Source organism: Candidatus Chloroploca mongolica (assembly GCF_004762035.2).
Classification (GTDB): domain Bacteria; phylum Chloroflexota; class Chloroflexia; order Chloroflexales; family Chloroflexaceae; genus Chloroploca; species Chloroploca mongolica.
This window is the reverse complement of the sequence record NZ_SIJK02000025.1, coordinates 1-57,671: the sequence shown is the minus strand read 5'-3', so window position 1 is coordinate 57,671 and position 57,671 is coordinate 1. Positions and strand designations below refer to the sequence as shown.

At 56.7% G+C, this 57,671-nt stretch carries 56 protein-coding genes (1 of these 56 running past the window's edge); 28 read left to right on the top strand and 28 right to left on the bottom strand.

Going from position 1 to position 57,671, the window contains the following annotated elements; genetic code table 11:
• A protein-coding gene (locus tag EYB53_RS14430) for an META domain-containing protein (RefSeq protein ID WP_135479116.1) crosses the window boundary here: on the top strand, positions 1-338 show its final stretch. It extends 841 nt beyond the left edge of the window; the window shows 338 of its 1,179 coding nt (coding positions 842-1,179); its start codon lies off the left edge, out of view; the stop codon is at positions 336-338.
• A 76-nt stretch (positions 339-414) separates the two neighbouring features.
• Here EYB53_RS14430 and EYB53_RS14425 read toward each other — a convergent pair whose 3' ends face one another.
• Positions 415-1,833 (bottom strand): Mur ligase family protein, encoded by a 1,419-nt coding sequence (locus EYB53_RS14425; protein WP_135479114.1) that lies wholly within the window; start codon positions 1,831-1,833, stop codon positions 415-417.
• A gap of 550 nt (positions 1,834-2,383) precedes the next feature.
• On the opposite strand from EYB53_RS14425, the gene EYB53_RS14420 reads away from it, so the two are divergent.
• Positions 2,384-3,232 (top strand): deoxyribonuclease IV, encoded by an 849-nt coding sequence (locus EYB53_RS14420; protein ID WP_135479112.1) that lies wholly within the window; start codon positions 2,384-2,386, stop codon positions 3,230-3,232.
• 87 nt (positions 3,233-3,319) lie between these two features.
• Entirely contained in the window at positions 3,320-4,060 is a 741-nt protein-coding gene (locus EYB53_RS14415; RefSeq protein ID WP_135479107.1) for a ComEA family DNA-binding protein, read from the top strand.
• A gap of 189 nt (positions 4,061-4,249) precedes the next feature.
• Here EYB53_RS14415 and EYB53_RS14410 read toward each other — a convergent pair whose 3' ends face one another.
• The 3 genes from EYB53_RS14410 to EYB53_RS14400 are packed head-to-tail and all read right to left on the bottom strand — an operon-like array spanning position 4,250 to position 8,274.
• The gene (locus tag EYB53_RS14410) at positions 4,250-5,356 is read right to left on the bottom strand and encodes a radical SAM protein (protein ID WP_135479103.1); all 1,107 of its coding nucleotides are present in this window, start codon (positions 5,354-5,356) and stop codon (positions 4,250-4,252) included.
• A gap of 36 nt (positions 5,357-5,392) precedes the next feature.
• The gene (locus EYB53_RS14405; RefSeq protein ID WP_135479101.1) at positions 5,393-7,576 is read right to left on the bottom strand and encodes an ATP-binding protein; all 2,184 of its coding nucleotides are present in this window, start codon (positions 7,574-7,576) and stop codon (positions 5,393-5,395) included.
• A gap of 17 nt (positions 7,577-7,593) precedes the next feature.
• The gene (locus tag EYB53_RS14400) at positions 7,594-8,274 is read right to left on the bottom strand and encodes a response regulator transcription factor (protein ID WP_135479099.1); all 681 of its coding nucleotides are present in this window, start codon (positions 8,272-8,274) and stop codon (positions 7,594-7,596) included.
• Positions 8,275-8,905: 631 nt separating this feature from the next.
• Here EYB53_RS14400 and EYB53_RS14395 point away from each other — a divergent pair.
• Entirely contained in the window at positions 8,906-9,313 is a 408-nt protein-coding gene (locus tag EYB53_RS14395; protein WP_097655299.1) for a hypothetical protein, read from the top strand.
• A 48-nt stretch (positions 9,314-9,361) separates the two neighbouring features.
• Here EYB53_RS14395 and EYB53_RS14390 read toward each other — a convergent pair whose 3' ends face one another.
• Together EYB53_RS14390 and EYB53_RS14385 are read right to left on the bottom strand one after the other, a co-directional pair.
• Complete coding sequence (locus EYB53_RS14390; protein WP_135479097.1) at positions 9,362-10,084, bottom strand: LrgB family protein; 723 nt, start codon at positions 10,082-10,084, stop codon at positions 9,362-9,364.
• Positions 10,077-10,445 carry a CidA/LrgA family protein gene (locus EYB53_RS14385; protein WP_135479095.1) on the bottom strand — a complete coding sequence of 123 codons (369 nt, stop codon included), beginning with the start codon at positions 10,443-10,445 and terminating at the stop codon, positions 10,077-10,079. The genes EYB53_RS14390 and EYB53_RS14385 overlap by 8 nt, the downstream gene beginning before the upstream one ends.
• 139 nt (positions 10,446-10,584) lie before the next feature.
• On the opposite strand from EYB53_RS14385, the gene asd reads away from it, so the two are divergent.
• The 4 genes from asd (at position 10,585) to sppA (ending at position 15,034) form a co-directional block, all read left to right on the top strand.
• The gene (gene asd, locus EYB53_RS14380) at positions 10,585-11,634 is read left to right on the top strand and encodes an aspartate-semialdehyde dehydrogenase (RefSeq protein ID WP_135479093.1); all 1,050 of its coding nucleotides are present in this window, start codon (positions 10,585-10,587) and stop codon (positions 11,632-11,634) included.
• Positions 11,631-12,686: a hypothetical protein gene (locus EYB53_RS14375; RefSeq protein ID WP_135479091.1), complete on the top strand. Its 1,056-nt coding sequence runs from the start codon at positions 11,631-11,633 to the stop codon at positions 12,684-12,686. Before asd ends, EYB53_RS14375 begins: the two co-directional genes overlap by 4 nt.
• Before the next feature lie 128 nt (positions 12,687-12,814).
• Positions 12,815-14,014 (top strand): aminotransferase-like domain-containing protein, encoded by a 1,200-nt coding sequence (locus EYB53_RS14370; protein WP_135479089.1) that lies wholly within the window; start codon positions 12,815-12,817, stop codon positions 14,012-14,014.
• A complete protein-coding gene (gene sppA / locus EYB53_RS14365) occupies positions 14,015-15,034 on the top strand; it encodes a signal peptide peptidase SppA (protein ID WP_135479087.1) in 1,020 nt (339 codons plus the stop codon). It abuts the gene before it with no gap.
• 71 nt (positions 15,035-15,105) lie between these two features.
• On the opposite strand, the gene groL is transcribed toward sppA, so the two are convergent.
• The 4 genes from groL to EYB53_RS14345 all read right to left on the bottom strand — a co-directional run bounded on the left by groL (position 15,106) and on the right by EYB53_RS14345 (position 19,579).
• Complete coding sequence (gene groL / locus EYB53_RS14360) at positions 15,106-16,764, bottom strand: chaperonin GroEL (RefSeq protein WP_135479085.1); 1,659 nt, start codon at positions 16,762-16,764, stop codon at positions 15,106-15,108.
• Between the two features lie 23 nt (positions 16,765-16,787).
• Positions 16,788-17,090 carry a co-chaperone GroES gene (gene groES, locus EYB53_RS14355; protein ID WP_135479083.1) on the bottom strand — a complete coding sequence of 101 codons (303 nt, stop codon included), beginning with the start codon at positions 17,088-17,090 and terminating at the stop codon, positions 16,788-16,790.
• A gap of 214 nt (positions 17,091-17,304) precedes the next feature.
• Positions 17,305-18,495 (bottom strand): glycosyltransferase family 2 protein, encoded by a 1,191-nt coding sequence (locus EYB53_RS14350; protein ID WP_135479081.1) that lies wholly within the window; start codon positions 18,493-18,495, stop codon positions 17,305-17,307.
• A 22-nt stretch (positions 18,496-18,517) separates the two neighbouring features.
• The gene (locus EYB53_RS14345) at positions 18,518-19,579 is read right to left on the bottom strand and encodes a GumC domain-containing protein (RefSeq protein ID WP_135479079.1); all 1,062 of its coding nucleotides are present in this window, start codon (positions 19,577-19,579) and stop codon (positions 18,518-18,520) included.
• A 266-nt stretch (positions 19,580-19,845) separates the two neighbouring features.
• Here EYB53_RS14345 and EYB53_RS14340 point away from each other — a divergent pair, with 266 nt between their 5' ends.
• On the top strand, positions 19,846-21,429 hold the full coding sequence (locus tag EYB53_RS14340; protein ID WP_135479077.1) for an RND family efflux transporter: 1,584 nt from the start codon (positions 19,846-19,848) through the stop codon (positions 21,427-21,429).
• Positions 21,430-21,516: 87 nt separating this feature from the next.
• On the opposite strand, the gene EYB53_RS14335 is transcribed toward EYB53_RS14340, so the two are convergent.
• From EYB53_RS14335 to EYB53_RS14310, 7 genes are read right to left on the bottom strand one after another with little or no spacing between them, the layout of a single operon-like run.
• Positions 21,517-23,202 (bottom strand): alpha-L-arabinofuranosidase, encoded by a 1,686-nt coding sequence (locus EYB53_RS14335; protein WP_135479075.1) that lies wholly within the window; start codon positions 23,200-23,202, stop codon positions 21,517-21,519.
• Between the two features lie 24 nt (positions 23,203-23,226).
• Complete coding sequence (locus EYB53_RS14330; RefSeq protein WP_135479073.1) at positions 23,227-24,030, bottom strand: hypothetical protein; 804 nt, start codon at positions 24,028-24,030, stop codon at positions 23,227-23,229.
• Positions 24,031-24,043: 13 nt separating this feature from the next.
• Positions 24,044-25,588, bottom strand: a complete 1,545-nt coding sequence (locus tag EYB53_RS14325) for an O-antigen ligase family protein (RefSeq protein WP_167857413.1) — start codon at positions 25,586-25,588, stop codon at positions 24,044-24,046.
• A gap of 53 nt (positions 25,589-25,641) precedes the next feature.
• Complete coding sequence (locus tag EYB53_RS26065) at positions 25,642-25,776, bottom strand: hypothetical protein (protein ID WP_256439715.1); 135 nt, start codon at positions 25,774-25,776, stop codon at positions 25,642-25,644.
• Positions 25,777-25,780: 4 nt separating this feature from the next.
• Entirely contained in the window at positions 25,781-26,581 is an 801-nt protein-coding gene (locus EYB53_RS14320) for a CpsD/CapB family tyrosine-protein kinase (protein WP_135479069.1), read from the bottom strand.
• 21 nt (positions 26,582-26,602) lie between these two features.
• Positions 26,603-28,087, bottom strand: coding sequence for a flippase (locus EYB53_RS14315; RefSeq protein WP_135479067.1), 1,485 nt, complete (start codon positions 28,085-28,087; stop codon positions 26,603-26,605).
• 19 nt (positions 28,088-28,106) lie between these two features.
• Positions 28,107-29,174: a hypothetical protein gene (locus EYB53_RS14310; RefSeq protein ID WP_135479065.1), complete on the bottom strand. Its 1,068-nt coding sequence runs from the start codon at positions 29,172-29,174 to the stop codon at positions 28,107-28,109.
• A 466-nt stretch (positions 29,175-29,640) separates the two neighbouring features.
• On the opposite strand from EYB53_RS14310, the gene EYB53_RS14305 reads away from it, so the two are divergent.
• From EYB53_RS14305 to EYB53_RS14260, 10 genes are all read left to right on the top strand, one after another.
• Positions 29,641-30,369, top strand: a complete 729-nt coding sequence (locus EYB53_RS14305) for a sugar transferase (RefSeq protein ID WP_135479063.1) — start codon at positions 29,641-29,643, stop codon at positions 30,367-30,369.
• A gap of 39 nt (positions 30,370-30,408) precedes the next feature.
• Positions 30,409-32,097 carry a sugar transferase gene (locus EYB53_RS14300; RefSeq protein WP_135479061.1) on the top strand — a complete coding sequence of 563 codons (1,689 nt, stop codon included), beginning with the start codon at positions 30,409-30,411 and terminating at the stop codon, positions 32,095-32,097.
• 147 nt (positions 32,098-32,244) lie between these two features.
• Entirely contained in the window at positions 32,245-32,583 is a 339-nt protein-coding gene (locus EYB53_RS14295; protein ID WP_097655279.1) for an STAS domain-containing protein, read from the top strand.
• Positions 32,584-32,586: 3 nt separating this feature from the next.
• Positions 32,587-34,110: a PP2C family protein-serine/threonine phosphatase gene (locus EYB53_RS14290; RefSeq protein WP_135479059.1), complete on the top strand. Its 1,524-nt coding sequence runs from the start codon at positions 32,587-32,589 to the stop codon at positions 34,108-34,110.
• The gene (locus EYB53_RS14285) at positions 34,107-34,550 is read left to right on the top strand and encodes an ATP-binding protein (protein ID WP_135479057.1); all 444 of its coding nucleotides are present in this window, start codon (positions 34,107-34,109) and stop codon (positions 34,548-34,550) included. Before EYB53_RS14290 ends, EYB53_RS14285 begins: the two co-directional genes overlap by 4 nt.
• Before the next feature lie 5 nt (positions 34,551-34,555).
• On the top strand, positions 34,556-34,795 hold the full coding sequence (locus tag EYB53_RS14280; protein ID WP_135479055.1) for an ATP-binding protein: 240 nt from the start codon (positions 34,556-34,558) through the stop codon (positions 34,793-34,795).
• Positions 34,796-34,801: 6 nt separating this feature from the next.
• The gene (locus tag EYB53_RS14275; RefSeq protein ID WP_135479053.1) at positions 34,802-35,218 is read left to right on the top strand and encodes a response regulator; all 417 of its coding nucleotides are present in this window, start codon (positions 34,802-34,804) and stop codon (positions 35,216-35,218) included.
• Positions 35,219-35,233: 15 nt separating this feature from the next.
• Entirely contained in the window at positions 35,234-36,070 is an 837-nt protein-coding gene (locus EYB53_RS14270; protein ID WP_135479051.1) for a hypothetical protein, read from the top strand.
• Positions 36,071-36,154: 84 nt separating this feature from the next.
• Positions 36,155-36,679: a class I SAM-dependent methyltransferase gene (locus tag EYB53_RS14265; protein WP_167857412.1), complete on the top strand. Its 525-nt coding sequence runs from the start codon at positions 36,155-36,157 to the stop codon at positions 36,677-36,679.
• 156 nt (positions 36,680-36,835) lie between these two features.
• Positions 36,836-37,489: a TIGR00266 family protein gene (locus EYB53_RS14260; protein ID WP_135479047.1), complete on the top strand. Its 654-nt coding sequence runs from the start codon at positions 36,836-36,838 to the stop codon at positions 37,487-37,489.
• Positions 37,490-37,549: 60 nt separating this feature from the next.
• On the opposite strand, the gene EYB53_RS14255 is transcribed toward EYB53_RS14260, so the two are convergent.
• From EYB53_RS14255 to EYB53_RS14235, 5 genes are all read right to left on the bottom strand, one after another.
• Positions 37,550-38,611: a MaoC family dehydratase gene (locus tag EYB53_RS14255; protein WP_135479045.1), complete on the bottom strand. Its 1,062-nt coding sequence runs from the start codon at positions 38,609-38,611 to the stop codon at positions 37,550-37,552.
• Between the two features lie 120 nt (positions 38,612-38,731).
• Complete coding sequence (locus EYB53_RS14250) at positions 38,732-39,775, bottom strand: HpcH/HpaI aldolase/citrate lyase family protein (protein ID WP_097655271.1); 1,044 nt, start codon at positions 39,773-39,775, stop codon at positions 38,732-38,734.
• Positions 39,776-39,790: 15 nt separating this feature from the next.
• Entirely contained in the window at positions 39,791-41,008 is a 1,218-nt protein-coding gene (locus tag EYB53_RS14245) for a 2-methylfumaryl-CoA isomerase (protein WP_135479043.1), read from the bottom strand.
• A 60-nt stretch (positions 41,009-41,068) separates the two neighbouring features.
• Positions 41,069-42,289: a CaiB/BaiF CoA transferase family protein gene (locus EYB53_RS14240; protein WP_135479041.1), complete on the bottom strand. Its 1,221-nt coding sequence runs from the start codon at positions 42,287-42,289 to the stop codon at positions 41,069-41,071.
• Positions 42,290-42,303: 14 nt separating this feature from the next.
• Positions 42,304-43,542 (bottom strand): CaiB/BaiF CoA transferase family protein, encoded by a 1,239-nt coding sequence (locus tag EYB53_RS14235; protein ID WP_135479146.1) that lies wholly within the window; start codon positions 43,540-43,542, stop codon positions 42,304-42,306.
• A gap of 355 nt (positions 43,543-43,897) precedes the next feature.
• Between EYB53_RS14235 and EYB53_RS14230 the strand changes: the two genes are divergently transcribed.
• The 3 genes from EYB53_RS14230 to EYB53_RS14220 all read left to right on the top strand — a co-directional run bounded on the left by EYB53_RS14230 (position 43,898) and on the right by EYB53_RS14220 (position 46,895).
• Positions 43,898-44,746, top strand: a complete 849-nt coding sequence (locus tag EYB53_RS14230) for an HTD2 family dehydratase (protein WP_135479038.1) — start codon at positions 43,898-43,900, stop codon at positions 44,744-44,746.
• 129 nt (positions 44,747-44,875) lie between these two features.
• Positions 44,876-45,901: a DNA polymerase III subunit delta' gene (holB, locus tag EYB53_RS14225; protein ID WP_135479036.1), complete on the top strand. Its 1,026-nt coding sequence runs from the start codon at positions 44,876-44,878 to the stop codon at positions 45,899-45,901.
• Between the two features lie 4 nt (positions 45,902-45,905).
• On the top strand, positions 45,906-46,895 hold the full coding sequence (locus EYB53_RS14220; RefSeq protein WP_135479034.1) for a hypothetical protein: 990 nt from the start codon (positions 45,906-45,908) through the stop codon (positions 46,893-46,895).
• Between the two features lie 156 nt (positions 46,896-47,051).
• Here the strand turns inward: EYB53_RS14220 and EYB53_RS14215 are convergent, their stop codons facing one another.
• Together EYB53_RS14215 and EYB53_RS14210 are read right to left on the bottom strand one after the other, a co-directional pair.
• Positions 47,052-47,423 (bottom strand): response regulator, encoded by a 372-nt coding sequence (locus EYB53_RS14215; RefSeq protein ID WP_135479032.1) that lies wholly within the window; start codon positions 47,421-47,423, stop codon positions 47,052-47,054.
• Positions 47,401-49,371: a histidine kinase N-terminal 7TM domain-containing protein gene (locus tag EYB53_RS14210; RefSeq protein WP_135479030.1), complete on the bottom strand. Its 1,971-nt coding sequence runs from the start codon at positions 49,369-49,371 to the stop codon at positions 47,401-47,403. Before EYB53_RS14210 ends, EYB53_RS14215 begins: the two co-directional genes overlap by 23 nt.
• Positions 49,372-49,690: 319 nt before the next feature.
• Between EYB53_RS14210 and EYB53_RS14205 the strand changes: the two genes are divergently transcribed.
• From EYB53_RS14205 to EYB53_RS14185, 5 genes are all read left to right on the top strand, one after another.
• Positions 49,691-50,572 (top strand): SDR family oxidoreductase, encoded by an 882-nt coding sequence (locus tag EYB53_RS14205; protein ID WP_135479027.1) that lies wholly within the window; start codon positions 49,691-49,693, stop codon positions 50,570-50,572.
• 5 nt (positions 50,573-50,577) lie between these two features.
• A complete protein-coding gene (locus EYB53_RS14200; RefSeq protein ID WP_135479025.1) occupies positions 50,578-50,835 on the top strand; it encodes a hypothetical protein in 258 nt (85 codons plus the stop codon).
• 250 nt (positions 50,836-51,085) lie between these two features.
• Entirely contained in the window at positions 51,086-52,015 is a 930-nt protein-coding gene (locus tag EYB53_RS14195; protein WP_135479023.1) for an IS982 family transposase, read from the top strand.
• 153 nt (positions 52,016-52,168) lie between these two features.
• Positions 52,169-52,396, top strand: a complete 228-nt coding sequence (locus EYB53_RS14190; protein WP_135479021.1) for a hypothetical protein — start codon at positions 52,169-52,171, stop codon at positions 52,394-52,396.
• 113 nt (positions 52,397-52,509) lie between these two features.
• Positions 52,510-52,791, top strand: a complete 282-nt coding sequence (locus tag EYB53_RS14185) for a nucleotidyltransferase family protein (RefSeq protein ID WP_135479019.1) — start codon at positions 52,510-52,512, stop codon at positions 52,789-52,791.
• 22 nt (positions 52,792-52,813) lie between these two features.
• Here EYB53_RS14185 and EYB53_RS14180 read toward each other — a convergent pair whose 3' ends face one another.
• On the bottom strand, positions 52,814-53,809 hold the full coding sequence (locus EYB53_RS14180) for an HNH endonuclease (protein WP_135479017.1): 996 nt from the start codon (positions 53,807-53,809) through the stop codon (positions 52,814-52,816).
• Between the two features lie 385 nt (positions 53,810-54,194).
• On the opposite strand from EYB53_RS14180, the gene EYB53_RS14175 reads away from it, so the two are divergent.
• Complete coding sequence (locus EYB53_RS14175; protein ID WP_167857411.1) at positions 54,195-54,536, top strand: cupin domain-containing protein; 342 nt, start codon at positions 54,195-54,197, stop codon at positions 54,534-54,536.
• A gap of 69 nt (positions 54,537-54,605) precedes the next feature.
• Here EYB53_RS14175 and EYB53_RS14170 read toward each other — a convergent pair whose 3' ends face one another.
• The 3 genes from EYB53_RS14170 to fabZ form a co-directional block, all read right to left on the bottom strand.
• Complete coding sequence (locus EYB53_RS14170) at positions 54,606-54,929, bottom strand: cupin domain-containing protein (protein ID WP_135479013.1); 324 nt, start codon at positions 54,927-54,929, stop codon at positions 54,606-54,608.
• Between the two features lie 516 nt (positions 54,930-55,445).
• Complete coding sequence (gene fabF, locus EYB53_RS14165) at positions 55,446-56,852, bottom strand: beta-ketoacyl-ACP synthase II (RefSeq protein ID WP_135479011.1); 1,407 nt, start codon at positions 56,850-56,852, stop codon at positions 55,446-55,448.
• A 238-nt stretch (positions 56,853-57,090) separates the two neighbouring features.
• On the bottom strand, positions 57,091-57,516 hold the full coding sequence (gene fabZ / locus EYB53_RS14160; protein ID WP_135479009.1) for a 3-hydroxyacyl-ACP dehydratase FabZ: 426 nt from the start codon (positions 57,514-57,516) through the stop codon (positions 57,091-57,093).
• Positions 57,517-57,671: the final 155 nt, after the last annotated feature.

Sequence of the window (57,671 nt, the reverse complement as noted above, 5' to 3'; positions counted from 1 at the left end):
CAAGCAATGCCCTGGCCGGAACGAGTTGGGTGCTGACTGAGCTCAGCGGCGCAGCGCCACTGAGCGAGGGTACGCCAATCTCCGCCGAGTTTGACGACGAAGGCCGGGTCGCGGGTTCGGCTGGCTGCAACCGCTACTTTGCCGGTTACACCGTCGCCGAAGGTACGCTCAGTATTACGCAGGCCGGCAGCACCATGATGGCGTGCGAGGATGCAATCATGGCCCAGGAAATGGCCTTCCTGGAACAGTTCAGCCGGGCCACGAGTTATGTGATCGAGGGCGAGACCCTGACGATCACCATTGATGACGGGGCCACCCTCGTCTTTGCCCGTGCATAGGATCGGGCATAGCCCTTCAACCTAGCTTTTTGCGCTGAAAAGAGCCAGCTTTGCTGGCTCTTTTCAGCGCACCAACTCACCCTTCCCAGAAGGGCTTCACCCACCCCCGCCGCGCAAGATCCTGGCGCAAGGCAAGCATCGCAGTATAGGTGGGCAAGATCGCCAGCGTTGCCCCCGCTGGCAGCAGAGCCAGGGCTGTATCAAGCGCTGGATGCACCTCGGGGACAATGCGCATCATCGCGGGATCAACGCCGGCATATTTTAGCCGTACCGCCATATCTTCGGCCCGTGTACCGCTGACGACCACCGAGGCAACCTGGCCCGCCAGGGCTTCAAACTCGGCATCCCATAGCCACGAGACATCAGTTCCATCGGCAAAACGGTCGTTGATCGCGATCAAGAGGTGCAGTCCTCGTGGTTGGTGCGCTGGAACCGCCGACGTCTGGACGATCATCCGCACTGTTTCGGTTGCGCCAACCGGATTCTTGATCAAGGCAATCAGCATCGGCGCACCACCCTCCCCCGCAGTCACCCGCTCGATCCGCCCAAACGCGGCACTAAACCGTTCAAGCGCACGGCGGGCTATCGCTGGTGGTACACCAAGGGCGAGCGCAGCCGCAAACGCAGCCAGGGCATTGGTCGCGTTATAGAGCCCAGGGAGCGGCAAATTGAGTTCGAGCCCCCCGCCAGGATAGCGTAGATAGAGCCTGCTGGCCTCGATGCCGCTCAGGTCAAGCCGGGCCAGTTGCACCTGGGCTGTGGGGCGCTGATAGCCACAGCGTGGACACTGGTAGTGGCCAATATGGGCATAAAAAGCCAGGCTGTAGAGATAACGCTCGCCACACTGCTGACAAAACTGCGAATCGGCAATATGTGCCCCCGCACCAACTGCATGCTGTGCATCTTCGAGCCCGTAGTACAAGACGTGACATCCCAGATCGTGTCCAAGATAGGCAACGGCGGGATCATCGGCATTCAACACGATGCAAGTCTCAGGCGAGAGCGTTCGGAGCGCCTGTTTCCAGGCCTGGGCCAGGGTATCAACTTCGCCATAGCGATCAAGCTGATCGCGAAAGAGATTATTGATCAGCACAAGACGAGGGGCGGTCTCGGCAAGCGCCTGCGGAAGCGCTGCCTCATCGGTCTCAAAGAGGCCAATGGTCGCCTGTGGATGCCCCCGCCAATCGGTGCCGGCCAGCGCCGTTGTCGTCAACCCTGTGATCAGATTCGCCCCCGCACGATTGTGCAAGACCCGCTCGCCATTGGCGCACAAGATTTCAGCCAACATCCGGCTGGTTGTTGTTTTGCCATTGGTACCCGAGAGGAGGATCACCCCACCTGGCAGCGTAGCACTCAGATCGCGTAACACCGAAGGCGCAACCAGACGGGCAACCCTTCCGGGCAGCGTTGTACCCCCACCGATGCGCAACATGCGCGACAGCGTACCTGTCGTTTTACCCAACCCGACAGCAAATGCGTTCGACAATTTCTCCATGGCCTAATAATACACGATCCAGGGCTGATCCGTCATCTATCTCAAGGTGCGAGGCTAGGGCGATTGCATCATACGAAAGCGGATACAACAGGGCACCCGCAAGGGGTGCCCGTACCGGGGCGGGGCACCCGCAAGGGGTGTCCCGCCCCGGGGCGGCGCCCGCATCCGGTGTAGGGGCACCCCTTGCGGGTGCCCGTGCGGGTGCCTTGGCGGGATGCCTACACGGAAGATGCAATCGCCCAAGATGCGAGGCCGGTTCAGCCCGCGACGCCGGGCTTTGCCCCTGCAGCCGTGGGCTTATGGTCTTCCAGTACACAATCCGGTAGACGCGACACGGGCGAGACCTCACAGATCTGTGAGGTCTGGACGAGCGGATTCAGGCGAAGCCTGGGAGCGAGGGCGTCTCACCCTCGAAGGCATGCCGAGGGCGGGACGCCCTCGCTCCCAGGACACATGTGAACAGTTACCGTGAACAGATACAGCTTCACGCCTGTTGCGTAGATCATGCTATAATCAAGCAGGTTTCAAAGCATCGTCTGTAAAGGTTTGTATGCCATTTGGCGCACATATGTCGATCGCAGGCGGGGTCTCCAAAGCCTTTGCTCGTGGTGAGCAAGTTGGCTGTGAGGCTATGCAGATCTTTAGCAAAAACGAGCGCCAGTGGGTTGCGCGACCACTGCCCGAGGCCGAAATTGCCGCATTCAAGGCGGAACAGGCTCGCAGTGGCATTGGCCCGGTCATTGTTCACGATTCGTACCTGATCAACCTGGCCGCCCCTGCGGATGAACTCTGGGAAAAATCAATGCGTGCCTTTGCCGATGAGCTCGAGCGTTGCGCACTGCTTGATATTCCTTACCTCGTAACCCATCCCGGGGCGCATACGGGCAGTGGCGAAGAGGCTGGTCTCGAGCGCGAAGCAGTGGCACTCAATCGCCTCTTTGCCGAGGGGGTTGGGGGCACGACAACCGTGCTGCTCGAAACAACCGCTGGACAGGGCACAGCGCTTGGCCATCGTTTTGAGCACCTGGCGCGGCTCTTTGAACTGGTTCCCCACCATGATCGCATGGCTGTTTGTGTCGACACCTGCCATATCTTTGCCGCCGGCTATGATATCCGTACCCCTACGACCTACGCGGCCACCTTCGCCGAGTTTGATCGGCTCGTGGGGCTTGACCGGATCAAGTGCTTTCATGTGAATGATTCGCAAAAGGATCTCGGGAGTCGCGTTGACCGCCACGCCCATATCGGGCAAGGCTTCCTTGGCCTTGAGGCCTTTCGTCTGCTGGTCAATGATCCACGTTTTCGTTCCATTCCAAAGATTATCGAGACGCCTAAAGGTGATGCGATGCTCGAAGATATCGAAAATCTGACCCTACTGCGGTCACTTGTTGCGTTGTAAAGGAAAAAAGACGATCCTAATCGGGGGCTTGTAGCTCCCACCCCTCCATCAGGAGTGGTACTTGAGGTCATTGTTCCACAGGAGATCATGATGCTACGCAGGCTTTTCTGGTTGAGTACTCTGGCCGGGGCTGGATATCTGGCCTGGCGCTGGCTACGCCAGCAAAACGAACCGGTCAGCCCGGCACCGTATACACCATCTGCTCGTCCTGCTGCTGCACCAGCAACGAGCGGGCCATCATCAGCAAATCCAGCCGCCAGCAGCGGGCCGCGCCGCATCCCCACGCGGGTTCACCGTGGTGCACCACCAAGCACACCGTTACCCGGAGCACAAGCACCTGCCCCAGTGAGCGCTGAAGCGGTCGCTGACACCGTCGCCGACACCGCCGACGCCATTGCCGACGCCGTCGCCGACACCGCCGAAACCGTCGCCGACACCGCCGACGCCGTCGCTGACACCGTCGCCGACACCGCCGACGCCGTCGCCGACACCGTCGCCGACACCGCCGACGCCATTGCCGAAACTGTTGCTGACACCGCCGACGCCGTCGCTGAAACTGTTGCTGATGAACAGGAGTCGGTCGAGGAAGACGTGGAAGAAGCGGAAGAAGTGGATGACGAAGCCGAAGGAACACGCGAGCTTGTCAACCTCAACACTGCGAACGAAAAAACGCTTGCAGCGTTGCCTGGAATCAGCCCATCACTGGCCAAGCGCATCATTGCCTATCGCCAGGAACGTGGCCCCTTCAGCACCGTAGAAGAGCTCAACGGCATTGCTGGTGTTGGTCCACGGAACTTTGACAAATTCCGGCATTTGCTTACCGTATAATAATTTGATACCAGCGGGGGCTTCGACAAGCTCAGCCTCCGTCCATTCGCAACGCCCATCGTCCGCCGTTGGCTGAGCTTGTCGAAGCCAATACCTAGACCAGAAAACCTCGCTCCCAGACGAACAAACCGTACGATCAAGCAAACGCGGGGCCAGCATGATTGGCCCCGCGTTTGCTTTGCCTCTCAATCAATCAGGCTGATTTGAGACATGTAACCCACGTAAGCGCCAGATCAGATTGCCAAGGGCAGGCCCAAAACGATCAACCCAGCGCTGACGATCGCGTCCTTGCGCATACAATTGATGGGCGATCTGGCGCAACTCCTGCGCATCAGCCCCGACGCTCCGCGCTACTGCGGGCGAGACATCAAAACTCACGTCATCGAGTCCAAAGCTCGCAGCCACATCAATCAACCGAGTCAATGACGCATATGGCGGTTCAAGTTTCAGGTTAGCACGCACAAAGATCTGCGCATCACGGGCGCTAGCGACGATCTGACGGAACTGTTGACGAGCGGCGAGTGACTCGAAAAGTGCTGGGGCATCAAGATCAAAGATCAGACACTCGCACCCGGCCCGCGCCATCCGCGCCAGCAACGCATGCCCCAGGTGGACAAAAGAGGCGTGCGCCTCCCAACTAATCCTGAGTTGGGCCTGCAACAGGTAGTGCAACAACGCCTCCAACCAGGCAAGGTCAATCGTCACCGGCACATCGGTGAGCAGATAATGGCGAACACCAAACTCGTGCGCAAGGGACCGCAACTCGGCCACAATCTGGGTGGGTGTCCGCAACACAAAGTCACCAACAGGATTGAGCCCAGCAATCGCAACGCTCGTCTGCAACTCACCACCGGCGGCACGCAAGGCGTAGCGTTCGAGCGAGAGCAAGTGGCGAGCGGGTAACGGCAACTGATTGCAACTGGCCGGCAAAGGCTCCTGTTTGACTTGCCCATACTGCTGATCGAACCATGTCAGGCCTTCGACACTCACCTGCCAGGCATCAAGGCCATTGCGACTCATGGGCATCGCCAGTACCTGCCCATCATGAACCTCTTGCAACGCGTGGAGAGCCACTTTGAGATCAGCTTCGTATTCACCAGCAACAATGACCACCGTGGGTGAAAAGGAACGGAGGGGTTGGAGGGCCTCGGCGAGGGGAATATCAGGTTCAAGGGCAAGATCATAGATACGCACAATATGGCGTCGCTGTTCGAGCAGTGCCGCCAGATACGCGAGACTAAGGGGAGGGCAGACCGGGTTAGGCGCACTAGCCAGTGCAATGAGTGCTATGTTCACGCATCAACCTCGCTTCCGAGCAGGAGCATCTGAACGTCAATGAACCGTCTCGCTAATCGTCTGTTCGCGGAGCACCAAGGGCAAGACAAAGGCAAAGCGGCTTCCTTTGCCCTCTTCGCTTTCAACCCAGAGCCGCCCATTGTGGCCTTCGATAATCTGTTGACAGATCGAGAGGCCAAGGCCGAGATGCACGCCCTGTGTTGCAGAGCGATTCTTCACCTGATAAAACCGATCAAAAATCTTCTCCTGCTCTTCAGGTGAAATGCCAATCCCTGTATCAAGCACATACACTTCGACATCTCGCTCGTGTACATCAACGCCAACGGTAATTATACCATTGCTCGGTGTTGCTTTAATCGCATTTTCAATCAAATTCGTCACAACCTGACCAACCCGTTCTGTATCCATCAACAGTTCAGGAATCGAGGGTGGAATGTGTGCAACAATAGCCAACCCAGCCTGATCAGCCTGAAGTTGAAACCGCGCCACCGTCATCAGCAAGAGGTCAGTCAGATCAGACCAATCGGGATGCAACTGAAGGCGCCCGGCTTCGAGACGATTAAATTCCAGCAGTTCGGTAATCCGTCCTTTGAGTGCATCCGCCTGTTCATCAGCAAGCGCCAGAAACTCTTGTTGGAGGGTATTCAAAGCTCCGGCTTTGCCTTGCAACACAACCTTGAGGAAGCCATTGAGCGTATTGAGGGGATTGCGCAATTCATGTGATACCATCGAAATAAACTCGACCCGCTGTAGCTCCTGGATCTTCAGACTGGTCACATCATGGAGGACAAAAGCAACCGGGCACGGACCTTCATCAGGCACGCGCACAAGCGAGGCAAAGATCTCATAGTGCAATTCATCGTCACCCTCACCAACCGTCAATTCGCGGGTCAAGACGGGAACCTCATGTTCACGAATCTCCTGGTTCAACTGATCGAGCACCTCACGCAGCTTCCCTGCGTGGACATCGTTATGCTGGAGCGCCTTATACGCATGGGAATTACCCAAGAGCAAGGCCCCCTGAGCATCAACGACGAGCAACGCATCGCCAATATCACGCAGAACTGCTTCAAGCAAAAGGCGCTGACGGGTCAACTGGGTATGCAAATCAGCATTATGAATCGCAATACTTGCCTGGATGCTAAACGAGGTGAGGTACCGTGACTCGACCGACGTAAAGAGGTGAGGTTCATCACTGACAATCGTCAAGGCACCAAGCACCTGATCATCAGGGTCAATCAAGGGCACACTGAGCGCCGACTTGATCGCAAAAGGCTGGAGGGCGAGCCACTCGGGCTCACTGCTCGCATCACCCACCAGCAAAGGCGTACGGGCCTCGATGACATGCGAGGCGAGCACTTCAGCCCAGGCCAATTCACTTGCCAGCCTAGAATCATTACTCAACAGACGGTGGTCAAACTGGTCACGGCGGGCAAGGGTCAGTGCGGTCGCCTTGACGGGCCGTGATCCAAGCATCTGGCGCAAACTATCAAGGATCTGGCTCAACACTGCATCAAGGCTGAGCAAACCAGTAATGGCCCGCAAACTCTCTTCGAGCGTCTGCTGGCGGCGAATACGCGAGCGGAGATCCGTCGCAATGCCTTCGAGCTCAGCGACGTGTTCAGCGTTGGCGTAGCGATCCTGTTCCAGGCGAAGACTCAGGCGTCGTGCAGTTACCATGCGCTGTTCAGTCAGTACGAGCAACAACACCACAAAAAAGACGGTACTAGCCACAATTCCCCAGAAGGCGAGCCATTCTTCGGTCGAAAAAGCTTCCGGGCGTTGCGTCAGATAGAGGACAGCGAGATCGACTGGCCCCACCAGGGCTGGAACCAATAACGTCCAGAGAGTAATGCGGCGATAGCAGAGCGCCTTCAGCACCATCACCACATAGAGAGGAAAGATACCGAGGGTCAATGGGCCAGCGGTGGCAAAGAGGAACCAGGCAAGGATGGCATCACTGGCAACCGACACAAGCAACAAGGCGAACAGCGTGCGCTGCTGTCGCTGTTGATCAGCCTTGATAAGCCCTGCCAACAACATCAGGTTGACAACGGCATAGATCACAAGCCCGAAGGTCGTGGTCGTCTCAAGAGACATCAGTGCCAACCACCAGGCCAGGCCCAGCACGGGGAGCGGCAACATTGCGCGCACACCGGTACGAATAGTAGCGCGTAACCAGAACGGATCACGCGCAAGAGGTGTCTCGGTTGCCGCCATGAAATCGGCCCTCTTCCTCAAGGCTCAAATTTATAGCCCAGGTTACGCACAGTAATCACATGGCGGGGATGTTCAGGATCTTCTTCGATTTTGGTGCGTAGACGGCGAATATAGACCGCGACCAGGTTGCTCTCGCCTTCATAATCATAGCCCCAGACCTTATTAAGAATCTGGGTAATGTTGAGAATGCGTCCGGAATTCTTCATCAGATAATAGAGCAACCGGAACTCAAGAGGAGTCAATTCAGTTGTGCGATTATCGGTAAAAATCACTTTATGTTCCACAGGATCAAGCGTGATTTCACCTTGACTCAGGCGTGACGAAGGGTTGAGCATATCACTGTTGCGACGCCTCAGCACTGCCTCCACGCGCGCAAGCAATTCAGATGGCTCGTAGGGTTTGACCAGATAGTCATCAGCACCAATTTGCAACCCCATTACCCGATCTTGCAGCAGGGAACGACCTGAGAGAAAAATAATCGGCACATCCGAATTACGCCGGATCTGACGGCAAATCTCGAAGCCATCTGATCGGGGCATCATGACATCAAGCAGGATCAGATCAGGATTGTGCTGTTCAACGGCTTGCAAGATATTCTGCGCATCATAGACTTTATAGACCCGGTAACCCGCCTCTTCCAGCACAAAAGACGTCAACTTTACACTGGGAATATCATCATCGGCCACCAGAATATGCATGTTACCTGCTCCTTAACCGGAAACCAGCAACCCACCGCTTTACCATCGTGCCAGCAGCGGCAGGGCGACCACCCTGGAATGCATTACGTGTTGCTGGCGAAGGAGGGCCGTCATCTCTGCGTTGTGCAACTCCAGACTGGGCTGATGCGAGCGCAGACCAGTCCATCAACTGAATTACTTCCGTTGCCGCACCAGATAGTCGACAACTCGCGGTAGGATCACCCTGGCACTAGTATAAACGGCTCAGCGCGGAAAATCATGTCATGGTATCCTGCTTTTGTCTATCTTAACCGACGAAGGCCACGTTTCGCAAGTACTGAAGGCCACTTGCCATCAATTTTGACCAAGATGGCAGCTCCTGGCCCCTATTTTCCCCGATGAAATGCTACAATTTTCCTCTAGGTGACAAGAGTGTCACGTTTTTGCCAGGTTCCTGGTAATAGATTTGCGGTATGATACAATAGCGGGAACAAGCTTCGACGACCTACGTACACCGCAGTACGCGTCGGATGGAACCCACGGAGTCGCTCTGGAATGGACATTGGAGCGGGTCAGCTGCGAAGTCGCACGACTTCCTCTACGGCGTTCACAGCCGCCCAGCTGAACCGGTGTCCACAGAAAGGACGCTGCTGTGATCGACATTGATATCGATGGTTTGAGTCTGACCGAGTTGGAACGGTTACGTGATGCGGTAAATCATCGTCTTATCCAACTTCGCTACAGTAACCGCCACACCCTCCCCGAACTGCTGCGTATGCTTGAAGAGTTGAAGACAGCACTCAACGACCAGGGCAAGCAGTGGCGATCACTTGAACGCTGGCAGTGGATGGATGGGCAAATACGCTTCTGGTTGAATCCAACTGATCAGGTTCAGTACCAATCAGGTTGGTATACGATTGACGAGTTGATGCTCTGGTCGCGCAACAATGGCCCGGTCATGGTGCGTGAAGAAGATGACGACGAACCAGGCGAGACCTGGACAGACGTTGACGGTGTACGCATTCGCTGGCTGCCTGATGGCACGATGCAGCGTGAGTAATACAAGCGACGCGACAACTCGCATCGTGACGCGGGTTGTCGCGTAACATTATAAACCCAACCATCTCAAAAGTGGCGGCACCAGCATGGCCGTCATCGCCCCGTTGAGTCCCATCGCCAGCCCCGCAAAGGCTCCTGCCTCGCGGTCGAGTTGTAGTGCGCGTGCAGTGCCGAGCCCGTGTGACGCCAGGCCCATCGCAAAGCCGCGGATACTCTGATCGCGACAACGCAACAGGTCAAGCACTTCACGCCCCACCATAGCCCCCACCATGCCGGTCAGAATGACCAGCACCGCCGTGAGTGACGGCAAGCCTCCAATTGCCTCGGCAACACCCATGGCGATCGGGGTGGTGATGCTCTTGGGAGCCAGCGAACGCAACACCGGTTCGTCTAACCCGACCAGGGTGCCAATCAGCACCGCTGCGATGATTCCGGTAGCCGCACCAACGACCAGCGCACCAAGCCCAGGCAAGAGCACCTGGCGTAGTTTGCGCTCGGCCTGATAGAGTGGCATCGCCAGCGCAACGGTAGCCGGCCCGAGCAAAAAGTGAATAAACTGCGCCCCGTCAAAATAGACGTCATAGGATGTATCGGTGAGCAGCAGGAGACTGACAAGCGCGACAATCGTCAGTAAGACCGGATTGAGCAACGGGGGTGCCCCAACACGCCGTGATAGGGCCTGCGCAACCTGATAGACCCCGATCGTCGTCACCAGCCAGAGCAGCGGCGTCTGAGCCAGGTAGACCCAGATTTCGATGATTGGTTCACCCATCTGTCTGACCTCCCCTGGCGCATCGCTGGACACTGACCAAGCCCTGCATCGTGAGGGCCGTCACAACAAGGGTAATGAGCGTGCTGACGATGACCGTCACCAGCAATTGCCACCATCCTGTGCGCAACAGATTCAGGTGAACCATCACCCCAACTCCGGCAGGCACAAAGAGCAGCGAGAGATTATTGAGCAGGGCTTCGGACACTTTGTGGAGCGTATCAGGCACACGTCCACGGAGCTTCAGGGCACCAAAGAGGAGCAACATCCCCACGACTGGCCCGGGAATCGGCACCCCCATGGCGCGTACCAGCACCTCACCAAGCAATTGAAAAACGAGCAGGCTCAGCAGTGCATTGATCATAAGCGTTCTTCCTGTTGTTCGACGATGTTTCACTCTGCGCAGTAGCGCTTATAATACACCCTATACCGATCCCTACCGCTACCTCGCCGAGGGAAGCACAGAGGTTCACGCGAGGATGTAGACTGAAGGAGTAAGCTCGATGAAGATACGCGTCAGTGTCCTGGGAGCCACAGGAACCGTCGGCCAGCGTTTTATTCAGTTGCTTGAAGGGCATCCCTGGTTTGAGCTTGCCGCGCTTGTGGGAAGCGAGCGCAGTGCCGGGCGTACCTACGCCGAGGCCACCCGCTGGGTTCTTGATGCGCCTATGCCCAGCGAGGTTAAGGGTATGACAATTTTGCCTGACGATGCCGATCTCGATACCCCACTGGTCTTCTCGGCCCTGCCCAGCAAAACAGCAGGCATCATCGAGCAACGCCTCGCACGAGCCGGGCATATCGTCTGTTCCAACGCCTCGGATCATCGTATGGAACCTGATGTACCTTTGCTGATTCCCGAGGTAAATCCTGAACACCTCGCGTTGATTGACGTGCAGCGCGCCCGTCGGGGTTGGTCTGGAGCAATCGTGACGAACCCAAATTGTACCGCCACTGGTCCGACGATGCTGCTGCGCCCACTCCATGACCGTTTTGGCGTCACCAAGCTCTTGTTGATGAGTATGCAAGCGCTCTCGGGCGCAGGGTATCCAGGCATCCCTTCCTACGATGCGATTGACAATGTGATCCCATATATTGGTGGTGAAGAGCCAAAAGTAGAAACCGAGCCGCAGAAGATGCTGGGGGTGGTGCGTGATGGGGTCATCGTGCCGATTGCGTGTACGATTTCAGCGCATTGCAATCGTGTCCCTGTACTAGAAGGCCACCTGGAATGCCTCTCGATCGGCTTTGCGCAACGCCCCGAGCTTGAAGAAGTGGTCGAGACGCTGCGCTCGTTCCGAAGTCTCCCGCAAGAACTCAACCTGCCCAGTGCGCCAGCCCAACCCATCATTGTGCGTGATGAGCCAGACCGCCCGCAGCCACGCCGTGACCGCGAGGCTGGGCGTGGGATGAGCACCACAGTGGGCCGGATTCGCCCATGCTCACTGCTCGATTACAAACTGGTTTGTCTCAGCCACAATACGATCCGCGGGGCTGCTGGTGGTTCCCTGCTCAATGCGGAACTGATGTATGCACAGGGCCTGGTGAAGGCATGAGCATCAGAGCAACGATTGCCGATCTTACCGGGGAAGTGGTGATCTATCGTGATCTAGAGGCATGTGATCGGCGGCTGCCGCGGCTGGCGACGATCCGTGCATCACTCGGCCATAGCGACGGGCCACCACCACGCAAGCGTGATCAGGCCTATGCCGAGGTGATGCAAGCACTCGCAGATTCAGCCCAGCAGCTGCGAGGCGGGCCAACGCTGACCGCCTTTGCGGTGCTTGGCGACACCGATAATGATCGCATGCTTGCTGCCCACCTGCGCATCATCGGTTCACGGCCTGCCTATGGCTTCATCGGTGAAGATCGGCCTGTTGCCGACGAGTCGATGACCTGGCAGGGCGATACAGCGACGGTAACCCGCTGGCATCTGATCCACCCATGGATTGCTGAACTCGAAGCACGCGGCATTGACTGGACACGTACCGCCCTGCTGATTGATATTGACAAGACGCTCCTGGGGCCACGCGGGCGCTCAGATGGGGCGATTGATGATGCACGGGCCGAGGGAGCCCTGGTGATCGCCAGCCACCTGGTGGGCGAAACCCTCGACGTGAGCACGTTTCGCCGCTACTACAGTGAACTCTGCCGCAAAGAATGGCACAGTTATACGCTTGACAATCAGGACTACGTGGTCGCAACAGCCCTATGGGCGACGCTCGGGGCAATTGAGCTTGATCCAATGCTTGATGCGATTCTGCACGGGACGACACCGACCATCAGCGAGATTCTGGCCCTTGCCACGCCGCGCTTGCCGGCGAGTCTGGCGAGCCTGCAGGTAGAATTGCAAACCAGGGTCACCGAGGGCGATCCAACGCCCTTCAAAGCCTTTCGGCGCGCTGAACTCACCGCAACGCTGGATCGGATGCACGATGGGCGCCTGACACTGTGTAGTGATCTTTTTCAGGTCGGTCAGGATCTTGCCCGCCGAGGGGCACTCTGCATGGCCGCGTCAGATAAACCAGCCGAATCGGCGCTGCCCTCAGCCGAGCAATCCGCTGCCGGGATGCTCTCGTTGCATCATACCCCGGCCCTCGTGATGTAACGTAAATCTGGGCTGCGGCCCTCACACATTTTGCTTGTGCTGGCGAAAACGGCCAGCAAAGCTGGCCGTTTTCGCCAGCACAAGCATAGGTTTTTAGGGCGACAGCCCAGAAAAGGAAGCAAATATCTATGCAACTTGCCGACCTCTACACAGCCCAAGCGCGCGAAGCACTGCCCCCGCTCTGGGGGCCTTCCCTTGAGACTGATGGGGAACCGCCGCTCTCACTGGCCTATGGACTGGCTGATCCGGCGTTGTTTCCCCAGGAAGAACTGGTTGACACAACGGCCAGGATCTTGGCTTCACATCTGAATGACGCCTTGAATTATGCTCCTGTTGCACCTGCATTGACCACCTTGATTGCCGAGCGACTGCACCGTGAGGGCGTGCAGAGCCATGAAGACGAGATTCTCGTCGCCTACGGTTCATCGCAGATCCTCGGGCTCTTGCCCCGGGTATTGATCGAGCCTGGTGATACCGTGCTGGTCGAGGCTCCAACCTTTATGGGGGCCGTGCGTCAATTCAAGCGTGCGGGGGCGCAGATGATCGGGCTGCCAGTTGATGCCCATGGGCTGGATGTGGAAGCCCTCGCGACCACCCTGGAAGCGCTGAAGCGCAAAAATCTTCGTCCCAAATTTCTCTATACTATTCCAACCTTCCAGAATCCAGCGGGCGTCACGTTGAGCCTGGAACGGCGCCAGCGGATCGTTGAACTTGCCGCCGCCTATGGGGTGCTGGTCGTGGAAGATGATGCGTATGTTGATCTACGCTTTCGTGGTGAGCCATTGCCACCGATGGCAGCGCTCGATCAGGAAGGATGGGTGCTACGCGTCGGCACATTTTCCAAGATTCTTGCGCCAGGGCTACGCGTGGGTTGGGCACACGGCCCCCGCGAACTGATTGCGCGTCTACAGATGTTCAAACTGGAAGGGGCGAGCAGCCCCTTCGTGACCCATCTGGTGGCCAGGTTTAGCGCCAACGGTCGGCTCGAACAACATATTACGGATCTCTGTGCTCATTATGCAATAAAATGTGCTACGATGAGTCAGGCGCTGCGTCATCAGCTACCCGAAGCCACCTTCATCGAACCAGATGGCGGCTTCTTTATCTGGTTGCAGCTACCACAAGGAGTCCAGGCGAGCGAACTGGCCCCGGTTGCACTCAAGCACGGGGTTGAAATTTTGCCCGGGACACGCTGTTATACCGATGGCTCAGGCGAAGCGTATATTCGTCTGGCCTTCAGCGAGTTACCTGGCAATCAGATTGAAACAGCGATCCGTCGTCTTAGCACGGCGATCAAGGTCGTACAACGACCCACAGAAGGAGGCTAGATGTCTGTCGAACAACCAGCACCGCAAAAGCCGGCCACGCGGGGCTGGATCATTGCGGTCTCGATCATTATTGGCATTATTTTTGCCTGTGCGCTCTTGCCGCTCGGCGGGTTCGCTTTGCTGCTTGCTGCCGGCAGCAGCAATACCAGCATCGGACCAATCGCTTCACCGCCCTGGGAAGAACAACTGGTGGAAGGTTCAGGAACTGATCGCATTGTGATTATTGAGGTGAGTGGTGCCATTGGCGCGGCCGCCGACCCGTTTAGCTTGCAACTCTCGCAGGGACAACTCTTGAGCCAGATCCGCCAGGCGAGTCGGGACAATCGCGTCAAGGCAGTGCTCTTGCGCGTGGATAGCCCTGGCGGAGGCGTTGTTGCGAGTAGCGAGTTGCACGAGAAACTCCGTGCCTTGCGTGAGAATGGCAAGATCCTGGTTGTCTCGATGGGATCAACCGCAGCCAGTGGCGGCTATTATATTAGCGCACCGGCCCACCGCATCTATGCCAACCCCGATACCCTGACGGGGAGTCTGGGGGTCATCCTTTCGACCATCAACGTCGAAGGAGCCTTTGAGAAACTCGGCTTGCGCAGCATTGTCTACAAAAGTGGCGAACTCAAAGATATTGGTTCTTCTAACCGCGAAGCCACGCCAGAAGAGATCGCCGTGCTGCAAGCCATTGTTGACGAGGCCTACAATGGCTTTGTGCAGGTGATTGTCGAGGGGCGCGGCCTGGACGAGGCTCGGGTACGCGAACTGGCTGACGGGCGCATTTATACCGGAAACCAGGCGCTCGAGCTTGGCCTCATTGACGAACTGGGCAACCTCGACGAAGCCATCGTCGGAGCACGAGAACTCGCTGGCCTCGAGAGCGCGCTAGTCGTACGCTATACGCAAAGCAGTTCGTTGCGCAGCCTGCTCTTGAGTCGGCTGAGCGCCCCGCAACAGCCAATTGATCCGCTGGGCTTACGGGTACTCACCGAACGTGAGCCAGTGAAACTAGAGTATCGCTGGGCACCCTAGATCATAACATCCTCGGGACACAAAAACACGCCAGCTTTGCTGGCGTGTTTTTGTGTCGGCGCTTGAACCGCTTAGAAGTCCATGCCGCCCATGCCGCCCATACCACCCATACCACCGGGCATACCGCCGGCAGCGCTCTTCTCTTCGGGAAGGTCAGTAATGAGCGCCTCGGTTGTCAGGATCATACCGGCAATCGAGACCGCATTCTGCACCGCACTGCGGGTCACCTTGACCGGGTCAATAATGCCCTGCTCGATCATGCTGCCATACTCACCGGTCAGCACATTATAGCCGAGGGTCTTATCACCGGTCTCTTCCTGATAGCGACGCACATTGGCGATAATGACCGAACCCTCTTCGCCAGCATTGCGAGCAAGGATGCGCAGAGGCTCCTCAAGGGCACGGCGGAGGATCTGGAGGCCAACCTTTTCGTCGTCGTGAGCAACCTTGACATTATCAAGGGCCGAGACGACATTGATGAGAACGACGCCACCACCAGCAACGATACCCTCTTCGACGGCAGCACGGGTCGCGCTGAGGGCGTCCTCGACGCGGTGCTTCTTCTCCTTGAGCTCGGGCTCAGTTGCGGCGCCAACCTTGATAACGGCCACACCACCGGCGAGCTTGGCCAGACGCTCCTGGAGCTTCTCGCGATCGAAGTCGCTGGTCGTCGTCTCAATCTGAGCGCGGATCTGGTCGATACGAGCGCGGATACCACTCTCATCGCCACGACCCTCAACGATGGTCGTATCGTCCTTGGTTGCCACCACCTTGCGGGCGCGGCCAAGGTCATCAATCGTCGCGCTATCAAGCTTGCGGCCAACCTCTTCGGAGATCACGGTACCACCGGTGAGAATGGCGATATCCTGCAGCATCGCCTTGCGGCGGTCGCCGAAGCCAGGGGCCTTGATTGCCAGCGCATTGATCGTACCGCGGAGCTTGTTGACCACCAGGGTAGCGAGCGCCTCGCCATCAACATCCTCAGCGATAATGACAAAGTTCTTGGTAACCTGAAGCACCTTCTCGAGCACAGGCAGCACTTCCTGGATGCTGCTGATCTTTTTGTCAGTAATCAGGATATAGGGATCATCGAGTTCAGCCTCCTGGCGCTCGACATTGGTCACCATATAGCCCGAGATATAGCCACGGTCGAACTGCATGCCCTCGGTGTACTCTTTCTCGAACGCAACACCCTTGGACTCTTCGACGGTAATAACGCCGTCTTTGCCGACCTTCTCCATCACCTCGGCGATCAACTCGCCAATCTCGGTATCGGCAGCCGAGTTGGTCGCAACGTGGGCGATATCAACACGGTCGCGGACGGGGGTAGCGCTGGCCTTGATGGCAGCAACGAGCGCCTCGGCGCCACGGTCGAGGCCGCGCTTGAGCAGCATCGCGTTGGCACCAGCGGCGACAACCTTGAGACCCTCGGTGACAATGGCCTGGGCCAACACCGTCGCCGTCGTCGTCCCATCACCGGCGACATCGTTGGTCTTGGTGGCGGCCTCTTTGAGCAACTGGGCACCCATATTCTCGAAAGGATCGCTCAGTTCAATCTCTTTGGCAACCGTAACACCATCGTGGGTAACAGTAGGCGAGCCGAACTTCTTATCAATTGCCACATTGCGTCCGCGGGGCCCAAGCGTCGTCTTGACCGCATCGGCAACCATATCTACACCGCGCTTGAGCGAGCGGCGAGCCTCTTCGTTGAAATAAATCTGCTTAGCCATAATCTCGTAGTGCTCCTCAACAATTAGCCCTGGATAATGCCCAGGATATCCTTCTCTGAAAGAATGAGATACTCGACCTCGTCAACTTTGAACTCGGTGCCACTATACTTGGCGAAAAGTACTTTGTCGCCAGCTTGGACATTCATCGGGACGAGCTTGCCACTGTCATCGCGGCGGCCCTCACCCACAGCCAGAATCGTGCCTTCCATCGGGCGCTCTTTGCTGGCCGTATCGGGCAAGAAGATCCCACTCTTGGTCTTTTCCTCGCGCTCCACCGGCTTGACCACTACGCGGTCGCCGAGGGGCCGGATACGGAAATCGGTCATCGTTATCCCTCCATCTTACTGACTTGACTAACGTGAGAAGTGTTAGCACTCATCACGTGCGAGTGCTAACCGTTGTGTATGATACTCAAGCGGGGGGATTTTGTCAAGGGGTATTTTAGCACTCTTTTGTTTTGAGTGCCAGGATTGTCGCTTCCTGCACGTGGAGACCGCCAGTTTAGCTGGCGGTCTCCACGTGCAGGAAGGGAACTTCACCTCAGTTACGGGCGGTACGCACCCAGGCTTTTGGACCGGCCCCGAAGAGCACGCGCAGGTAGAGCAAGATCTTCCAGACGACCAACCCTGGCGCATAGAGGAGGGCCTGATAGAGCTTTGGCGAAGCCCCCGTCATGGCGAGGCCCGTCAGGACATAGACGGCCTGCCCGCCGATCAGCGCAGTGCCAATGATCACCGCCGGACGGCTGCGCAGCACAACACCGGCCCCAAGGGCAGCGGCGCTGGCCCCTGCCAACACCGAAAAGGGCGGGATCAGTTGCTCCATCGCGGCATCAAAGAGCATAAAATCGCGGCGCTGAAGCGCCTCACGCAAGAGACGAGGGACAAAACGGCGCACCATCTCGACCCGCCCTCGTTCCCAGCGTGCGTGCTGTGAATCGGCGGCCTTGAGCGTATTCGGCATCTCGGCCCAGACCACGGCATCGGGGGCAAACATGGTTCGCTCACCATCAAGGATGAGTTCCATATGGTATTCAATATCCTCAGTCAGGCCACCCGTAAACGGCTGACGACGGACGATATCGGTCGCGAAGACCATGCCATTGCCTTTGAGCCCAGTCGAACCACCGAGCACCATGCGCCCCTGGGGGCGCAGAAAATGCAAAACAATCAACGCCACCGCACGGAGGGAGGTACTCCACGAACTTTCGGCATTCCGGACGGCATAATAGGACTGAATGACGCGTTCGCCACGAGCAAAACGAGCATCCATGACCCGCAAGAAATTGGAGGAAACAATCGTATCGGCATCAAGGATGACGACGGCATCATAGATTTCATCGCGAGTGGCGATCTGCTCAACCAGCCAATTGAGCGCATAACCCTTGCCGCGCAGCGTCTGATCGTGGCGTTCGTAGACAATGGCCCCGGCGGATCGTGCCACCTCGGCGGTACGGTCGGTGCAATTATCGGCAACGACAAAAAACTGGCGCAACGCGTGCGGATAATCAAGTTGATCAAGGCTCGCGAGCACCTCGGGCAGCAACTGCTCTTCGTTATGCGCAGGGATCAAAAAGGCGAAACGGTGGCGCGGGGTGCCACCGTGTTGCGGGGTCGAGCGCGGCGCAAAAAACGCCGCAGCGGTCAACAAGAGCAAATAGGCCACCAGCACAGCCAGGATCAGATCAGACGCGAGCAAACCGGCGCGGAGGAGCGTGAGGACGATATCCATGCCAGAACCTATTGTTTTTTGATTAGCTCTTCACAGGCGAAATCACACCTTTGGCACCTGTTGCGCCGGGATCAGAGCGTGAAGATGAACTGACCCGCATGTTGCCAGATGAGGGATGCTGGATCAGCGGAACCATCGCGAGCGTGGGCGAATTCAACCCATACTGCACATCCGTTGGAAAGTAGATCCTGCGATCAAAGAGCATCAGCAGGGCAAGATGAGCCATAATCAGCACGAAACCACCTGCCAGGAAACCACCAAACACAAAGATAGCCCGGCGCACCAGTGAAGGCGGCTGAGTAGGAATCGAGGGCGAGTCAATCACCAGATAGCGTTGCAAAGCCTCGCTATTCACTTTAGCGAGCGACAGGCGGGCATTCTCTTCCTTATCTTTCGCATCGGCCAGTCGATTTGCCGCCTGAGCAACCAGCGACTGCAATCGATTTATTTCAAAGACCTCCTCAGACGGGCGTGCGCCACGGATCGGGTCAGGATAAAGCATCAGATAGTCAAACAAGGATCGTTCTGCCCGGGCGAGATCTTCTTCATAGCGAACTATCAGATCGGCAAAAAAATCGCGCGCCACTTCGCTGTCAGTACGCTCAAAGGTCATACGCCAGTCGACATAGGCATTCATGGTTTCATTGACCATCTGCTGCGCAAGTACAGGATCAGGATGCGTTGCGACAAAGACGACAATATTCGTACCTTCGGCCATCACCATCATTGCGTCGCGATAATCACGCAACGCACGTTCACGAAAACGGCCTTCAGCAAGCACATTGTTGCGGAGGGAGGTCTCGTTGAGCACATCACTCGCAAACGAATCGGTATAGATCAGCGAGAACACCTCAGAGAGCGTCGCCTGTGATGGACTAGTATATTGCGTCACCTGGGTAACATCAGAGAGCGACGTCAGCAACGAGTCACGCTGCACGTAGACAGTGCCACGCAACTGATAATTCGGTGGGATCAGGAAGAAGATCGCCGGAGCGGCAAGCAAGACAGCTACCAAAATGAATATATAGAGGCGGTAGTTACGAAAAATTGTTTCAAGAAAACGCAAGGTGATTAGATGCAGCATACGCTCAATCCTCATTCAAAATCCGTCACTGGTTCCATCCATATCATATCACTATACCAGATCGCTATGTACACCGAGTTGCAAAGCATGCCAGGCTTGTTAAAAAGTTTGTCATCCAGAGGCCAAAAGGTGCGTATCTGCCACCATGCGACTCGCGCTTGAGGTACACTAATGATAAGATACAAGCTAGGCTGTGACAACCAGCAAGCTTTCTTGTTTTGACTATAGCAGTCCTAACTCTGTGGTCATGGTTCGGAGTTCAGTGTATGCATTTCAGATTGCTCTTTTTGTTAACGCTGGCCCTGTTTCTGGGGGCATGTGCGGTTGCCACACCGCCGCCACCACCGCCTCCCACCGAGACTCCATCCGCCGGTGGAACTGAGACCACACCGCCACCCTCCACGCCAATACCCACACCAAGCGTCGCCGAACCAGAACGAACGCTCTACACCGTGCGCCGTGGTGAAATCGTCAACGAACTAACCCTTGAAGGCAGGGTTGTTCAGGTTCAACAGGGGCAGGCTTTTACCGAGGATGGGGTGCTCAAAGCCATTTTTGTGCAGGTCGGAGATATGGTCGAGCAAGGCCAATTGCTGGCTGAACTCGACACGCGTGACCTGAATGCCCAGTTGAGCCAGGCTCGTGCGGTTTACGAGCAGGATCGCATTGCGCTTGAGCGTGCGCGGGGCAATGCGCAAACCCAGGTGCGCCAGGCCCAGGTTGATCTTGACGGGGCTCGTTCGGAATTAGCCCGCGCTCGGCGTGGGGCCAGGCCCGATGAGATTTCGCGAGCACGCGCAGTGGTGCAGCAAGCCGCAGCCGATCTCGCCAATGTGCGCAATGAGGCCTCACAAGTCAAGAATCAGGCTCTCCGCGAAATGGAGACGGCGGTAGAACGCCTGACGTTTGTCCAGGAACGTTTTGCCGAGACGCAGATTGAGTTTGAGAAGAACCCGAATGAGGCAACCCGCAACGCTTTCATCCAGGCCCGCGAAGATCTGCGGGTAGCCGAAGATGAAGTGCGCCGAACTCGCATTGCCTACGATACGGCCCTGTCGAATGAGGTCGCCCTGGTGAGTCGCGCTGAGGCTGTCGTGGCGGCGACCCAGGCTGACCTTGATCGTTTGCTGGCGGGACCCGATCCCTTTGATGTTGCCCAGGCTGAACAGGCTGTCGCACGCGCCCAGATTGCCCTCGAGGCAGCACGTCAACAGGCTCAGACTGATCCCGAACTCGCCAAGCAAATTGCGCGCAGCCAGGCCGAAGTGACCCGTCTGGAACAGCAGATCGAAAGCCGCCGCCTGATCGCGACGATGGCCGGTCAGGTCGTGGCCTTAGAGGCCGAGCCGGGGATCGCAGTTCGTGCGGCCAGTCCAGTGATTATGCTGGCAAATAATGACAGGCGCGAGATCATTGTTGAAGAACCAGTTGGGCTTGATCCGCTTGGCACGACAACCCGCTTGTTGCCCGGGCAAGAGGTAGCAGTCGAGTTTGTCCGGTATCCCGGCCAGATCTTTCCGGGCGTAGTGACGCGCGTGCCCGGTCGCCTCCCAACGAGTGATGCCTTTCTGAGCAGTGAATATGCCATTAGCTACGAAGCGCCCGGTGTCGAACTAAGTGTCGGTGATATTGCTGAGGTGACGATTGTGCTCGGGCGCGTTGCCAATGCGCTCTGGTTGCCACCTGAAGCAGTGATTGTCACACGGGACCGCTCCTTCGTGAATAAAGTCGACGGGGATACCGAACAGCGCCTTGAGATTGTCACAGGCATTGTCACCCCCAATCAAGTCGAGATTCTCCGCGGTCTCGTCGAAGGGGATGTTGTGGCTGGCGAAGTATTGCCGCGCTAACACCAATTCCTTTGGTATAACCATCGCACGCATCCAAAAGAGCCAGCAATGCTGGCTCTTTTGGATGCGTGCGATGATGGGTTTCCATCAAGGTTGGATATCGATCTGCAATAAACTTACCGAGTATGGGGCAAACGCGTAGATAAAGCGACTGCTCACCCCGGTCAACTCGGTTGGAGGCGCATCGCTCAAATCATTCGCAGGATCAGCCACCCCATTCCAGCGCACCTGCATTGCGTCGAGTGAATCGGCTGCCGCCACGTCAACCCGTGCGCCAGTCACTTCAGCCACCCCATCAAGGGCAATCAACGCACGCTGTGCCTGGCCCTGCTTGTTGATAACCAGCAGCGTGAGGGTGTTCTCATCCTTGCGTCCGGCATAGACACTGAGCGTGGTCGCTGGATCGAACGACGACTCGATGGGCAACAGCGTGTTCCCAAAGTTCGTCCAGAGCGGGAAGACATAGTACTGTGGGTAACGTTCGAGGCTGCCCGCATCAAGCAGGCCATAATTACCAAAGCTATCGGTCTCACCATTGGCAAGGTTCCACTGGTTGCCCATTGCCACACCATGCACGGCCATCTGCCCAATGGTATCGGCCAGATGGAGCATATTGATCGCCCGCGTCATCCAGCGTTCGGTATCAAAATCCTGGAACGAGAAGAGATTGTATTCAGTGACGGCAATCGGGACACGACGGCCACCGGCATAGCGGTCGAAGGCTGCGTGGACATCAGCAACGATCGCCTGCCAGGTCTGTTGGGGCTCGGCGAGCGGTTCTTGGATCGAGGATGGCGGTTCATAGTAGGGATATTGATGGACAACATAGAAATCCATCGCATCACCCGCCGCAGCGATCACATCATTGCCCCAGTTATTCCAATCATCCTGGAACGGGACACCAACCGCCCCGACGAGGATCGTAGGATCAACGGCCTGCATCGCATTGCGAAAATCAAGGAAGCCCTCGTCACGCTCAGCACCTTCACCACGTCCCAGCACATACTCGGTGCCATCACAGGTCCAGCCGCCCTCTTCCCAGCCCCAGGGTGTGCAGCCTTTGCCAACATCCTCTTTGCCACCATAGATTTCGTTACCGATTTCCCAAAGCTTGATCGGCACCGGTTCGGGATAGCCAAGCTCAGCACGGAGTTGCGCCCAGTGGCCGACGGTCTTCCAATCGCGGCCACGGCGATCGACACCGATTTCACGTGAATCATCGGGCATAGCGTTAAAGAAGGCAACCAGCGCGGCAGCTTCCTGGGACGTCCCATTAAAATTGATCGTCCACATCCCTTCCTGATCAACGCGGGACAAGAGTTCAAGGAAATGAATCGGCTGAGCGGCCCAGGTCCAGTAACAGTTCGCCTCGTCACCGAGTTGGCAACCCAGCCAGTCGTAGTGATTACTCCAACTGCCGCCGGGCATCCGGATCACCGTTGTACCTGCGGTGATCGTGCGTTCGATCAAGGTCGGATCAGCCAACCCACTCGGATTGAGCCAGGCGGGAACATTGGTACCAAAGAGGCGCGCATCGATCGCCTGCCCCGAGGCCGTTGCATCAAGTTGAAGCGTGCCATCGTGATCAAGAGGCGAGGGTACAGGTGATGCGTCTGAAGGTAGCGCCGGATCTGACTCTGGCAGTGGAGTTGGCGTCGCCTCAACAGGGAGAGGCGAGGGCACAACCTGAGCAGTTTGGCTGCCACAAGCTTGCAACCCAAGCAGACTGCTCAACAGCAACACACCCAGTAACCAGATCGATCTATATTTCATCAAAAACTCCTTCGATAGAGCGAGCTACGAACGGCGCAGTAATAGCACCACTCGATCAACATAAAAGGTCTTGACATAGGATGCATCATTCATCAGCACAAGACCCGTCACATAGGTATAGTCTACCTGATCGTAACCATCGAGCCAGACCTCAATTTCAGCCCATTCACCAGGCTCGAGGGCACGGCGCAGGCCAAACTGGCTCAAGCCAAGTTCAGGAAAGACCAGTGTCTGATCGGCACCACGTTCAGGCAAGCGCACCGACGTATCGCCCTGAACATGGTAGGGATAGCGATTGCTGCCCGTCACCCGAACAATGAGGCTATCAGGCTCAAGGACATTGGCCCCACCGCTGACATAAAAGCGCATCCCAAGAACCTCAGAGCGAGGATAGGTGCCACCCTGGGGGCCATTGGCAAAGAAGAGGCCACGGAAGCCATATTGCAACGGCGTCGCCTGGAGCGCAGTACGGCCCGAGGTTGCGAACTGATTTTGCAGTTGAATCTGCATATTCCAGCTCTCGCTGACGCCCCAACCGGGTGCGAATTGATCATCAAAGATGACAAACTCCGTCAAAAACTGACTGGAGGCATCACGACGCGCCTCAGCCTGGCGGGTCGCCATCTCACGAGGAGGCTCAGTGACAACCCGGGTCGGACGAGGCGCCACCGTTGGGAAGAGTGTTGGCGGGATCGTTGGCACCTGGCCAGTAAAGAGCGGAGCGATCGTCGCGGTTGGACGGGGCGACGGATCCGTCGTCGAAGCAGACGACCCACAACCACCAAGCGCAACGAGGAACACCAACATCAACACAACGAAGGAACGCATCGTGATCCTCACCTCAAAGTTGCTGGAGGCCAGGGGAAGGCTGAGGCACCGGTTGCCAGGGCCAGCGTTGCGATGGCACCGCAACAGGATGAGCAACAATACGATCAAACACACTAATCAAGCCCATCATGGCCCCCAGATAGACCATACTCTGAGGCTGCCAGGCTATATCAAGGTAGGTAAAGAGCACATGCATCAGCACATAACTAAAGGCCACAAAGGCAAAGGCTCTCATTTCACCAGGTGGTGCTTGAAACAGGCGGCGTGCCCCCAGCGCAAGCGAGACTCCAATCAACATCATCATGGCAAAAAAACCGCCCAGGCCCGTCTGCACCCAGATCCAGAGGATCGAATTATGGGGAATATAATCAGCCCAGATAAAAAAGCTAATATCAGCCATAGGAAAAGGCTTATAGAACGCATGGCCAAAACCAATCCCCAGCAACGGAGCCTGACGGATCGTATACAAGAGATTCGCATTCTCAAGATCGCGATAGAGGTTTGACGAAGAGTCGCGGGTTTCAGGGGGAGGGTCAACCTCGACCCGGATCATCTGCGCCAGAGCGCCTGGTGCCGACTGAACATTCCAGAACGCAACGAGATAGACACCAAAGAGCAAGCCGGGAATCAAGACAAAGATCAGAAAGATGCGACGATGAAACCAGAAGAGCAACAGCGCAAAGACAATGAGTGCAACAGCTAGAACAAGATACCCAGCACGACGTTGATTACCAACATACGCAACCAGCAAAAACGGCAAGATCAAGAGCGTATACCAGAGCATCGGGCGGGTCACTGGCTCGGCACGGGCCAGAAAAATCAACATCCCCGCCAACAAAAAGATCGTATTCCACTGAATTGACAGAGGATGCTCGGCAATTTCATTCAACTCAGCATAAGCCCAATTGAGTTGTATCGCGACAAAATAGAAGCCATAGAGCGCATTAAACGTCAGGCCAAACAGCACACTCCAGAAGAGGGCACGGACATGTTCGCGGGTCTCGATATACTGACTCACCATCAGGATCATGATGGGCAGGTAAAACATCGAGCGAATCGACCAGAGCGCAATCGTCGTATCTCCACTACGAAAGATCCCATAGGCAAAGCCCAGGGCAACAAACGCGATAAAAATCAGCGTCCAGAAGAAGATCGGGCCGAAGGGCACGGTGAAACGCCGGGTTGCGAGCAAACGCAGAAACCAACTGAGCACCAGCAGCGCAAGCAAGATCTCGAGGGGGCTAAAGCTAGCAATCCGGCCAAGATACATGATCGATTCGGGACTCGAGAGATTTTTACTCATCGGGTACCACGGCAACAAGACCCCATCTGCGGCAACAGTAAAGCCAACGATCAGATAGAGCCCATAGCGCGGGTTATAGAAAATGACCCCGACGACCATCATAAAGATGAGCCAGGCCAGAGCCGCCGGCCCAGGCCCAAGGAGAAAGAAAGCCAGGGCAACCAGCAGACTAAAGCCAAGCCCTGCCAGCGACAAAAGCACATGCTTGCGTCGCGCATAGGCGAGTTGCTGTCCAAGGGTCGAGATACGCCGCATCAGCGGCATCGTCGTCGACAACGAAACGGGTGGATTATGCTGGGTCATACGCGTTAGAAAAAATACAAACGAACCATAAAGAGCACAACGATCAACGCAAGCACGAATTGGGTATAGATAAATGGCTTCTTACGTAAAAGAATGCCGATCATGCTAAAAATGAGCATCAAGACAATAAACTGCGTCATGCATCTACTCCTGAGGCAAGAGACCCAAAATCCAATCAGGGGTATACAGATTGACTTGATTCAAGACCACACCAAGCACGGGCATATGCTTGACCTCATCGAGGGCAAGCTTGACCGTATTGATCGGGGTCACGCCATGGCGCACCACCACACAGGCCGCCTCGGCCAGTGACGTCAACGCGAGCGTATCACTACTCGTAGCCACAGCTGGCACATCAATGAACAGATAATCGAACTGTTCCGCCAGCGAGGCAAACACCGCTTTGAGCTCACTACTACGGGCAACAGCGGAACGTGCATCGGGGGCCACAAAACCAGCCGGGAGAAGCCACAGATTAGCACGGTCAGTCGGCACAAGGGCCTTTTCGAGCGCCAGTGTACCCTGTACGACCGCCCCGAGGCCCGGATCATCAGGGCCAGGCATTGGCGGCTCCATCGCGGCGGCAGATTTGCGCTGCTTGCGCTTGTTGCCCGTACGGAGGGCGGGCGGTTGCCCCGCAAGATATTGATGCATCCCGGGATGCCACCAGTTCACCTCTACCGCACAGACGCGAGCCTCGACATCATGGGCGAGCGTTGTCGCCATGGCGAGCGTAAGATAGGTTACGCCTTCCTGTTGCAGCGCCGAGATACAGGCAATGCTGCGGGGCATCGTGGACTGATACATCAACGTCGTCAACATGCGCCGCATACTCGTCACTACTTCTCCAGAGAAGGCGAGCATATCTTTGCCATCAGCCGTACTCAACATCAATTCATATTCGGCACCATCGACTGGCATACGCTCTTTACGTCGTGACAACATGGACGATCTCCCCTTCTCTGACTAATTGACCGTATCAGCACCAGACTTACGCAGGCGGACAAATGCACTGCGGGCAAAATCGATCACCATCTGTAAATCATCTGGAGCAATGACCCGCAGCAGAACAATCAAGGTCGGGTAGACCAGCGCGCCGATCAAGATAGGAATCGCGAGAAACAGATCACGAAACGGCCAGACACACAGGAGCATGATCAGAGCCACCGCAACCACCTTGAACGAATGAATGATTGTCTTGCCATCAAGGGTTCCGCGAGGAACGAGGAACCAGCCGGCCACCACCTGACCGACCTGGGTCACTAGGAAACTGAAAGCCCCACCGATTGCCCCGATCCCAAAAACACGCTGGCTCCAGGGTACAAAAAGAAAATTGAGCGGCACAATCATGACAGCCGTCACAATCATCACCATCGTCCAGATATGCTGGCGATCAATCGAGACGAAATACTGCCCAAAGAGCGTATTGAGATACATAAAAATAACCACAAACCCGAGCACCTGAAGAATATCACCACTGGGGGCAAATTCAGCCCCAAAGAGCAGATAGATAAACTGATCAGCAACAGCAAAGACACCAAAGCCAATCGGGACACTGAGCATCAAGATCAGGGAAAGGCTCCGACGCAGCAGGGCGGGCATGCCTTCCGGGTTAGTTTTATGGGCACGGGCCATGGGCGGAAACGTGACCGTATTGAAAATAACGGCCCCAAAGAGCAACGCGCCAAAAATCTGCATCGAAGCCCCATACCACCCTACCTCAGTCGCATCCAGTTGAATCGAGAGTGTCTGGATCGATAATTCATCATACGCAACCATGCCAAAAATGGTGGCAACATATGGCAGACTCATGGTCAAAATCGTACGGCTCGCCGCAAGGCGCACCCGCGGCGTCAAATGATGATAGCGATAGAGAAAATAGGCTTGCATCAGAAACGTCAGCAGGGCTGTCGTCGTCATCACCATCGCCACAGCCAGTTCACGAAAACCAAGCATGAGCACGGTGATCCCAAAGACCATATGGATAAACTTGCTGACAATCTCTGATAACGAGATATACTCCATCGTCTCAAGCCCCTGCAAGGCCGCTGAGCTGGCGCTGGAGAGTTGAAACAGGAAGGCCATGAGTCCAATCAACTGGATCAACAGCATAACGTCAGGCGTAAACTTGAGGGCAACACTGTACCAATAGACGAGACCCACACTGATCACATAAAAGACGAATCTGATGAAATAGGAGGTGCCAAGCAACTCGGCGGCACGCTCACGATCACGGGCAATCTCTTTAGCGAGAAGGATGTCCATCCCAAAGCCAATAAAAACACCCATAATTGACCAGATCGACATCGCGATCACGATATGCCCTGAACCTTCCGGCCCAAGAAAACGCCGCATGATAATCGAGAAGACGAGGGTGAGCATCCAGGTGATCAACTGTGATGCGAGCATGACCCGGGCATTTTTGAAGATGACTTCCTTGGAGTGCGACATTGAGAAACTACCTTATGGCTCAGGAAGTAGCGGTTCTGGTGAGTGGATCATCAATTGGTGGTGTTGATGGAGCGGTACGCCCTCTGATCTGCGGCGCGGGTACCAGATGCTGCCGCGCCGGAGGAACCTCGGTGAGGACTGGTAACGCCAATTCTTCATACACGTCGATCCGGAAGAGCAACGTGCGATCAAAGGCCATCCTTGCGAACACAACCATAATCATCACGAGCAACCCAGCGAGCGGAAAGATGGTTGCCAACAACAGGCGTGCGAACATTGGTTCAGGTGCTGGCGGAACACCCGGAAGATCAATAATCCGATAGGTCTGATCAATATCACGATCGGTCTGCAACTCGGCCAGGCGGGCTTGTTCGGCTTTATCCTGGATATCCTGCAAGCGCATCTCGAGCAACGTCACCTCATTCTGCAGGCGGGTCAGTTCGAGCACTTCTTCGACGGGGCGATTGCCGACGGCAGGATCGGGATAGAGTTGAAGATAGCGCCGCTGGGCATCACGCGCATCAGCAAGATCCCGCTGATAGGGTTCGATCAGTTCAGCAAAAAAGGACTGAGCAATCTGGCCTTCAACAATACTCCGATTGATATTCCAGGCACGGTACGCATTAAGGGTTGCCATCGCCAATTGATAGGCCAGTTCAGGACGCTCAGCCTCGATCTCGAGCCGGATCAGATTATCAGCCGGGATAGTGACCGTAAATGACTCACGGTACAGGTTGAGCACCTGCTCAACCTCACCTGGAGAACCATTCAACTGATCGCGCAGATCCGTCTCGGCGATAACGGCGGAAGCAAACGCATCGGTTGAAGCTAACGCCTGAAATTCACTGGCCGTGATCTGGGCCAGGCTCACCACGGTGACACCGCCAAAAGCCGTATCACGAAGCCGAATGGCCGTCAGGGTTTCAAGCAGATTATCACGCTGCAGATAAATCGTGGCGTGGGAGATATAGACTGGCGTCAGTAAAAACGGGATTGCCAGCAGCGTCAAGCCCACCACAGGCAAGAGATGCAACCAACGATGACGCAATAATGTTTCGATAAAACGCAAGATAAACCGGCGCGACATGCTCGTATCCTTCGCCTAACCTCAAGCTGCATTGCCCCTTGTGAAGAGCATACCAGACAGGTATAACCAGACAGTAAACAGTAAATGAATGGACGATGCCACGCTACAACGCCGCTCTGCTTGTGATGGTAGCATACCACACCTGAGGCTGACATCTTTGTCATTGGTAGTGACAATCGGGCTATCCTGAATGAACAAAAGGTGATACTATAGCCTCAGAAAACCAATACAACGAAGGGTTCATTTCGGCAAAGAGAGGCGCAGAGCGAGCAGACAAGCTGGCCAAAAGCATCCTTCCCATCACGCCTCAAGGCCATATCCAGAACAGACCAGCACTGAGCACGTGAACTAATCTTTATCTGAGCGCTGCCGAGGTGTAAGGCAATTGTTTAAAATTTCAGGTAAAGTAGAGCAAAGCATCGTATCGTTAGCCTTGCATGCATGCATTTCAAAGGAGTAAGAGGCGATGGTTCAACCACCAGATGACCCCAAGACAGCCCGGATGGTCGCGATCTTCGCCGAGCGACGCTTTGAGCGTTCGCGCGCAAACCAGCGGTTACGCGCACGGATGCTCGTGTGGTCAATCCGAACGAAGGTGGTGAGCAACCTGAAGCGTGCGCTTGATGTCTCGCTTGCCAGTACTGCCATTGTTGCCACGGCCCCCCTCATGATCGGCACAGCCGTTGCGATCAAGCTCGATTCGCCAGGGCCGGTCATCTTTCAGCAGGAACGGGTAGGCAAAGATGGCGAAACCTTTGGCTGCTATAAGTTTCGCTCGATGTATGTTGATGCCGAACGTCGCAAAGCCGAGTTACTGGCAAAAAACGAGGCTGATGGCCCGGTCTTCAAGATGAAAGATGATCCCCGCATTACCCGTGTGGGCAAAATTATTCGTAAACTCAGCATTGATGAACTGCCCCAACTCTTCAATGTCTTGAAGGGTGAGATGAGCCTGGTTGGGCCACGGCCCGCGATCCCTAGTGAGGTGGCACGCTATAGCTATGAACAACTTGGGCGCCTCAATGCGATACCCGGCATCACCGGTCTCCAACAGGTCTCGGGGCGGAGCAATCTCGATTTCAAACGCTGGGTTGAGCTTGATCTCCAATATATTGTCGAGCAGAGCCTCTGGAAAGATATCAAGATCTTAACCCTCACGATCCCCGCTGTGATCTTTAGTCGTGGAGCCTATTAGTCCCAAGACTTTTTTTGAGATCGGACGATAAGCGTTCTTATGCAAGTACTCATTCTCGCGACCGATGAGCAGCCAAAATTGAGGCCGCTCACCGCAACAATGCCAACCGCCCTTCTCCCGCTTGTTGATCGCCCTGTGATTGCCACCACGCTGGAGATTCTGGGACGTTGTGGTTGTCCGGATGTCTTGATCAGTCTATACGAACGTGGGGGACAGATTGCTGCATATGTTGGCGGCGGAAGACGTTGGGGCTTCGACATCAAGTATGTGACTCAACGCGAAGCCTGGGGCTCGGCAGGTTCGCTGCGCTGGGCGGGGAGTTTGCTGGAAACCACCACGCTGGTGCTGCCAGGAGACGCGCTCTTCGATCTCGATCTGGCCGAGGCTTTTGCGTTTCATCAGGCCCACGACGGTAAGGTGACAGCGATCCTCCATACGCCGCGCCCTGGCGATCCACGCCCCTGCGTACGCCTGAACAACGACCAGCGCATCACCGAACTCGGTGCCGCTGCTGGTGACCTGCAAGTCACCGGAGCAATCATCCTTGAACCTGAGATCCTGCAGGCGATCCCCGATCACGAGCACTACGACATTGTGGCCGACCTCTTGCCCGAGTTACTGGCGGCCAACGAACCAATGTATGGCTTTCAGATGAACGGGTACTGGAACCCGCTCGCGACCTTCCGTGACTACCACGAAGCGCAACAGGTTTATCTCTACAGTGCCTATGCCGCCAGTACCCCTGAAGAAGCCATGGCAGGCCCGGTGGACCGGCTCCGCTATCCTTCCCTCGAAGCCCGTGAGATGGCCCCCGGGATCTGGGTTGGCCGCGAACATTCGATCCACCCGACGGTCAAACTCGCCCCTCCAGTCTATATTGGACAGCATAGTTGGATCGGGCGGGAGGTTGAACTCGGGTTCGGGACGATCATCGGGAGCAATGTAGTTATTGACGATGAGGCTACTATTATCCAGAGTAGTATCTTGAGCAATACCTATGTTGGTCAACTCGTGCATATTGAGCACAAACTTGTCACACCCGGCTCGGTGAACGATCCGGTCGAAGGGGTGACGACCGAAATAGTCGATCCATTCCTGATCGGTCAGGTCGAAAGCAAGCAACGCAACCGTAGTTCACTACGGCGTACGCTAACCAACCTGATTGCGCTAGCCCTCATTCTGCTGACGAGTCCCCTCCTCGGCGTGATCGGCCTGCTCAATTTCTTGACGACAGGCGGGCGCATGCTGGTACGCGAAGTGAAGGTAGGCCAGCGCCTCAACGAAGAGAATGGACGCTTGTACACCTTTGAATTAATCCACTTTCGTACCCGTCGTCACGATGGACGTTACACGCTGCTTGGCAAATGGCTAGAGCAGTGGGAGTTGCATCGGTTGCCAGAATTCTTCAATGTGTTGCGTGGCGATCTCGAACTGGTTGGCGTCAAACCCCTGAGTCGCGCCGAAGCAACCCAACTGACGGAAGAATGGCATCAACGTCGCCACGACATGCCAGCCGGTCTTACCGGGCTCTGGTATTTGCAAACCGAGGGCACGACGGATCTCGACACCGTGATTGTGACCGATGTCTACTATACCGCGACCCGCACATGGCTCGAAGATGTGCGCATCCTCTTGCAGACACCGAGCGTCTGGGCACGCCGCATACGTACACGCCCCCCCCAGGACAACAGAGATGAAAAAACGAAAAACCAGATCAGTCGCATGTAAAGTTTGCCTGCAATGTGTAGTATCATGCACGTACGGGCCATGCTCACCCAAGGCGAGCAACACGGCCAAACGGTTGTGACAATGCGCTCAACCTTCACCGGCAAATTTTTTCTGGTTGAAACAGCATGCGAAAGAGAGGCTCGGGTTATGGAGATGAAAACACGCCTTGTAGACAAGGTCAACATTATCGATATCAGTGGACGGCTTGATGCCAATACAGTCGCCCCGGTCGCAGCGTGGCTTGAACAAATGACCACAAAACCAGGGTGTCGTGTGCTGGTCAACCTGAGCGAAACGATTTTTGTTGACTCGACCGGGCTCGCAACGCTAGTACAGGGAATGAAGCGCTCGCAGCAACATCAGGGCGAAATCTATCTCTGTGGGATGCGACGGTCGGTCTATATGACGTTTGAATTGACGCGTCTGGATAAGGCGTTTACGATTTTTGCCGATGAAGAGCACGCGCTCAAAGCTTTTGCAAAGTAAGTTATGTTAGTATCCATCCTCAGTTCACAATACGCACGATTTGCCGCCCTGGCCGAGTCATGGCTGGCCCTGGGTGCATCGGCATTTGGGGTCTGGCAGGATGGACGTCCGATTGTCTACTGGCCTTCGAGTCATCGTCTCAACAACCCCAGCCTCCGCGCTCCATTGATAATGCAGGGTACCGAGGAAATCGGTGAGTTGCGCGTCGCCGGCATTACCGGCACAGCCTTTGAGCAACGGCTCCGCGCTGATGCTGAACTGATCAGCTATCTGTTGCAACTCGAAGAAGAGTTGAACCTGATAACCGCCGATCTGGTGACCAGTCAGGATCAACAACTGGCCCTCTATCGCCTGACCCAGCGGATGCGTGAGTATGTCACGGTCGAACAGACGTTAGACGTGGTCGTGAAAGAGACGATGCGAATTCTGAAGGCCGAAGTGTGCAGCATGATGTTTGTGCCAAGCTCGGGGCAAGATGCGTTGCTGGTGCAACAACCCGAGGGGTTTCTGTCGGATGACTACCTCTGGCAACTCTACTGGCAAGGATTGGCGACCGAACAGCCAATCCATCTCCCAAAAGTGCGTCCCACTGAAGGGCCAGAAGGGTTGTATAATCTCTTATATCTTCCTCTTCGTATTCGCAATAATTTTATGGCTGGGCTGGCTATTATCAATCGATCCGGCGGCTTTGGCACACCTGACATCAAACTGAGCAAGGCGATCGCAGATCAGGCCAGTGCGCAGATTGATCGAGTTTTACTCTATCAAGAGATGTTTGACCAGGCCAAGCTCCGTACCGAAATGGATCTGGCCCGCCGGGTGCAACTAGAATTGCTGCCGCCAACCCTGCCAAGCATCGCCGGGCTCGATATCTATGCACATTCACGGCCTGCGTCAGAGGTTGGGGGCGACTTTTATGACTTTGTGGTGCAAGATGGACGGCCGTTTATCTTTGTTATCGGCGATGTAACAGGCAAAGGCTTATCTGCGGCACTCTTGATGACGATGACGCGCACAGCAATCCATAGCAAAGCGCAGTTTATGCCGTATCCAACGCCCGAAGCCATTATGCGCCAGTCAAATGAGGATCTCTATAACGATTTTACCAGGGTGGGCGTCTTTGCGACGGCCCTAGTAGGTCAGTTCGAACCAGGGAGTAATGTCTTGATGTACGCCAATGCGGGCCATGCACCAGTGATCTACCGACCCTGCGATGGTGAGGCGGTGTTGCTACGGGCCGATAGTACGGCGATCGGCATCTTGCCAGTAAATCCATGCCGAAATCAGCGCCTGCGCCTCGGCCCTGGGGATCTGCTGGTTGCCGCCACCGATGGCTTCACCGATGTGCGCGATCACGATGATGATCTGCTTGGCATTGAACGCCTGCTCCAACTGGTCAATGCCTCGCATCACAAGAACGCGCACGAGATCGCAGAGGCATTCTTTGCCGAGACTGAGCACTTTGGTCAAGGGGGCCAACAAGATGACGATCAGACGCTCGTCATACTAAAAGGAGCAGTGTCGTGACAGTGACTCAACCGGAGCAGGTCCGGCTTGACCTGCCGGCCCGCTATACCTACCTTCATCTGTTGAGCGATTGCATTGCCGATATGCTACGCTTGCTTGAGCAGATGCAAGATGCTGAAATGGTGATTTATAACATTCAATTGGCCGTCCATGAAGCATGTACGAATATTGTTCGTCATGCATATGAAAATAAGGGTGAAGGGCGTATTCTGATTACGCTGACGCTTTCTTTCGATCCACCGCAGTTAACGATTGAGTTGCAAGATACCGGCAAGCCTTTTGATGCAGAGAGCTATGCGCCGCCGGATCTTGATGATGTACCGATCGGTGGCATGGGGATCTTTTTGATCCGTAATCTGATGGATGATGTGACGTATACGCCATCCCCTGGGCGTAATCATTGGAATCTTACCAAGAGTTTGCTTGTGAAAGGGATATAATCTCGATGGGCACTATTTTGGTAGTTGATGATTTGGCGCATAATCATCGTTTGATGAGTTTTGTGCTAGAGAACCATGGCTATGCCGATGCAGAGAGCTATGAGCCACCGGATCTTGATGATATACCGAACGGTGGCATGGGTATCTTTTTGATCCGTAAGCTGATGGATGATGTGACCTATACGCGGGTTTCAGGTCGTAATCACTGGAGTCTTACCAAGAGTTTGCTTGTGAAAGGGATATAATGCTCAATGAGCACTATTCTGGTAGTTGATGATTATGCGCCAAATCATCGTTTGATGAGTTTTGTGCTAGAGAACCATGGCTATGCCGTTGTTTCTGCCCACGATGGGGTTCACGCCCTCGAATGTCTGGCGACGGTACCAATCGATCTGATGGTGACCGATTTGACAATGCCGCGCCTTGATGGGCTTGCCCTGGTAGAACGCATCCGCAGCGATCCTCGGTATGCCAGGATGCCAATTGTGATTGTTACCGCCAGCAGCAAAGAGACTGATGAAATCAAGGCCGCCGGGATCGGCGTCAATGCGTTTCTCACCAAGCCGGTCGACTCAGAGGATCTCGCCCAAACAGTCGCTCAATTGCTTACCCAGGAGGTGAGTCGTCCCGACTCACCCTTTCTGAAAACCGGCCAGAGCGCTGCCTGATCAACGAGCAAACGTATGCCACCACGGTCTTCGGTTCCTCGCTCCCCTTCCAAGCGCACGCTCGGCCTGACCCTGATGGCGACCGCCTGGCTCGGTCTGCTCATCAGTCTGTCGGGTATTCTTTTTGTGCTCGTGACGGGACGGGTTGCCTCCGAGGCGCTCTCACGTGAGCTTGCGATCCTCGATCGCGCCTTGCTGGTGACCCAGGAGGGGTTGCAGGTTGCCGATGGGACGCTCGCTGACACGCAATTGACGATCCAATCGTTGAGTAACACGGTCAACAGTGCCTCCCGTACCCTGGTTGCGACCGATCCCACGCTCACCACGCTCCGCGATGTGACGGGGACGAGTTTGCCCAAGACACTTGACTCGACCAATCAGGCGCTCAAGGCCGCGAGCGAGTCGGCCCGCCTTGTTGATGATGTGCTCGGTACCCTCGGTTTTTTTGGGCTCCGCTATGAGCCCGAGGTGCCGTTGAGTCTCGCCATCAAACAGGTCGCCGATAGCCTGGTCGATTTGCCAACAGCCCTCGATGAAGTGAGCGAGGGCCTTGGAACGGCTCAGGATAATCTGCGTACGATTGCAGATGATTTAGAAGAGGTAGCTGATGGCCTCGATCTCATTGCGCTGAATCTCGATGAGGCGATGACGGTCGTCGCTGACTATGAAAGCATTGTCATCGAGTTACGCGACGAGGTCGCGGCTGTCCAGGTAAGCGCTCCCTTCTGGTTTGTCATTGTCCAGTTCGGGCTGCTGCTGCTCTTGGTCTGGCTTGGTCTGGCCCAGATCAGTCTGTTTGTCCAGGGACGGCAACTGCTGGCTGAGGGGCAGATTGAACAGATAGAGAGGTGACGTCTGGATCCAACGACACTTGCGGTCTATGACGCCGAGGCCGAGCGTTTCACGGAGACACAACGGAGCAAAACGCCACGTGCGTTGCAACGGCAGGTGCTGGCGGCTTTTGTCCCCGGGCAGTCGACCGTTGATGTTGGCTGTGGCAGTGGCCGTGATACGGCCTGGCTTGTCGAACAGGGCTTTCCTACGGTTGGCTATGATGGCTCGATCGGGATGGTTGCCGCAGCACGCGCTGCGTATCCCGAGCTTGATCTGCGCCACGATACGTTGCCTCACCTCGCGACGATTCCCGATGAAAGCTATACGAATGTGCTCTGTAGTGCCGTCTTGATGCATCTGCCGTCTGAGGCGCTTGCGCCCGCCGTGGCCGGATTAGCGAGAATTATGCGTCCCGGTGGGCGGCTGGTGCTAACGTATCGTGCCAGTGAGACCCCAACGCCCCGCGAGCCCGATGGTCGTCTCTATACACCTATCGATCAGGATGAACTGGCCCACTACTGTGCCGCCTCGGGCTTGTGTGTGTTGAGACAGGACATTGAAGCCGATGGTGGGCGGGCGGGCGTACACTGGTCAATTGTGGTCGCCGAGCGTCTATCGCAGGCCTAGACGCAATACCTTGCAAAGAAGGTGGTTCTTTTGACGCAAAGGCGCAAAGGCGCAAAGGTTTTCGCGTAGGTGAGCGAACCCTTCGCGCCTTCGCGTGAGCTTATTTGAAAAGTATTGATCCTAGACTAGGAGCGCTCTAGTTTACAAGGAGTAATTATGGAATACACCATCGTAGGAACGATTGCCCAACGTGCACGCCTGGATTTTGCCCCTGGCGAGGCTGTCTGGCTCAGTAAGGGCGCATTGATGGCCTATTCGCCAGGGGTCGAGTGGAGGCCGCGGGTGCCTGGTGGCCTTGGCGGGGCGCTGCGCCGCTCGCTGGCCGGTGAAGGCATTTCGCTCACCTACGCCGAGACGGCGCAGGAGGGCCAGTTTGCCCTGATCGCCTCGAACGCGCCTGGACATATCACCGAGTGGGATCTTGCCGATGGCCCGGTGCTGGCGACGCGTGGCTCGTTTCTGGCGGCCTGGGGGCCCGAGGTAGACATTACGGTGGTGATCGCCCGACGGGCCGGGGCGGCTTTCTTTGGCGGAGCCGGACTCTTCCTGCAACGCATCTCGGGCGAGGGCAAAGTGCTCTTGCATGGCAGTGGCGACTTCGACCGCCGCCAGCTTGCCCAGAACGAGACGTTGCTGGTCAGTACGGGCAATCTCGCCGCGTTTGCCGACAGCGTAGACTACGATATTCAGACTGTTGGCAGCGTTGGGCGGGCTTTCTTTGGGGGCGAGGGCATCTTTATGACCCGCCTGCAAGGGCCAGGGACAGTGCTGTTGCAGAGTCTCAAACGCGGGACAGGCAGTAGTGAGTAGATTTTTTGCCTCTCACCACGCAAGCGAAGCTTGCGTGGTGAGAGGCAACATTATTCGTGCTTAGGAGGTGCGGCGGGGTATGAGCACGGTGTAATCAACGTCGAGCACGACGGCAGGATCATAGGTGCCTGCACTATCCTGATAGAGAAAGTCTGATGCCGAGTGATCTTTGAGGGCAACGGTGCGTACGCGGAGTGCGCCTAGGTCGGTGCGATCCGGTAGTGGTTGCTGCGCGAGGATCTCGGACCAGGCATAGATGGTGTCACCGGCAAAGGTCGGGTTGGTGTGACGGCCCCCGTTGATGGCGGCGATGCTGAGTGCATTGGCTAACCCGTTGAACGAGAGCGCCCGGGCGAGGCTGATGATGTGGCCGCCATAAATAATGCGGCGACCAAAACGGCCCTCGCGTTCAACATGCTGATTGAAGTGAACGCGGGCGGTATTCTGGTAGAGCCGGGCCGCCATCATGTGTTCGGCCTCTTCGATGGTAATGCCATCAACGTGGTCAATGCGTTCGCCGACCTCGTAGTCTTCCCAGAGATAGGGGCTACCGGCGAGATCGGTGTCGTAACTGCCTGGCGTCAACGCATAGGGCACATGCAGGTCAGCCACATCAACGGCTTCGACCAGCGTTGGGATCACCGGCTCGGGGGCAGGGGCCTCGATGTTCTTCTTGCGCACCATCACCCAGCGGGTATACTCAACGACCATTTGATGATGCTGGTTTGAACCAACAGAACGCACATAAACGACGCCGGTCTTGCCGTCGCGATTCTGGCGCAGACCAATCACCGTCGAGCGGGTCGTGATCGTATCCCCAGGATAGACTGGTTGCCCAAAACGGCCATTGGCATAGCCGAGATTCGCGATGGCATTGAGCGAAATGTCGGGCACGGTCTTGCCAAAGACGATATGGAAGGCCAGCATGCTATCGAGGGGCGCACGCTCGAGGCCAAGCGTCTGGGCAAAGGGCGTCGAGCTATTGAGCGCAAAACGCGAGCCGAAGAGCGCCGTATAAAGGGCCACATCGCCCTCGGTGACGGTGCGCGGCGTCGCGTGGATCAACTCTTGACCCACATAAAAATCCTCGAAAAAGTTCCCTGCTCTGGTTTTGCTAGACATCGCTGCTCCTTGAAGCAATGGGGTTGAGGTTGACACAAAGGCGCAAACGGTCAACTCACCTACACGAAAACCTTCGCGCCTTTGCGTCAAACCAACCACCTTTGTTACATGGGATTGCCCCTAGAGTCCGTAGGCTTCAGCCAGTTCGGGATCTTTTTTGGCGACGAGGCGAGCGAGGTCAACAATGACCTTCGCCTGTTTCCAGGTGGCGTCATCTTGCATTTTGCCATCAATCATCGCGACGCCAGCGCCGTCGGGCATTGCTTCGAGGATGCGTTTGGCAAAGAGAACTTCTTTGACATCGGGGCTAAAGACGCGGCGGGCAATCGGGATCTGATTCGGAGCAAGTGACCAGGCCCCGGTGCAACCCATGAGAAAGGCATTGCGGAACTGCGACTCGCAGGCTGCTTCATCTTTGAGGTCGCCAAATGGCCCGTAGAAGGCCCGGATGCCATGCGCAACACACGCGTCGACCATACGGGCAACGGTATAGTGCCAGAGATCCTGCTGATAGAAGGCGCGCTCGATCTGGCCTTCGACGGGATCGGTGAGCACGCCGTAGAAGGGATGGCCGCCGCCGACGCGGGTGGTCTTCATCCCGCGTGACGCGGCGAGATCGGCTGGGCCTAGGCTAAGCCCGTGCATCCGGGGGCTTGCGCCCGCAATCTGCTCGACATTCTTGACCCCCTCGGCAGTTTCGAGCAGCGCATGCAAAAGGATCGGCTTCTGCACACCATACCGCGCTTCGAGCAGCGCAAGATACTGATCGGCAAAATGAATATCCCAGGGGCCTTCGACCTTGGGTAGCATGATCACATCGAGGCGATTGCCAACGGCTTTGACAATCTGATCCATATCATCGAGGATCCACGGGCTATTGAGGGCATTGACGCGCACCCAGATTGCCGTCTCGGGAGCATCGAGGGTCGCAATGGCCTCGATAAAGCCAGCGCGGGCGGCTTCTTTGGCATCAAGCGGGATGGCATCTTCGAGGTTGCCGCAGAGCACATCAACCTGACGAGCCGTTTCGGGCAGACGGGCGCGGATCTTCTCGATATGAGGCGGAAAAAAATGGATCATCCGCTCGGGGCGAATGGGCAACTCACGCAGCGGCTGCGGTGCGCCAGTCGCCAGCGGCTTGTAGAAATTGACCGGTAACTTCATTCTGGTCTCCTTTGATCAGGCAGGCCCTGCAACGATGCCATCATCGTGCAGTTTGCCGACTTCGGCCTCGGTCAGGCCAAGTATGTCGAGCAGGATTTCGTCGGTATGTTCGCCGAGGCGCGGCGCAGGTGTCGCAGGGAGGCGCGGAACCTGGCTAAAAGCGAGCGGCGAGCCAGCGGCGAGGTAGGTGCCAATCTCAGGCTGCTCAAGCAGCGTGAACATCGGGTTATCGGTTGAGCAATCAGGATCTTCGGCAAGCGCCTCGCGCACGCTGCGATAGGGCGCCCAGGTGACCCGATGGGCCTCAAAGATCTGACTGATCTCGGCGAGTGTCCGGGCGCGAAACCAGGGATCAAGCAGATCAGCGAGGGCGTGACGAGCGCGGAAACGATTGCCCTCTTGAGCGAGGTCAAGCCCAAGGCGCTGGCCCAGGTTCGCAAACTGCTCGGCCATGCCCGTTGCCTTCGTGAGACAACTCCACTGCAAACTGGTCAACCCAACGACCATGACGTGCTTGCCATCAAGCGTCTCGAAATCGCGCCCAAAGGCCCCATAGAGATAATTGCCCTGACGCGGGCGGTCGGTATTGTTGACCATCACCTCGGCGATCATGCCAAGATGCCCAAGCATCGCCAGGCCAACATCCTTGAGGGCGAGTTTGACCAGTTGCCCCTCGCCAGTCAAGCGGCGATGGCGCTCGGCGGCGAGGATCGCCACGGCGATCATCTGCCCAGCAATGAAATCCCAGGCTGGCAAGACATGATTGACCGGCTCGGGCGTACTGGTTGGCCCGGTCATAAACGGAAAGCCAAGTTGCGGATTGATCGTATAGTCAACGTCCGAGCCACCATCGCGGCGACCGAGCAGATTGACCATCACGAGATCGGCGCGCTGCTTTTGCAGCGCCTCGTAGCTGAGCCAACCCCGTGCCGGAAAATTGGTACTGAAGATGCCACCCTCGTCACCGGGGAGCGCGATCAACTGCGTGAGCAATTCTTGCCCACGGGGATGGCGCAGATCAACGGCGATCGAGCGCTTGCCCTTGTTGAGGCCAGCCCAGAAGAGACTCTGGCCGGTTTCAGTGACGGGCCAGCGCTGATAATCAAGGCCCCCACCGATGGGATCAAAACGGATCACATCGGCACCAAGCTGAGCCAGGGTCATGCCGCCGAGCGGGGCGGCGACGAAGGCCGAGCCCTCGATCACCCGCAGACCCTTGAGAATGCCTTGCATAGTTGCTCCTGTGAGACCTCACCGGTCTTGAAGACCGGTGAGGTCTGACGCATGCCAGCGTTAAATAACCCGTTTCTGGCGAAGTTCAGCGATCTGTTGTTCGTCCATGCCGAGCAGTTCGCTCAAGACTTCAACCGTATGTTCGCCAAGTTTCGGGCCAAGGCTGCGCAGGCTACCGGGGGTTTCCGAGAGCTTGGGAATTGTTGAGGGGACAATGACGGTTTCGCCGGTATCAGGGACATCAACCGCCATCAGGTTGCGACGGGCATGGAACTGGCGGTCGCCAAAGATATCAGCAATGTTGTTGAGCGGCCCAGCGGGCGTCCCGGTCTCATAACAGCGGTCAAGCACCTCATCGCGGGAGAGTGAACCACACCAGTCACGGACAATCTCATTGACATCGTGGCGATGCTCAAGGCGTGTCTTCTGTTCGCCATAGGTACTCGACGAGGCGAGCTCGGGCCTGCCCATCGCCGCAGCGAGGCGCGCAAAGAGCTTGTCGGTGGCACAAGAGATCGCGACCCACTTGCCATCTTTGGTCGGGAAGTGGCCGTGCGGGCAGGCGAAATCGTTATGTGATGGGCCGTGCCGTTCACGAACGATGCCATACATGCCATAGGCGGGGGCGAGTTCATCAGTACAACGAAAGACCGACTCGTAGAGCGCGGCATCAACATACTGACCTTGACCAGTGCGATCGCGATGGCGCAGCGCCAGCAACACACCGAGGCAGCCGTACAAACCCGTCATGTAATCACCAAGCGTCGTTGAGCCAGGCGTCACCGGGGTACCCCTGGGCATCCCGGCGAGATAGGCGATGCCACCGACGGCGTGGGCAACGCGGGCAAACCCGGGGCGATCCTTGTAGGGGCCGGTCTGACCATAGCCAGTGACCCGGAGCATAATCAGACCAGGATTAATCTCGTGCAGCACTTCCCAGCCGAGGCCCCATTTTTCCAGCGTACCGGGGCGAAAATTCTCACAGAGCACATCGGTCTGAGCGATGAGTTGCTTGAAAATGGCCACGCCTTCGGGCCGATGGAGATCGATCGTCACCGAGCGCTTATTGCGCGCCTCGCTGAGCCAGGTCAGCGTATCGCCGCGCTGGCTCGGCGTTCCAAAACGGCGCAGGGCATCACCGCCAACCGGATGCTCAACCTTCAACACATCAGCGCCAAACTCACCGAGCAGCGTCGCGCAGTAGGGGGCGGCAATCACCGTTGCCACATCAATGACACGAATGCCCGCCAGGGGCAACGCAGGTGCAGACTCTGCGGTCATGGGTAATATCCTTCTCAAATAATCTTGTGCTGCCGCAGCCGTCGAATCTCGTCCGCCGTAATATCGAGCAGTTCGCGCATCACTTCATAGGTCGCGTCGCCGAGGGGCGGCCCCAGGTTAGTAATGCGCCCGGGGGTTGCCGAAAGCGTCGGCACCACTGCGGGCACGACCACCTCACCGAGGCCCTCTTCCTCAAACCTGGCGAGATTGCCCCTGGCCTGAAAGTGCTCATCTTCAAAGATATCGGCAATGCTATTGACCTTGCCAACGGGCACCTCTTTATCGAGGCACCGTTCGAGCACCTCGTCGCGGGTGAGCGAACCAACCCACTCGATCACAATCTGATTGACCTGATCGCGGGCGGCGAGGCGCTTGCGCTGATCGCCGTAGAGCCCGGTCGTCGCGAGTTCAGACTGTTCCATCGCTTCAGCGAGGCGCTCGAACATCTTGTCGGTCGTACAGGCAATCGCGATCCACTTATCATCTTTGGTGCGAAAGTGGCCGTGGGGCACCGCGACAAAACTGCCCGAGCCTTCGCGTTCACGTACCTTGCCAAACAGGCCATAGGCTGCCGCGATTTCATCGAGTTGGCGAAAGACCGCCTCATAAATGCCGACATCAATCACCTGACCGCGCCCGGTCTCCTCCTGATGGCGCAGCGCCACCAGCACCCCGATGATCCCATAGAGACTCGACATATAATCGCCGAGGGGAACAGTGCCGGGCAACACCGGCGTCTCACCGGGGAAACCGGCGAGGTACGAGAGACCGCCAAAGGCGTGGGCAATATGGGCAAAACCAGAGCGCCGGCGATACGGGCCAGTCTGACCATACCCGGAAACACGCAGCACAACAAGGCGAGGATTCGCCTCACGCAACTGCTCCCAGCCGAGGCCCCACTCTTCCATCGTACCGGGGCGAAAATTCTCGATCAGCACATCAGATTTGGCGATGAGCTTGAGAAAGATCTGCACCCCCTCTTTCTGGCGGAGATCGATGGTCACGGACTTCTTATTGCGCCCCTCACTGAGCCAGGCCAGGGTCGCATCGTGGCGTTTGGTCGGCGTCCCAAAACGGCGCATTGGATCGCCGGAAATCGGGTGTTCAACCTTCAGCACCTCGGCTCCAAACTCACCCATAATCGAAGCCGCATACGGGCCAGCCAGAAAGTTGCCGACATCCACCACGCGAATGCCACTCAGAGGTAACTGTTCGTGATCTGAAGGACGATCGGAAGGTGGGAGCGTTTTCACCCGCGGGTTCTCCTGGTTATCCGTCGTTGAAGGTGGTGGTTGCGCTGGTTCAGCCTCAGGGGAAACCTGTGCTGCGCCTTCGCCCTCAGGCCCCCCCGTTGCTGTCTCGGCAACGTCCGTCGCATCCGCCTGATCCGTAGCAATACGCTCGCGCTTGCTCAACGATTTGCCTCCGCTTCAATATGTATGCATATCGCCCTCGATATGCGTCAGGACACATCACGCAAAGAAGTTCAGGGAGTCACTTTTTTGGGGTAGCAATGTTATAATGTCGAATTATATGTCAGAATATCATCAGATGCAAAGTTGGAGCGGTGTGAGCGCACAATAGAGGCTCCGGCTAAGGAAGCAAACAATGAGTGACGCAGAGGCAACGTTCAGCAGTTGGATCGGCACCACCGAACTGCTCGAAGACGATCTGAGTCCCGCGCAGGCATATGCAGCGGCGGCAACGCTTGATGATGCAACCACCATGATCAGCGGCAACGCGACGCTGCCACCACTGTGGCACTGGTTCTATTTTTTGCCACGCGCCCCGCAGTCAAAACTGAGTAGTGACGGGCACCCCGAGCGCGGCGGGTTTCTGCCGCCGATTCCCTATCCACGCCGGATGTTCGCCGGTGCGCGGCTTACATTCTATCGCCCTTTGCTGCTCGGGCGACCAGCCCAGCGCAAGGGCGAGATCCGCAATATCGTGCAAAAGTCAGGGCGCAGCGGCAACCTGGCCTTTGTCACCGTGGGCTACCAATTTTACCAGCAAGGCATCCTCTGCATTGAAGAAGAGCAGGACATTGTCTACCGCGAGCCCGGGCCACCGGTGCCCGCGCCAGTGCCTGCCGAACTGCCCCCGGTGCCCGAGGGAGCGTGGACGCGCACAGTCACACCCGATCCACGGTTGCTCTTTCGGTTTTCGGCCCTGACCTTCAACGCGCACCGGATTCACTACGACCGTCCCTATGCCATCAACGAGGAGGGGTATCCAGGGTTGGTGGTGCATGGCCCGCTGACGGCCGTGCTGCTACTCGAACTCGTGCGCCACACGACGAGCCAGCGCATCACCGGCTTTAGCTTTCGCGGCCAGGCCCCGCTCTTTGACCTCGCACCATTTCGCCTCGTCGCCACGCCCGAAGCAGAGCGCGTCATACTTGAAGCCCAAGGGCCCGACGGCAAGGTTGCGCTGAGCGCAGTTGCCGAACTCAGTTAAGAGTTTTGGGCGAAAAAAAGCCAGCGTAGCTGGCTTTTTTCAGCACCAGCAGGTAAGTACAAAGCGCAGGTGCTTCACCACTCGTGATGCTATAATGAGCCAGACACGCGCAACCTTTGCAGGAGAGCTATGCCCTGGCAGATTCTCGGTCATGATTGGGCGATCGCCCAGTTGAAGCACAACATTGAGGCGGGAACCGATGCCCACGCCTACCTGATCAGTGGCGTGCCGGGGATCGGCAAGGCGCTGCTCGCCTTGCGTTTTGCGCAGGCCCTCAACTGTGACGAGGGCCATGGCGAGCCATGTCTGACCTGTCGCACCTGCCGCCGCATCGAGCGAGGGAATCATCCCGATGTGCGCATTGCGAGCATGGCGACCCAGGCTGCGGGCTTGAAAGCCGACGAGGCGGCGCGCCAGAAGGAATTGAAGATTGCGACAATTCGCGCATGGCAAAACGATCTGAGCCTGCGTCCCTATGAGGCCCGACGCCGGATCTTGATCCTGCACGATGCCGAACGCCTTAATGAAGAGGCGTCGAACGCGATGCTAAAAACGCTTGAGGAACCACCCTCATACGCAACACTGATTTTGGTTGCTAATAGCACTGACTTGCTGCCGACGATTGTCTCGCGCTGTCGTGTCTTGCGGCTGCGGCCCTTGCCGCGCCGCGAGGTGGCGGCGGCATTAGAGGCGCGAGGGGTTGCAGCGAGTGATGCGGCCACGCTTGCGGCCTGGAGTGGGGGGCGGATCGGGTGGGCGATCCAGATGCTCGAGCAGCCCGAGGCGATCGCCCACCGCGATGAGCAACTTGAAAGCTTGCTTGCCTTGTCACAACAGGGTGTGAGTGCCGGCCTGCGCTGGGCCGAACAACGGGCCAAAGAGTATCGCGGCGGCGAACAGGCGACCGTCTTTGCCTGGCTTGACCTCTGGCAGAGTTGGTGGCGCGATGTGCTGTTGGTCGCGGCGGGATGCCCCGAAAGCGTGATCAATCTTGATCGCCAGGCGCAGCTCGCGCAGGCAGCGCGACGCTACCAGGCGCACCAGGCGTACACGATGGTTACCAAGATCAATCAGGCCGCCCAGCAACTCCGTGAAAACGGCAATCCGCAACTGGTGCTCGAAAGCGTCGTCTTGCAACTGCCACGAGGAGGGTGATCAAATGACATGGTTTGAAGCGCTTACCGGGGTGCGTGAAAGCTCGCCTGACGAGGTGCGAACGTATCTGCGCGTTGAGGGCACCCAATTGCATTCAACGGCAAATGGGGCAAGCTTTGTTTGTGGTCAACTGGCAATCCCGTCCCTCGGCGAGTTGCGGCGCGAGGTTGCCGCGTGTACGTCGGTTGACGGGCGGTTGACGGTACGCGAAGTCGTCGCGAATGTGCAGCATCTCCATGCTGACCCGGCCAACACATCGGCGCTCTTTCAAGTTGCCTCGCAGTTCAACCTGCTCGAAATGACGTCGCCGAACGTCACCCCCGAGCAAGGGGTGGGCATCTACGACTATGATCATACCCAGGGGCCAGCATGTGCCATTGCCGCCGGCGCGGGGACAATCTATCGCAACTATTTTGCGCCAGTCAACGGCAGAATCGGGCAAACAGCCAGCAACCAGATCGATTGTCTGGCCGATCTCGGACACGCGCTGGGCAACGCCAATGGCAAGCTCTGGCAGATGCAAAACGGCTATGCCCTCCCCTCGCGCAGCGGGCTCACGGCGATCGGCGAGCGCCTGCAAGCCGCAAGCGAAGCCGAGCGCGACGACCTGCGCAGTCTGTTGCGCATCGGCATGCAATGGCAGACCCAGGTGACCATCGCGGCGTCTGGGCACCTCGTCTCGCAGGCCTACTGTTCAGCCCTGCCGGTCGCCTATGCGAGTCACCCCACTGATCTCTGGGAGCCCTTCGCCCGGATGGTGCTCGAAGCCGCCTATGAAGCCACGCTTTGCGCTGGCATCATCAATGCCGCCACGCACGGCTCACCGCGCATCTTTCTGACCCTGCTCGGCGGGGGCGTCTTTGGCAACGACATCAGATGGATCATCGCCAGCATCGCCCGTGCGCTGCATCGTTATCAGGCATACGGGCTCGATGTTGCCATCGTGAGCCATGGGCGCTCAAACGACTATGTACGGCAACTGATTGCGGATTAGTACCAATACCTTGCGCATAAGGCGGTTTTTTTGACGCAAAGGCGCAAAGGCGCAAAGGCGCAAAGCTGCGTCGAGCGCACATCTGGACGCCAAGTGTGCGACGGATAGCTGCGCCAGAAGTGGATCAGGAAACTTCGTTACCGTGCCTAGGCGCAACTAGCGCGACCCTGCGAGCAAGCGTTCCATCGTCGACGCCAGATGATCAAAGTCAATCGGCTTTGTTTCAAATGCATCGCATCCGACGGCCATGCTGCGATAATAATCATCACTCATTGCATAGGCGGTCAGCGCAATGATCGGAATCGTTGCTAAGACTGGATTGGCCTTGATCTGTGCTGTCGCCTCCCAACCGCTCAGCAAAGGCAGGCCCATATCCATCAGGATCAGATCAGGGTGGACAGCCTCGGTCAATTCAACAGCCTGATGCCCATCGGCGGCCAGGAAGACCTCGTACCCGAGCCACTTCAGATGCCCGACGATCATTTGTCGGTTCATTTCATTATCTTCAACGAGAAGGAGGCGAGGCATATACTTCTCCTGTGTCTACCACATATATTTTCTTGCCCGAGACCTCAAGAGCCATGGTTGGGGGTGCCGGAATGATGGCACAATCACGTTCAACCGGCAGGCGCACATAGAACGAAGAGCCTCGGTTTTCTTCGCTCGTTACGCTGATCGTACCTTTCATCAACTCGGTATAGCGTTTGCAGATCGTCAGACCAAGGCCAGTCCCACCATACTGTTGTTGCAGTGAACCAGGGATCTGCGAAAATTCTTCAAAGATCGTCGTAAGAAAGGCAGGTGCAATGCCAATCCCCGTATCATGCACACTGAACTCAAGCCATGCACCATCGTTGCTGAGATCGTACCTAACCCGCAGGGTAATCGTACCGTGCTGAGTAAACTTGGCGGCATTGGAAAGCAGATTAATCAAAATCTGACGAATTTTTTGCTCATCGCCATAGTAAGTCTCAACCTCATCTGATACATCAAGGACGAGCCGATTGCCACCTCGCTGAGCTAGTGGTTGCACCATCTGGATTGTGCGATCAATCAACAGGCCGATCGCGAATTCACCATACTTGAATTGCATTTGACCGGCTTCGATTTTCGCAAGGTCGAGCACATCATTAATCAACTCAACCTGGTGACGACCGGCATTGACGATGATATCAAGTTCAGAGTGGATCAAGTCATGCTCACCACTCACAAGTTGGCGCTGAATCAATTGTGCATACCCAATAATCGAGGTCAGCGGTGTGCGAAGCTCGTGACTCATATTGCCAATAAACGCACTTTTGGTACGACTCGAAGCCTCAGCCATATCACGCGCCTGGGCAAGCGCAATTTCGGTACGCTGGCGCTCGAGCAACTCTTGTTGGAGCGAAAGATGCAAAGCTTCCAGTTCCGCATTGCGCACCCGCAGCAATTGCTCGTCCTCGCGACGACTTGTGATGTCACGCCAGTGAACAAGCCAGCCTTTCAAACGGCCTCTCCATCCGGCAAGGGGAAAGACCTGGATAGAAAACCAACGCGGGCCGTCACTAGTGATCAGTGAAATCTCGTCATCAATCTCGTGCGCTGTCAGATATTGGGCAGGCAGATTGGTATCAACAGGCAACAGGGCTGTAATCGGCATCCCGATTACATCAGCAATCGCACGGTTAAACATCTTGCTTGCGGTGATATTGAGATCAACAATGCGCCGCTCAGGATCAAGCACAACCACCCCATCACGCATCTGCTCAAACGTCAACGTCCGTGCCAGAGGAATCACTTCAAGCAGACGCCCCTTCATCGTCAGCAATGCCACCAGCATCACCGAGATGCCAAACCCGATGGGCAACAGGTCAAGAAACTGCCCCGGTCCAATCCGTAGCAGATAGAGAAGATTGCCGAGCAGAGGCGCAACTGCGGCCATCACCAGCATCAACGCCTGCCAACGAAAGAGCCGATGCGTGCGCAGCGCGGTCATCATCAAGAAACCAGTCGCCGGCAGGATCAAGCTGTAGCTATAGAGCGTATGTATCCAAAACCAAGGACCGTACGTTGGCGCAAAAAAAGTACCGTTTTCATTAACGGTAACCGCAGTGCTTTGCCAGATTAAACCATGAAGGTCGTTCGTCCACACCAGAATCAGGGTTAGCGCCGGCACGATGAGCAAAGCATAGTGGCGGGATGCATCAACCATCTTGCTTCGCCCCGTGTAGGTCAAGGCAAACCAGAGCCAGAAGACTGGGACGCTCACGATGCCAATATATTGAAAACGCACTGCCAGGAGGATGTTCTCAAGCTGAGTATTGGCGAGCTCAACAGCATAACCGGCAGCCATGATCGTAACAGCAATGCCGGCAAACGACAAAGGACGAGCCCAGGCACGATCGCGTCGTCGCCAACTCTGCAGGCTCACAATGGTGCTTGTCAAAGCCGTAACAACGAGCACGAACATGCAGATAATAGTTACCAACGATGGCATAGGTTAACCCGAATACATTGACAAAATGACGCAACCGGGCTGACAATCTTGGTAGTCAGCACTGGCCTGACAGCACAAAGCCTTCTAGGTTGTGAGAGGATGCTAACTTTATATGTAACAGGAAATGACCGCATTTGTCAAGTGAAAAACTATTTAACTAACTCCGTCATCTCATACTAAGTGTAGTAGCGTGACCACTTCCTACGCTTGCATTTATTGGCCGACGCAACTACCATACAGATGCTTGGTAATCGGGGTAGCGCCACACCAACCAACGAACGTGTACGTTCTCGAACTATATGATGCTCACAAGAGGTCTATGATGAACAACCAGGCTGGATCAGTCTTGATTACGGGCGCTTCAACCGGGATCGGGCGAGCATGCGCCCTCCATCTGGTCGCACGAGGCTTTCAGGTCTTCGCCGGGGTGCGCTCGCCCGAGCATGCCGAGCAGTTGCGGCTCGCGAGTGGGGGCCGCGTGACGACCGTGATGCTCGATGTCACCGACGCTGCGCAGATCGACGCTGCGGTTGCCACGATTCGCGCCCAGACCAACGGGCAGGGCCTGCGCGCCCTGGTCAACAATGCGGGCATCGCCGTGCCAGGGCCACTCGAGGTTGTGCCGATCGAAGCGTTTCGCCGTCAACTCGAAGTCAACACGCTCTCACCTATCGCCGTCACCCAGGCCTTTTTGCCACTGCTGCGCCAATCAGAGCGCCCTGCCACCATTGTCAACATGGGCTCGATTTCGGGGCGCTTCACGCACCCGCTCTTTGGCCCCTACTCGGCGTCGAAGTTCGCCCTCGAAGCGTGCAGCGACGCCCTGCGCATCGAACTGAGTCCGTGGGGCATCCGGGTAGTCTGCATTGAACCAGGCATCATCGCGACGCCAATCTGGGACAAAACGCTCGCGTCGAGTCTCCAGATGCTGGCCGACGTATCACAGGCGCGCCTGGCCCCGTACCAACCGCTGATCGACATGGTGAAAACAACGGTCAAACCAGGCATGGGCATCCCGCCCGAGCGCGTTGCCCGCGTCGTCGGCCAGGCGATCACCTGTCGCCGCCCACGGGCACGCTACGTGATTGGCCTCGACGCCTACGGCCAGCTCGTGCTGATCCACCTCCCCACGTGGCTACGCGACTGGCTCGTACGGCTCGCCTTGCCACCGTTTGGCGACCTTGCGCCGAGCAAGAAATAAGGCAGATGGTTAACGCAAAGGCGCAAAGGCGCAAAGCTGTGGGTGGAGATGGCGATAGAGCAAACCTGATCTGCCTGATATTCTACAATGGTCGTGACCTTGGAGAGATTGCCACCAAGTGGCTTACGGTTGCAGCCGAGCAATTTGCCCATGATCCGCTCGACACCTTCATTGGGGCATTTGATAGTGACGGCAGCGACTGGGCCGACAACCACGATCACTATCTGGGACAAATGGGTTGGGGTGTCAACTCCATGTTCTGAGATGCCCACAGCCATGCTCCCGGGCCACGCACAGCCATCCGTCGCACGCGTGGCGTCTCAATGCCCTTTGCGCCTCTGCGCCTCTGCGTCAAATCCTCAGAAAATGGTTCTTAAGAATTAGATCAGGTAGTGCCGACTTCAGTCGGCTTCCGGCTCAGCCGACTGAAACGCTTGGTGTGAGATAGACAAACGAAAGGTGTCGACTATCATGGATGAAATACCGCTTTCTGATGAGGAAAAAGGAGATCCCATGCTTGATATCGACACCTTTCTGACCACCGTGTACGTGATGGTCGATGATTTTTGCAAGCAGCACCCGGCCCCAGTGGCGGGGCGGCCTGGCCCGGCCCCCAGTCTGAGCGCGAGCGAAGTGATCACGTTGGGCCTTTTCGCCCAATGGGGGGTGTTTGCCACCGAACGGGCATTTTATCGTTATGCTTGCCGCCGCTTGCGGGCGGCCTTCCCCGGCCTGCCCCATCGGAGTCAGTTCAACCGCCTGCTGCGCCACCAAGCGGATCAGATCTGTCACCTCGGCCACTGGCTCGCCAGCGAGCTCGATGCGCAGACGTGCGCCTACGAAACGCTGGATGGCTTTGGCGTAGCCACGCGCAATAGCCAACGTCGCTCGTGTGGCTGGCTGCCGGGGATTGCCAATATCGGGCGATGCAGTCGACTTGGCTGGTACGAAGGGGTGCATGTCATCACGGCGACCACCCCAAGCGGGGCGATCACGGGCTGGGGCCTGGCACCTGCCAGCACCAAGGAGCAACCCTTTGCCGAAACCTTCCTGGCCGCCCGCCACACCCCGCATCCCCGGTTGCCCGAAGTCGGCGCACCTGCGCGTGGCTATTATGTGACTGATAACGGCTTTATGGGCCACGACCTCCAGCAACACTGGGCCGACGATTATGGTGCTCACTTGGTCACTCCACCGCATCCGAATGGGAAAATCCACTGGCCACCAGCTCTGCAAACGTACATCGCCAGGTTGCGCCAGATCGTTGAAACCGTGCATGAGAAGTTGCTCCATACCTTTCGTCTCGACCGCGAGCGCCCGCACGACCTCACCGGCATCCGCACCCGCATGGCCGCAATGGTCGCGCTCCATAACACCTGCATGTGGCTCAACCAACGCCTCGGACGTGATCGGTTAGCGTTTGCAGATTTGATTGATTGGTAGATCATCTGATCTCACACCAAGCGTTGAAGTCGGCACTACCGTAGACCCGATGTACGATTGAATATTCATAAGCCAACACTCCTGTTTACAACCCAGATAGGACTGCTATACTACGCTTGTAGACGCATCCTGTATGAAGATATGGAGCAACCTATGTCACCTGAAATGATTACGATCGCAGTTGATACACGAGTTGCGCAAGCATTCCACGCTTTATCTGAGGAAGATCAGCGCAAAATTGGCGTCCTCCTCAGCTTGCGAATCTTAGAAGCCACCCAGATGACGGAATCGCTCGAAGACCTCATGCGGCGTATTGGTCAGAACGCTCGTGAACGTGGGCTAACGCCAGAGATTCTAGCCGACATTTTGAGAACGATATAATTTTCTGATGTGAATACAACACAATTCTCTCTACGGTGGTATTCTAGATCAGCAAATTTTTTTGGTATAAAAATATTAGAGAAGAACAAAAATGAAAATCCGACAGGAGATAGTTGAGAAACATCACCATCCTCCGGCAACATCTGCCGGAACTCAAACAGCGCTACCAGATCAAATCCCTGGGGCTCTTCGGCTCGTACGTTCGCAACGAACAGACCGCGCAGAGTGATGTAGATATCCTGGTTGAGTTTGAGGAACTGCCGGGCCTTCTAACCTACGTCGCCCTGCAACAGACCCTTTCCGATCTACTGCACGTTTCGGTCGACCTCGTGCATCGTCCTGATCTACGCCCTCACCTGCGCGAGCGGATCCTGGCTGAGGTTGTAGAAGTCTGAGCGCACGTCATGTTATAGGCACCTACACCAACGACGGCGGAATCGTCGCTCTGAACAATTCTTTCTGATGCCAGCGCAGTGCTTCTTTGGCCGGGTAGATCTCCTCGTTCTCGGGTAGGTAGAGGGGTTGGTCGTGCAGGGTGCGCAACGGCGTAGTCGCTTCGTCATCTGAACGTACGACGGGCGAGACGATGATGCGATAGGTTGATGGCTCAATGCTTACGACACCCTCATCGAAGGCCCAGTGATGCAGGCCACATAACGCCATGCCGTTGCGGGGGTCGTCGTTGTGACTGATGCTCCATGGGACAATGTGAGCTGCGCTGACGGCGGTTCTGCCTTCTGGTGTGACGATGCGAATGCGACAGATCGCGCAGGTGTGCTGATAGGCAGACACTATTGTGCGCCGAAACCCGGTTGAACGCGATTCAGCAAAATAGTGCGCTTCGACCTCGGGTGTCTCTCTGAGTTTGAAGCGCCGTTGCGATCGCACCAGTAGCTCACGACTGTACGCAAACGCTTGCGCCGTGATGATGCCAACTTCAACGAGAATTGGGCGTGTCTGAGGGGCAAAATAAGTTTCAATTAAGATCTGTCGCAAGGCGTCGCGTGTTTCGGCTACCGTCAGCAAGGCAAAGAGTTCCGGATCGAGTTTTGCGCCCAGCAGGCATTGCCGCATCCGGACAAGCGAGCGTACAGGGCTATTCAGAGCAATCTCTTGACCGGGGATGGGCACAAGATACCAGAAGCCCTCGCTCTTCATATGGTAGAAGGGCATGGCGATGGTCGTCTGCCGTTTGCCCCCCATAACTTTTTCCCAGTAGAGATCAAACGTCTCTAACAGGTCGCTCTTGAGTTCAATAAAATTCTCGGTTATTTCGCCTTGTGCGATCAGATCCATGATCGCCAACAACAGAAACGCCTTATGTGGAGCACCTTTATTTGTTGCTTCGCTCCATCGTTCAGGAACCCGATCAATCTTTAGCCGAGCAAAAGCAATTTTATAGCGATCTAACATTGGATCGTGCTCTCATTCAAGGTTTGCGTCCTTGCCGCTCACCCTACCATACCATACAATCAAAGCAACCAGGGCTTGGGTGCCCTGGCTGAACATGGGGCAACCACGTTCCCTCACGCCCCCGTTTTCCTTCATCGTGTGCTACGCTGAAAATGGGGGAACCACGTTCCCCCACGCCCCCCGTTTTCCTTCGTGGTGGTACGCCGACAGGCGCATCGTGTACTGATGCAACGTCCGAGTAGGGTTCGATAGCGTCCGCATCTGCGTCATCTGCGGACGCCCTAATCTGCGTCATCTGCGTAATCTGCGGACGATCAGGATGACGTTGCCTCAGCCTTGCCCTGCCCGTACTAGATCTGCACACTGAAAGATGCGAGGAGCCCTGATGAGCTTTGATCCTGAATATATGGTTGATGTGGCCGAGGCGTTGCGCCAGGCTTCCTATGATGGTGCCATCTGGAGCCTGAATTGCGAGCAGTTGAATGTGAATCTGATGCGTTTGATGACCGGGGCGGGCATTGCTGAGCATCGCAATGATGAACTCGATGTGCTCCTGGTGGTCTTTGAGGGCTCCGGTGAACTGCTCCTGGATGATCAGCGGGTGGCCCTTGAGCCTGGCATTGCGCTGGTGATCCCTCGTGGTGCGCGCCGTGCGATCCGCTGCCTGCGTGGGCCGCTCGCCTACCTAATGGCACACCGCCAACGCGGCGCACTCTTGCCACGTTGAGGCGCAAACCCTCGCACACTTGGCGTCCAGATGCGTTCTCAAAACCCTTTGCGCCTTTGCGCCTTTGCGTCAAACCGTCGCCCCCTTGAGCAAGAGCAGCAGCATCACGACGGGCGTCTTGGCAACAATGCTGTGCGGCAACTGGGCCGGCATATGCACCCAGGTATTGGGGCCAGCCTCAAGCACCTCGGTGCCAAGCGTCAACGTTGCCGAACCCTCGACAATATGGAGCATGGCAGCCATCGAGGCCGTATGCTCCGAGAGTTCTTGCCCCGCCGCAAAACCAAAGAGCACCGCCTTGAGGTGCTGATCCTGGTAGATCGTCCGGCTGATCGTGCCATCGGTGGGAATCGTCACCTGAGCGGCGAGATCCTGAAAACTGGTTGCATTCATACGCTGCCTCCGGCAGGGATATGGGTTATTTGACGCAAAGACGCAGAGACGCAAAGGTTTTATGGAACTCCATACGCAGCTTTGCGCCTTTGCGTCAACACGGGCCAACATTGAGTAGTCTGGAAAGTACATTTTCTGACATGCGTGCAGCCATGCCATGCCGAGTACCACGTGGCCCACGGGTCAGTGATGCCGTGAGTAACCAGTGTGGTGCCCAGGCCCGCCCTTGTCACCCCGAACGGAGTGAGGGGTCTTCCATGCCGATCAGTGCAGATTCCTCACTGCGCCTACGGCTCCGTTCGGAATGACCATGGAGCCGTTGCGCTCCGCGCATGAGATGGTGTTGCTTCGGAGCGCAGCGAAGCATCTCTGCCGCCTGAACGCCTGAGACCCCTCGCTTCGCTCCTGATAACATCCTTGAATGTTAGCGCGGTGCCACTGGCCCGCGGGCCATGTAGTACTCAGGGTGACAAAATATCCGCAAACTTACTTCACACACTATTGAGTGTGCCAGCCCTACCGCTTAAAGATCAACACGGCATTGACCCCACCAAAGCCAAACGAATTGGACATCGCAACCTGCAGGTGCGCCGGACGAGCAGCACCTGGCACATAGTCAAGGTCGCACTCTTCATCAGGCTGGTCAAGGTTGATCGTGGGTGGGATCAGGCCATGCTGCAACGTCAAGATCGTCGCAACCGCCTCGACGGCACCAGCCGCCCCGGTGAGATGCCCAAGCATTGACTTGTTGGCACTGATGGGCACATTGCCGGCATACTCCCCAAAAACCTGCTTGATCGCCCGCGTTTCGGCCAGGTCGCCGGCAGGCGTGGCGGTGGCGTGGGCATTGATATAATCGATCTGCTGGGGATCAAGCCGGGCATTGTGCAACGCACGGCGCATCGCCCGCACTGCACCATAGCCATTGGGGTCAGGCGCAGTGACGTGGTAGGCATCGGAACTGGCCCCGTACCCGAGCAACTCAGCCTGAATAGGGGCACCCCGGCGGCGCGCACTCGACATGCGTTCGAGCACCAGCACAGCGGCGCCCTCACCGAGCACGAAGCCATCGCGGTGTACATCAAAGGGGCGCGAGGCATGCTTCGGGTCATCGTTGCCCTGGGTCGTCAGCGCCCGAATCACCGCAAACGCACCGATCGTGAGCGCACTAATCGGTGCTTCAGCCCCACCAGCAAGCATAATCTCGGCGTCACCCCGCCGGATCACCTCGGCCGCCTCGCCAATGGCCTGGGCACCAGCGGCACACGCGGTACAGACCGCCGAGGTATAGCCACGCAACCCAAGCTGGATCGCAACCTGGCTTGAGGGCATGTGGGGCAGCGCCGACGCAATGAAAAAGGGGCTGATCTTCATCCCGCCGCGTTGCAGCAGCGTCGCTGAAGCCTGCTCGATCTCCTGCATCGAACTGGTACCACAGCCAATCAGCGTACCGATCTCCTCACTGGCCGCCGGGTCAATGCGCAAATTCGCCGCTGTGACCGCCATATGCGCGGCAGCAACGGCGAACTGACTCGAACGCGAAATACGCCGGGCCTCTTTCGCATCCATAAAGACCTGCGGCACAAAATTGGGCACCTGGGCGGCAATCTGGCACGGGAACTGACTCGCATCAAAGTGGGTAATCCGCGTTACCGCACTCTGCCCACTGCTCAAGCCCTTCCAGAACGGTGCTAACCCGATCCCAAATGGCGAGACAACGCCCATCCCGGTCACGACAATCCGACGGTCTTCATCCTCTGCATCGAGTCCGAGTGGCAACGGGGCGGTGATTGGCGCATCCTCAAGCACCTCGGCCAGCAATTCATCAATCCGGGCCTCAAGGTCACTGGACGCCGTCGAACGCACCAGACTGAGCAACTCGGCACGCAGGGCCACTCGCCGATTCGCTGGCATCTGCGCCATAGTCAAGTCCTGGCCTATACGCGGAAACGTCTAGATATGATACCACGCTGCACGAGAGCCTGCAACGCGAGGGCGTACCCGGTCAGGGCGATTGCATCATACGAAACCGGATACAAAAAGACGCGCTATCAGGGCACCCGCAAGGGGTGCCCCTACCGGCCGGGGGCCGGATCCGGTGTACGGGCACCCCTTGCGGGTGCCCTGGCGGGTGCATTCACGGAAGATGCAATCGCCCTGCTTACCCGGTTACGGCAAAGAGCAGGCCCGCCTCGCACGCCAATTCACCGTTAACAGTCGCCCGTCCGCGGCCTTTGCCAATGCCACGGCGCAGTTTGTCAAGCGTCACTTCGAGGCGCAGATGATCGCCGGGGCGCACGACGCGCTTGAACCGGCAATCATCAATACCCGCAAAGAGCACCAGTTTATCAGCGTAGGCCGGCAGACTCATCACCGCCAGGGCACCAGTCTGCGCCAGCGCCTCGACGATCAACACCCCGGGCATCACCGGATTATCGGGGAAGTGGCCTTGAAATTGTGGCTCATTTACCGTAACCAGTTTCTCGCCCACTGCGCGCACGCCGGCCTCAAGCTCGATCACCCGGTCAAGCAAGAGGAACGGGTAGCGATGCGGTAAAATTGCCATAATCTCTTGTATCGTTAGCACAGGTCTTGATCCTTTCTGTATCGTGTTTTGTCGTCGGTCAGCTACCTTTGCTGGTATTCTGGAGTGCCGACTTCAGTCGGCTTCGGACTCAACCGACTAAAACGCTTGGTGTGAGATCAGATGATCTACCAATCAATCAAATCTGCAAACGCTAA

Bases quoted from the DNA above. Each gene is read 5' to 3' on its own strand.
- EYB53_RS14180 (WP_135479017.1), bottom strand. From the start codon at position 53,809: ATGTTAGATCGCTATAAAATTGCTTTTGCTCGGCTAAAGATTGATCGG.
- groES (WP_135479083.1), bottom strand. From the start codon at position 17,090: ATGACCGATTTCCGTATCCGGCCCCTCGGCGACCGCGTAGTGGTCAAG.
- EYB53_RS14240 (WP_135479041.1), bottom strand. From the start codon at position 42,289: ATGACCGCAGAGTCTGCACCTGCGTTGCCCCTGGCGGGCATTCGTGTC.
- EYB53_RS14260 (WP_135479047.1), top strand. From the start codon at position 36,836: ATGGAATACACCATCGTAGGAACGATTGCCCAACGTGCACGCCTGGAT.
- EYB53_RS26065 (WP_256439715.1), bottom strand. From the start codon at position 25,776: ATGACGCAGTTTATTGTCTTGATGCTCATTTTTAGCATGATCGGCATT.
- EYB53_RS14280 (WP_135479055.1), top strand. From the start codon at position 34,556: ATGGGCACTATTTTGGTAGTTGATGATTTGGCGCATAATCATCGTTTG.
- EYB53_RS14290 (WP_135479059.1), top strand. From the start codon at position 32,587: ATGTTAGTATCCATCCTCAGTTCACAATACGCACGATTTGCCGCCCTG.
- EYB53_RS14170 (WP_135479013.1), bottom strand. From the start codon at position 54,929: ATGAATGCAACCAGTTTTCAGGATCTCGCCGCTCAGGTGACGATTCCC.
- EYB53_RS14420 (WP_135479112.1), top strand. From the start codon at position 2,384: ATGCCATTTGGCGCACATATGTCGATCGCAGGCGGGGTCTCCAAAGCC.
- EYB53_RS14315 (WP_135479067.1), bottom strand. From the start codon at position 28,087: ATGTCGCACTCCAAGGAAGTCATCTTCAAAAATGCCCGGGTCATGCTC.
- EYB53_RS14375 (WP_135479091.1), top strand. From the start codon at position 11,631: ATGAGCATCAGAGCAACGATTGCCGATCTTACCGGGGAAGTGGTGATC.
- EYB53_RS14275 (WP_135479053.1), top strand. From the start codon at position 34,802: ATGAGCACTATTCTGGTAGTTGATGATTATGCGCCAAATCATCGTTTG.
- EYB53_RS14340 (WP_135479077.1), top strand. From the start codon at position 19,846: ATGCATTTCAGATTGCTCTTTTTGTTAACGCTGGCCCTGTTTCTGGGG.
- EYB53_RS14350 (WP_135479081.1), bottom strand. From the start codon at position 18,495: ATGGATATCGTCCTCACGCTCCTCCGCGCCGGTTTGCTCGCGTCTGAT.
- EYB53_RS14405 (WP_135479101.1), bottom strand. From the start codon at position 7,576: ATGGCGGCAACCGAGACACCTCTTGCGCGTGATCCGTTCTGGTTACGC.
- EYB53_RS14200 (WP_135479025.1), top strand. From the start codon at position 50,578: ATGGTTAACGCAAAGGCGCAAAGGCGCAAAGCTGTGGGTGGAGATGGC.
- EYB53_RS14195 (WP_135479023.1), top strand. From the start codon at position 51,086: ATGCTTGATATCGACACCTTTCTGACCACCGTGTACGTGATGGTCGAT.
- EYB53_RS14415 (WP_135479107.1), top strand. From the start codon at position 3,320: ATGATGCTACGCAGGCTTTTCTGGTTGAGTACTCTGGCCGGGGCTGGA.
- EYB53_RS14270 (WP_135479051.1), top strand. From the start codon at position 35,234: ATGCCACCACGGTCTTCGGTTCCTCGCTCCCCTTCCAAGCGCACGCTC.
- EYB53_RS14370 (WP_135479089.1), top strand. From the start codon at position 12,815: ATGCAACTTGCCGACCTCTACACAGCCCAAGCGCGCGAAGCACTGCCC.
- EYB53_RS14175 (WP_167857411.1), top strand. From the start codon at position 54,195: ATGAGCTTTGATCCTGAATATATGGTTGATGTGGCCGAGGCGTTGCGC.
- EYB53_RS14220 (WP_135479034.1), top strand. From the start codon at position 45,906: ATGACATGGTTTGAAGCGCTTACCGGGGTGCGTGAAAGCTCGCCTGAC.
- EYB53_RS14425 (WP_135479114.1), bottom strand. From the start codon at position 1,833: ATGGAGAAATTGTCGAACGCATTTGCTGTCGGGTTGGGTAAAACGACA.
- EYB53_RS14230 (WP_135479038.1), top strand. From the start codon at position 43,898: ATGAGTGACGCAGAGGCAACGTTCAGCAGTTGGATCGGCACCACCGAA.
- fabF (WP_135479011.1), bottom strand. From the start codon at position 56,852: ATGGCGCAGATGCCAGCGAATCGGCGAGTGGCCCTGCGTGCCGAGTTG.
- EYB53_RS14295 (WP_097655279.1), top strand. From the start codon at position 32,245: ATGGAGATGAAAACACGCCTTGTAGACAAGGTCAACATTATCGATATC.
- EYB53_RS14385 (WP_135479095.1), bottom strand. From the start codon at position 10,445: ATGATCAATGCACTGCTGAGCCTGCTCGTTTTTCAATTGCTTGGTGAG.
- asd (WP_135479093.1), top strand. From the start codon at position 10,585: ATGAAGATACGCGTCAGTGTCCTGGGAGCCACAGGAACCGTCGGCCAG.
- EYB53_RS14255 (WP_135479045.1), bottom strand. From the start codon at position 38,611: ATGTCTAGCAAAACCAGAGCAGGGAACTTTTTCGAGGATTTTTATGTG.
- EYB53_RS14335 (WP_135479075.1), bottom strand. From the start codon at position 23,202: ATGAAATATAGATCGATCTGGTTACTGGGTGTGTTGCTGTTGAGCAGT.
- EYB53_RS14205 (WP_135479027.1), top strand. From the start codon at position 49,691: ATGATGAACAACCAGGCTGGATCAGTCTTGATTACGGGCGCTTCAACC.
- holB (WP_135479036.1), top strand. From the start codon at position 44,876: ATGCCCTGGCAGATTCTCGGTCATGATTGGGCGATCGCCCAGTTGAAG.
- EYB53_RS14390 (WP_135479097.1), bottom strand. From the start codon at position 10,084: ATGGGTGAACCAATCATCGAAATCTGGGTCTACCTGGCTCAGACGCCG.
- EYB53_RS14345 (WP_135479079.1), bottom strand. From the start codon at position 19,579: ATGCTGCATCTAATCACCTTGCGTTTTCTTGAAACAATTTTTCGTAAC.
- EYB53_RS14325 (WP_167857413.1), bottom strand. From the start codon at position 25,588: ATGCGGCGTATCTCGACCCTTGGACAGCAACTCGCCTATGCGCGACGC.
- groL (WP_135479085.1), bottom strand. From the start codon at position 16,764: ATGGCTAAGCAGATTTATTTCAACGAAGAGGCTCGCCGCTCGCTCAAG.
- EYB53_RS14210 (WP_135479030.1), bottom strand. From the start codon at position 49,371: ATGCCATCGTTGGTAACTATTATCTGCATGTTCGTGCTCGTTGTTACG.
- EYB53_RS14190 (WP_135479021.1), top strand. From the start codon at position 52,169: ATGTCACCTGAAATGATTACGATCGCAGTTGATACACGAGTTGCGCAA.
- EYB53_RS14250 (WP_097655271.1), bottom strand. From the start codon at position 39,775: ATGAAGTTACCGGTCAATTTCTACAAGCCGCTGGCGACTGGCGCACCG.
- EYB53_RS14330 (WP_135479073.1), bottom strand. From the start codon at position 24,030: ATGCGTTCCTTCGTTGTGTTGATGTTGGTGTTCCTCGTTGCGCTTGGT.
- EYB53_RS14245 (WP_135479043.1), bottom strand. From the start codon at position 41,008: ATGCAAGGCATTCTCAAGGGTCTGCGGGTGATCGAGGGCTCGGCCTTC.
- EYB53_RS14305 (WP_135479063.1), top strand. From the start codon at position 29,641: ATGGTTCAACCACCAGATGACCCCAAGACAGCCCGGATGGTCGCGATC.
- EYB53_RS14215 (WP_135479032.1), bottom strand. From the start codon at position 47,423: ATGCCTCGCCTCCTTCTCGTTGAAGATAATGAAATGAACCGACAAATG.
- EYB53_RS14310 (WP_135479065.1), bottom strand. From the start codon at position 29,174: ATGTCGCGCCGGTTTATCTTGCGTTTTATCGAAACATTATTGCGTCAT.
- EYB53_RS14300 (WP_135479061.1), top strand. From the start codon at position 30,409: ATGCAAGTACTCATTCTCGCGACCGATGAGCAGCCAAAATTGAGGCCG.
- EYB53_RS14400 (WP_135479099.1), bottom strand. From the start codon at position 8,274: ATGCATATTCTGGTGGCCGATGATGATATTCCCAGTGTAAAGTTGACG.
- sppA (WP_135479087.1), top strand. From the start codon at position 14,015: ATGTCTGTCGAACAACCAGCACCGCAAAAGCCGGCCACGCGGGGCTGG.
- EYB53_RS14320 (WP_135479069.1), bottom strand. From the start codon at position 26,581: ATGTTGTCACGACGTAAAGAGCGTATGCCAGTCGATGGTGCCGAATAT.